Origin of the sequence: Caballeronia sp. dw_19 (assembly GCF_018449515.1) — a bacterium.
Taxonomy (GTDB): domain Bacteria; phylum Pseudomonadota; class Gammaproteobacteria; order Burkholderiales; family Burkholderiaceae; genus Caballeronia.
This window is the reverse complement of the sequence record NZ_JAAVUQ010000029.1, coordinates 55,322-100,262: the sequence shown is the minus strand read 5'-3', so window position 1 is coordinate 100,262 and position 44,941 is coordinate 55,322. Positions and strand designations below refer to the sequence as shown.

The following is a 44,941-nucleotide window of genomic DNA, read 5'->3' as shown; positions in this document are numbered from 1 at the left end:
CAGTGGCTAATAGTGATAAAGAGAAAATCCGACTCTCGCAGACCGCTAACGCTGAAAGCACCACCCCGGCATAGACCCCAACCACTAACCCACGACTACCTGCGCTACGATAACCCGTTGAACCTGCAAGCAAAACCACCCTCCATGAATCCTCGATCGCTGGATGTAAAACGCTTACTGCTGGCTGCGTCGTTGGCATGGTTAGGATCGCAGTCGGCATTCGCCATAGACACCATCGAAACCGCGCAGCCGTCCACCCTTGTCAGCGACATCCACACCTTCGTGGTAGCGAAAGACGGCTCCTTGACCGAAGACGACGAAACCACTTTGCGCGCAAACACGCCAGCGGGTATCGGCGACATCGCACAACGCTACATCTGGTTCGACAAATCTACGTCAACCATCGACATAAGCGATGCCTACTCGCTCGGCCCCGACGGCATCAAACACATCGTCGCGCCCGACCAGATCCGCGAGATCCAGGAGCCGCGTTCGGCGGGCGCTCCCACGTTCGAGGACGCTCGCCTGAAAGCGGTGGTCTTTCCAGGGGTGAGCGCGGGATCGATCGTGCATCTGCGGTTTCATAAGACCCAGTCGAAGCCGGTCATCGCCGGGCAGTTCGATTATTTCGTCGAACCGGAGCGTGGCCCGGTGGAAAACCAGCGCCTGATCTTCGACCTGCCCGCCGACAAACCTCTTTATGCCGATGCCCGCGGTTACATAGCCCTGCCGCCCGTAACCCAGGGCGGCCGCACGCGTTACGAATTCGACTACAGCCGGGCTCATTACGATCGGGTGGAAGCGGGCTCGGTCGGTTATGCGCAGTACGGCGACCGGCTGATGGTGTCGACGTTTCCCGACTACCGGAGCTTTGCCGCGAGCTATCGGGACGCCGCCGTCGATCCGAGCGTGGACGATCCGGCCGTGCGTGCCCTCGCACAATCGCTCACGCGCGACGAAACCGATCCACGCACCAAAGCGGCCACGCTTTACGACTGGGTACGCCACAACATCCGCTACGTGTCGCTGTTCCTGGGGCAGAGTCCCGCCATCCCCCACCGGGCTGCCAATATCCTCGCCAACCGCTATGGCGACTGCAAGGACTATGTGGCGCTCTACGGCGCGTTGCTGGCTGCAGTGGGTATCGAGAACGAGCCGGCCTTGATCAGCCTCGGCTCGGTCTATACGCTGCCGTCCGTCCCGGGCTATGGCGGCAGCGCGATCAATCACGTCATTACGTGGCTGCCGGGGCTGGGACTGTATGCCGACTCGACGGCCTTGAGTATCGAATTCGGCGCTCTGCCGCTCGCGGACATGGACCGTCCAACGCTGCTGGTCGGCGACGGCACGCTGTCACGAACGCCCGCTACCGAGCCGCTGTCCCGCACGGCACGCTTGCAGATCGAGGTAACGCCCGACGGCTCGGCCGCGTTCGCCGATCAGGTGGAAGACGCCGGATGGAGCACCGGGCCGCAGCGGGCGAACTTGGCGCACGCGACCGCCGAGCGCCGCAAGCAGATCGCAGATGCCCGCCTTCGGGCGACAGGCCTTCGCGGTGTCGCGACGCTGAGCGCCAGCGACCTGGACGCAAGCAACGGCCCGCTGACCACCACCATCAACGGAACGCTCGACAATGTCGTCTGGCCCACCGGCACGACTGCCCTGCCCGCGCTGACGAGCCTGTCCGGCGGAATCGCCACGCAGGTTGAGAACCTGCTCGCCGAGCGCGTGCGAACCCAGCCATTCATGTGTACCGGAGGCGCGTTCGATGAAATCGCGCAAGTCACCTTGCCGAAGACGGTTCGAGTCACCGATGTGCCAACCGACGCGAATTTCACGAACGCGTTTTTCGATTATTCATCGCGTTATGTCTTCGATCCCGCGACGAACCTGTTTCAGGCAGAGCGTCATCTGAAAGCGAACTTCGGCAAGCAGGTTTGCACGCCCGCAGATTTCGCCGCCATGCAACCGGTGTTGAAGCGAATCGAACGGGACACGGATGCCCAGATCATCGTCAAGGCGATGGAGCCGTGATGGAGCGCGTTCAAATCGACGCGTAAGCTTTTGTAATGACGGCATGCGTGGCTGTAACCGGAATGTCGGGCGAGGCCGTTATGCTGCGAAACCCGCATTGATGGAGCGACCCGATGCGCACGGCCAGGCCATGATGACCCAAGAATCCGACGACACCCCCAAGCATTCGCCCGCGCCGATTGATCGTTTGAGCGCGATCATGTCGCGAGATCCATCGGTTCACCGCACGCTCGCCGATGCATGCCGCCACGCCGGCGATGAACTCGGCGCGCTGGCCCATCTGATCGCAGCGCATACCCTCGACGCGTACGCGAGCGGCTCGCCGGACGCCCGCACGAACGGCCTGTGCGACGTCGCCACGGGCTATTTCATGAAAGGTGATCACGCTATCGCCGCGCACTGGTACCAGCTCGTGCTGACGCTCGATCCGAACGTCGCCGTTGCGTGCCAGAACCTTGCCGCTATCTACGCGAGTGAGGGAAACACGGCGCTTGCCGACGTTTATCGCGAGCGCGCTTATGGAATCCAGCGGGTTTTTATCGAAGAGACGCCGGGCTGGACTCGTTCCGTCCTGATCCTGTGCGCGGGTAAAAGGACAGGTAATGTGCCGTTCGACGCGTTGTTGCCGGGCACCAGGAACCGTCGTATCAAGTACGCAATCGACTACGCCGCCGATGACGAAGACGCTCAACTCCCCGCCTTCGATCTCGTGTTCAACGCAATCGGCGATCCGGATATTGCCGCGCCGCTTGAAGGGAGGCTCGCGCGTTTCGAGGCGCAGTGTTCGCGCCCATTGCTCAATCCGAACTCGGCAATCACTCCGACCTCGCGGCATAGGCTGGCCGCGCTGCTTGATGGCCTTGATGACGTACAGACCGCGCCGTGCTTGCGATACGAAGTAGAGAGCGAAGCACGGGACCTTGGAGCACTCACTTCGCTACTCGCCGATCATGCCGTCACATTTCCACTACTAGCCCGCCCCGTTGCCGCTCACGGTGGTGACGGCCTGGTTCTGTGCGACACAATCGAAACGCTTGAAAGCCGGTTATCGACGCAAGAAGGCGCCCAGTACCTGACGGCGTTTCGCGATTGCCAGTCGGTCGATGGCTTCTACCGCAAGTACCGCGTGATCTACGTCGACCGCCAGCCACTTCCCTATCATCTCGTGATCTCGCCGCACTGGATCGCGCATTATTTTTCCGCCGAAATGGAGAGCCACGCGTGGAAGCTCGACGAGGAACTGCTCTTCCTGCAAAACCCGCGCGCGGCACTCGGCGAGCGCGCAATGGACGCCATTGCGGCTATCGGCCAGCGGCTCGATCTGGACTACGGCGGTATCGATTTCACGCTTCTGCCTGACGGCCAGGTCTTCGTGTTCGAAGCCAACGCGACCATGCTCGCGCACTACGAGCGCGATAGCGGCGTGCTCGCTCACAAGAACCAACATGTGCAACATATCGTCGATGCGTTCGAGCAGATGCTGGCGCACCGGACGGCGGGCTGAATGAACAAGACCATGAACTTCTCCGGCGGACCGGGTGCGTTACCTGCGTCGGTGCTGCGCGAAACGAGCGTTGCCATCGACGGGTTGCCCGAGACGGGTCTGTCGGTGCTGGGAATGAGCCATCGATCCGACTGGTTCCGCGCAGTCCTCGATGAAGCCGAGCGCAACCTGCGCGTTCTGCTCAACATTCCCGGCAACTACCACGTGCTGTTCATGCAGGGCGGCAGCAGCCTGCAGTTCTCCATGCTGCCGATGAACTTCCTGCGCCGTAGCGGCAAGCATGCCGAGTACATTGTGTCGGGTTACTGGAGCGCCAAGGCGCCGGTCGAAGCGCTGCATGAAGGAGATACCCGTGTGGTGTGGGACGGCGGCGCGGAGGGGTATCGCCGCTTGCCTGCGCCGGATGAACTACAGCTTGCACCGGACGCGGCCTACCTGCATTACGTGTCCAACGAAACGGTCGAGGGGCTGGAATTTACGGACATTCCAGGCCTGCGTGAGGTGCCGCTGGTCTGCGACATGTCCTCCAATCTGCTGGCGGCGCCGCTCGATATCGACCGTTACGCGATGATCTATGCGCATGCGCAGAAGAACCTCGGGCCGGCCGGTGTCACCCTGGTGATCCTGCGCGATGAATTCGCTCAACGGGCGACCCATGCGTTGCCGACCTTGCTTGATTATCGGACGCATATTCAAGCGCGTTCGCTGTACAACACGCCGCCTGTGTTTGCCATCTATGTATTGATGCTGGTGACACGCTGGCTGCGCGATGAAATAGGCGGTGTGGAAAACATGGCGGCGATCAACCGCGCCAAATCGGAGCGGCTGTATCGTGCGCTCGATGCCGAGCCGGATTTCTATCGCGTGCATGGCGAGCGCGCTTGCCGGTCGACCATGAACGTCGCCTTCCGTCTTCCGGATGCAGCCACGGAAGCTCAGTTTCTCGATGACGCCCGCCGCGAAGGCTTGCATGGCCTGGAAGGACATCGATCGATCGGCGGCCTGCGGGCTTCGCTATATAACGCGGTGACGCCCGAAGCGGTGGCGGTGTTGTCGGAGTGGCTGGGCGAGTTTCGTCGGCTGCGGGGTTAGGCGGCACGGGTTCAATTGACCGGGGTTGTCTCGGTCGTCCACGCTCGTCATGCGGCGCCGAACAGCCAGTCGCGAAAGACCGCGAGTTCCCGGTCGTCCGATGCATCCCGCAAAGCTTCGACTTCGGCAATCAGCACGGTGGCTTTTCTGACCAGCACCGAATGTTCAGCGGACGGAATCAACTGAGCGGACGGGATCAAGATACCGGAAGGCGCACGATAGCGAGGGTACCGCCCTCGTCATCGCTTGCGGAAATGAGTTCAAGCGAAGCGGTTTTACCGTACAGCGCAGCAAGCCGATCACGAACCTGCTGGATGCCGAAACGGCTGCCAGCAGGCGGTAAAACACCAAGGCCTTCACCACCCCGACCGTCGATACCCGCCCCCGTATCGCGGACGCTAAGCACGAGCGTGCTGCCTTCGCGCTGCGCACTCACCCTGATCCAGCCGCCTGCAACCTTGGGTTCAAGTCCATGCTTGATGGCATTTTCGACCAAAGGTTGCAGCAGTAGCGGCGGCACCGACAACCTTGCGAGGTCATCGGGTAAATCGAGCCGCGTGCTCAGGCGGTTTCCCATGCGGGTCTGCATCAGCTCGAGATAATCGCCAATACGCGCAAACTCCGCGGACAACGAATGTGATCCCAATCCCGAGCGGGAGGCGTCAAGCGTCGCGCGCAGAAACGCAATCAGCCGGTCGAGCATGGCCTGGGCGCGCGGCGGGTCTTGCGCGATCAGCACGCGCAGGTTGGCCAGCGTATTGAACAGCATGTGCGGTTCGAGTTGCGACTCCAGCAGCTTGAGCTGGTTTTCGGCGGCACTTCGCAGCGCGGTCTCGGTACGTGTTTCCATCTCGGCCATCCGGCCTCGGGCATAAAAGAAATACGTGATGCCCAGCGACAACACAAACACACCGGTCATGCTCAGCAGCATCGCCCGCGGATTGTTCGTGATCGTGGCCGGCGCGTGCTGCACGCCGGTCAGCCAATCACCGAGCATGTGCGCGACGACGTAGCCCACTACACCCGACACAACGACCCATGGAGCCATCAATTCCCAGCCGGGCCAGTTGCGCCGGGCCCCTTGGTTATCGGGGGAGCGCTTGCGAATCAGGGAGGCGAGGCCATAGCGGCCCGCCTCGATCAAGCTCTGGATAAACAGCGTGCTGCAAAGCGAATAGATCAGGTTGCTGGCGAACGAATCGCGATACATCGCGTAGAAAAATACGGTGCTCGCCGCCGACACCAGGATAAATATCCGCAGTTCGCGCAATAGCTGTTTCAGGATGTGACGAGCGTGGCGCATGCGGTGGGCGTTGATGATGTGCGGTTATTCAGACGCGGCTGGAGCCCACTGGTTGTTCGGCAGCCCGTGTATGCGCATGCAGCTCGGCAGTCTTGTTGTCATCGCCGTGTGGCGCCCAGTTGAAAGGCTTGAACAAGTATCCGACGATCGCGGATACATTGCGCGCGCGGCCCAGATCACGCAGCGGATCGACCCATTGCGCGGATTCTACGCGGTGCGGGTTGTGGCGGGTGATCGGATGCGCCAGCCTATGGCGGCCAAGCAGATCGTCGTGATCCCAGCGCGGCATGGTCGCCGATTGGACAGTCATGCAAAGAAGCTGGCGCAAGGCATACAGTGCGCTTAGCCGCTTGGTAAGCCGCTTACCAAGCCGCCCAACAGGCCGACAAACCAGCCGCTCAATACACCATGCCGGACGGCTGCGCCTGCCGGCTGGCGCGCCACATTGCGAAACCGCGCGCGAGGAAGATGCCGCTGAACGCACCATACGCAAAGCTCACCGAACCCGCGAACAGCCCGTCGACACTTAGATCGGGATGAATCGCCAGCGCGACGTTAGCGCCGAACCGGATGATGAACAGGCCGAGCATCAGCGTCAGCGGGACCCAGCTTCCAGGCACGAGCAGACGCTGCTCGGCAGCAAGCCAGCGAGCCTTGCTGCCTATACCGGCAGCGTGGGACATTGCAAACGCCGCGAGCATCGCCGCCGCCCACGCGGCCAGCGCGACGGGCTGCGCGGCGAAGACGGACACGACGCCGTAAAGAGAAAGCGCAGTCATCGCGACGGGAATCGCCGTGGCGGCGCGCAGCGTCCTCTGTTGCGGCTGCATTTGCGAGACGCCGAGGGAAATCAAGGCCGCAAGCAGCCACCAGACCCAGTGCGGTGTGTGCTGAAGAATGCTGATGAGCATGATGATCGTCCTTATCCGTAGAGGAGATTTCGATGATGCTCATGGTCGGCGCTCACCTCGCGCGTCGCCATCGGTTTGCGACGGGATGACATCTTGCGTCGCGAAACGCTTGGAGCGCGTCGCGAGTGGTATGTGTGCAGATCGCACGAATCGCCAATTGGCGGCAGGACAAAGGCCTGCAAATGACAACGGCCGACCGGGCATAAGCCAGGCGGGCCGTCTTTTTGAACCGTCCTTAAACCGATGAAACACGGCCAAGGCTGATCCGGCAAACCCGGGCTTTCCGTCAAGGCCAAACATCCTGCGAATTGATTTGCATCTTGGTCAAATACTGTATAAATTAACAGTACTGTATTTTTATACAGGATCAGTTATGGACCAGCTCATCCGCATCTTGAACGACGGTGACCGCGAAACGCTTGCATGGTTGCGCAAGCATGTCGGAGACGTGCGCGTGGCTGCTGCTGCGCGACATCTGGGAGGCAATGGCAAACCGTACGTGTCCGCGGTGTGCCGCTATCTCAGCGTACGTCCACCAACGCCTCATCAGCATAGCCGGCCTGTTGAAGACTGCACTATTGGCGACAACTATCTTGCCCAGATCCGCCAGTTGTTGACACAGCGAAACCAAGCGTTGGCGAAGCATCAAGTTTGATGCTGCGAGTTGCCGCGAGTCCTCAGGAAAATAACAGCATGATTAACGACTCAGCCCTTGATAGGGATGTCCAGGACACCAATCCTGTCGCCCTCGAACGCGCACTGCGTAGCGCGTCGCTCGACCTCCAGCAGGTCATTGCCACAATCGCAGGTCGTCACCTCGACAGTGGCCGTCGCCGTTATTCAAGTGGCGCGCGAGTGCCGACCTGGCGCACGCTGCTGACAATCGACGAACAGGTCTTTGAGAATCGGGGCTTCACGGCGAAGCACAACGAGACAATACGCTCGACGTTTGTCCGGTTTGGCGACAGTCGTTTGTCCGGGATGGATCTCGACGAACCCGTCGACTGGCGACGTGACGACGACAACTTGCCAGCCGTGTACCTGCTCGTGCGCGAACTGGTACAGGCCGACGCTGCCGATGTGGCCACTCAGGATTAGTGTGCCGGCAGCGCATTCGAATCTGGCCGTCTGAATCGTCCATTGACGTGGAGCGCTAAGCCTCATCGTCCGCCATTCGGGAGTCTGACCCATTGCCAAGGCGCGGCTAGCGGCGCAACGCTGTGCCCGCTATAAACGATCCAGTCACCGCTCGATAATGACGGAAAGTGGCCGGACAGCGACCGATTACAGTCCGGCCGACCGCGGCTCAAACCTCGGTCTGTTCTGCCATTTCGAGCGCATCGTCGAATTCAGTGCCGAGGTATCGCTCTGTACTTGCCAATTTCGTATGACCGAATAACAGCGGTACCGCCCGCAGGTTTTTTGTCCGGCGGTAGATCAGAGAAAGGCTCAAAAAAGCCCTCGCATGGAGGGCTTTCTTTGCCTACGGCGTCAAAAGTTTATTGCAGCGCGTCTTAACGCGTGTCCAAACTTTATTGCCGTTTCCAAAGTTTAGTGTCGCGAAACAAACCTCAAGCGCCGAAATTCTTCGACGCAAAGTCCCAGTTCGCAATGTTCCAGTACGCTTCAATGAACTTCGGGCGCGCATTGCGATAGTCGATGTAATACGCGTGTTCCCACACGTCGATGGTCAGCAACGCCTTCGCGTCGGTGGTCAGCGGCGTAGCGGCATTGCTTGTTGACACGATATCAAGCGAACCGTCCGTCTTCTTCACGAGCCACGTCCAGCCCGAACCGAACGTGCCGGTTGCGACCTTCGCGAACTCTTCCTTGAACTTGTCGAACGAGCCGTACTTGGCGTTGATTGCGTCGGCGAGTGCGCCGGCCGGAGCGCCGCCACCCTTGGGCGACAGGCTGTTCCAGAAGAACGTGTGGTTCCAGACCTGGGCTGCGTTGTTGAACACGCCGCCCGATGCCTTCTTGACGATTTCTTCAAGCGAGAGGTTTTCGAATTCGGTACCCGGAATCAGCTTGTTCAGGTTCGTCACATAGGTTTGGTGATGCTTGCCATAGTGATACTCAAGCGTTTCTTCCGACATGTTCGGGACGAGTGCGTTCTTGTCGAACGGCAACGGCGGGAGGGTATGTTCCATGGTGCGAGCTTCCTTCTATGATGATTATGGGGGACGTGAGGAGTGAAGCAATGGAGCACTCGATTGTAGGCGAGTTGGGATAACCCCGCAAATTGCGGGTTTTTATGAGCAGTATCGATTACGAAGCTTTAACAGCGGCGTAAAAAATGCTCGAACGTTCCTTCTAAGCCGTCAAAAATACGGGCTTTCAAGTGCCCGTGCGGGTCTTGTAAAAACGCATGTGCGCACCGTATCAAAGCAGCATCCGATACACACCGCCGCCGGCGTCAGAATTCATCGGAGAGCCGGGGCTGGATATCGGCCAGCACGATATCCGCCGATCCTTCCGCCAGATGCACGGTCAACGGCCGTTTCGGCTTCAACGCGTTCGGCGCGCGCACGGCGCGTCCGGATTGCGTATCGATCAAAGCCGCATAGCCGCGCTCAAGCGTGCGTTGCGGGCTCAACACCTGCAACCTCGCCGATAACTCCGACACCCGAGCCTCTGCCCGTTCATGCCGGCGCCCTTGCGAAACACTCAGGCGTTGTGCGAGACGCATCAGATGTTCCCGCTCGGCGGCGAGATCAGGACGCCAGCGTTGCCAGCGCATCTGCACGAGCGCAAAACGGGCGCGGGCATCGCGAACCGGACGCGCGCCGGCCGATGCCAGCCGCACCGCGAGTTGCCGCAAGTGTGTGCGCTGACGTTCCAGCCGCTCGGCTGGACTGACCAGCCGGCGCGCCAGCCAGTCGAGTTGCTGCGCGCGCCGTTCCATCATCCGGCCGAAACCGCGCGCCAGCGCCGCATGCCGGTGATCGAGATCGCGCAGCAACAATACGCGCTGCGGACTGACGAGCTCGGCCGCTGCCGTGGGCGTAGGCGCGCGGACATCGGCGGCGAAATCGGCGATGGTGAAATCCGTCTCGTGGCCTACGCCGCTGACAACCGGCATCGCACTTTCGGCTATCGCGCGGGCGAGCACTTCCTCGTTGAACGCCCACAGATCTTCAATCGAACCGCCCCCGCGACATACGATCAACACATCGACCTCGCGACGTGCGCTGGCCTCATCGACCATCGCGGCGAGCTTCGCGGCCACGCCCGCGCCCTGCACCGGCGCCGGATACACGATCACCGGCACGTGCGGCGCGCGCCGCGAGAGCGTGGTGAGCACGTCGCGCAACGCCGCCGCCTGCAGCGACGTCACAATACCGATCGCGCGCGGATGCTGCGGCAGCGCACGCTTGCGCTCAGCCGCGAACAACCCCTCGGCTTCCAATTTCGCCTTCAGCTTCAAAAAGGCTTCATACAACCGCCCTTGGCCCGTGCGGCGCACCGCTTCCACGCCGAGTTGCAACTCGCCGCGCGGTTCATACATGGTGACGAGCCCGCGAACCTCGATCCGGTCGCCTTCGCGCGGCGTGAATTCGGCGTATTGCGCGCGGCCGCGGAACATCACGCAGCGCATCTGCGCCTGCGCGTCCTTGATCGAAAAGTACCAGTGACCGCTCGCCGCTTTCGTAAAATTCGACACTTCACCCGATACCCAGACCAGCGGGAACGAACGTTCGAGCATCGACCCGATTGCCCGGTTCAGCGCTGAAACGGGGATAACGGCATCGGCACTGCCGGATGAAGCGAAAGGATCAGAGCTCATCGAAGAAAAGGGTGGTCGGTTAAGGTTGAAAGCAAGGTTGAAAACAAGGCTGAAAATACGCTCGCCTGAAGGCGGACAAAGGGCCATTCCGGTAAGGCTGAACGGCCTATGAACAAGGCATGGACCATAGACCAATCAGCGTCCGTAGTGTAGCAAGTGTCCACAATGCACCAGTTTCCGAAAGCTAACAGGAACGCTTATGAAACAATGATGAACGCACTTTAAGTCATTGTTTTAACAATGTTTTCTATCTCCAAAACATGACAAAGCCGATGCAGGTCTTTCCTGGTGCCGATTTCAGGCCATCGGAGCCCAAGTTGTTCACAGAGTTATCCACAGGCGAATTGTGAAGAGTTCGTGGGCAAAATGACGCATGAAATCTACCTCGTTTTCAAGCTACGCCCGAGGATGTTTCCACGCAGCGCGGCGAGGCCTGGTTTTGCCCTTCGACTGGCGCCCCCGGCGATGCCGCGCTAGAGTGCCGGGTTCAAGGGCCGGCGCGACAATTGCCCTGCGTCGTCCAGCGACCGCTTACCATCTGCTTACCATCTGCCCAAATTCGTCTAATTCGTCTAATACGCTCATTCTGGAGATCCGCCCCGATGCAAAGGTGCCGGCCGTTATCACGAACATTGCCCTTCCCCTCGCCGTTACACCGTCCGCCGTTGCTGTCGTTCCAGGCGTGTGCATCGTTCGCTCGTGGAACGCCTGAATCCAGGGCGCGCCATGTCTGACTTCAAGCCGCCGATCGAAAACTTCTTCGCCCGCGAGTGGCGCAAGCGCGGCTGGGTCGCGTGGTCGCTGACGCCGTTCGCGTGCGTGTTCGGCCTGATCGCGGCCAGTCGCCGCGCCTTCTTCGTGCTCGGCTGGATCAAGCAAGTGGACGTGGGCGTGCCGGTTGTCGTGGTCGGCAACGTGACCGTGGGCGGCACCGGCAAGACGCCGACGGTCATCGCGATCGTCGAAGCATTGCGTGCCGCCGGCTTTCATCCGGGCGTCGTCTCGCGCGGTTACGGCGCGAAAATCCACGAAGCCACGCGGGTGACGCCCGACAGCCAACCCTCCGACGTCGGCGATGAACCCCTCCTGATCGCCCGCCGCACGCACGCGCCGGTGATGGTGTCGCCAGATCGCGTCGCGGCGGCACAGGCGTTGCTGAAGGCGAATCCATCGGTGGATGTGATCGTCAGCGATGACGGCCTGCAACATTACCGCCTCGCGCGGACGTTCGAACTCGTGGTCTTCGACGACCGTCTGGGCGGCAACGGTTTCCTGCTGCCGGCGGGGCCGCTGCGTGAATCGATGTCGCGGCACCGCGACGCCACGCTCATCAATCGCCCGTACGACCGCACGTTGCCGCCGTGGCCGAACACGTTTTCGCTGGACCTGGCCACGGGCGACGCCTGGCGCCTCGACGACCCCGCCGTGCGCCGTCCGCTCAGCGCGTTCAAGGGCGAACGGATCGCGGCGGCGGCGGGCATCGGCTCACCGGAACGCTTCTTTGCGTCGCTGCGCGCGGCCGGACTCGCGCCGGCCACGCGCGCGTTCCCGGACCACTACGATTATCGCGACAATCCGTTCGCCGGCATCGACGCCGATTCGATCCTGATCACCGAGAAGGATGCAGTAAAATTCGGGGCCTGGCGTGACGCGCGCATCTGGGTCGTTCCAGTGGAAGCCGTGCTCAGCCCCCGCCTCATCGCATTAGTTGTGGAGAAACTCCGTGGACGCACGACTGCTTGAAATCCTTGTCTGCCCTATTTGCAAGACCCAGCTCACGTATGACCGCGCGGCGCAGGAACTCATCTGCAACGTCGATAAACTCGCCTACCCCATCCGCGACGGCATCCCCATCATGCTGCCCGACGAAGCCCGCCAGACCGTGGAAGGCACGCCCGTCGAGCCGTTGAACCCTGCCGGCGGCAATTGAGGGTTTTATGAACGCACACGTTCCGGTCGCGCCGCCCTTCATCGCAGTCGTGCCCGCGCGGCTCGCGTCCACGCGGCTGCCGGACAAGCCGCTGGCGGATATCGGCGGCAAGCCGATGGTCGTGCGCGTCGCCGAGCGCGCGCGTTTATCGGGCGCGCTGCAAGTGCTGATCGCCACCGATTCCCCGCGCGTGGTCGACGTCGCGAAGGAACATGGTTTCGAAGCGCTGCTCACTCGCGCCGATCATCCGAATGGTACGGACCGGCTCGCCGAAGTCGCGACGCATTTCGGCTGGAGCGACGACACCATCGTGGTCAATGTGCAAGGCGACGAGCCCTTGATCGACCCGGCGCTCGTGCGCAACGTGGCGGCGCATCTTGCGGCGCACCCGTCATGCGCCATCGCGACCGCTGCGCATCCCATCCACGATCCGGCCGATGTCTTCAATCCGAACGTGGTGAAAGTCGTGCTGGATTCGAAGAGCGTCGCGCTGTATTTTTCGCGCGCGCCGATTCCGTGGTCGCGTGACGCGTGGCAGAAGGACTGGCCGAATGTCGCCGCGCTCGGCACGCGTCCGTCCGTTCCCGCCAATGTGTTGCGCCATATCGGCTTGTATGCGTATCGCGTGAAGTTCTTGCGGGTTTATCCCACGCTATCCGTGGCGCCGATCGAAGAAGCGGAGGCGCTCGAGCAACTGCGCGCGCTCTGGCACGGCGAGCGCATCGCAGTGCTGACGACGAACGACGCGCCGCCGCCGGGTGTCGATACCCCCGCTGATCTGGCCCGCGTCCGCGCGCTGTTTGGCGCGTCGGCATAACGGGGCGGGAATCGAGACGGGCTGCGAGACAGGAAGCGGCCGTTGACCGCGTTCCGGCCGCAGTCCACTTCCGGCGGGGCCTGCGGCGGATCGCTGCGCATAAGGCCACCAAGCCACACATAAGCCTCGCATAAGCCATGTTTATGCTGCAGCAACCCTTCCGGCAGTTCTACTGTCATTGCGCCGGACGTCTGCTGATCACGGGCATTTTCACCGCGCCCCGAAGCGCCAGCGTCCCGCGAAATCAGCTCGTTTGCACCTCGTCCTAGCGCTGTGCGTCCCTGTCGATCAACTCGCGTTAACCCCCGCTGCGCGCGACTTTCCGGGCTTTCCGGCCTCGGATTCGGGCCGCCATTGTGACGATGCATGGCATAATCGGCCGGTAGCGCGAGCCTTCCGGTCAGCGCCAACGCTCCTGAGCGCCCGTGTCGACTGGTGCCGCGCCGTCTCCCGAATTCGGCTCGTCGCGCCTCGTTTGCGGCTTCAACCGGGCGATGTGCCACAGCGACCGGATGCAAGAATAAGCCTCGCAGCGCAGCGGTTTCTATTCGATTCGGAGATATCACCATGCGTTTGATCCTGTTGGGCGCCCCCGGCGCCGGCAAGGGCACCCAGGCCACCTTCATCAAGGAAAAGTTCGGCATCCCGCAGATCTCGACGGGCGACATGCTGCGCGCCGCCGTGAAAGCGGGTTCACCGCTCGGCGTGGAAGCCAAACGCTTCATGGACGCCGGCGAACTCGTGTCGGACGAACTCATCATCAACCTCGTGAAAGAACGCCTGCAGGAACCAGACTGCGCGAACGGTTATCTCTTCGACGGTTTCCCGCGCACGCTTCCCCAAGCCGACGCCATGAAACAAGCCGGTGTTGCTATCGACTACGTGCTTGAGATCGACGTGCCGTTCGAGGACATCATCGAGCGCATGAGCGGGCGTCGCGTGCATGCGGCGTCGGGCCGTACTTATCACATCAAGTTCAATCCGCCCAAGCAGGAAGGAAAGGACGACGTCACCGGCGAGCCGCTGATCCAGCGCGATGACGACAAGGAAGAGACCGTGAAGAAGCGGCTCGACGTGTATGTCGCGCAGACCAAGCCGTTGATCGAGTACTACAACACGTGGTCCAAACATGGCGACAACAATGGCCTGAAGGCGCCGGAGTATCGGCGGATCTCGGGTCTTGGCGCCGTCGATGAAATCCGCACGCGCGTGTTCGATGCATTGACCTGATCGCCACTGAGCGCTCATACCCGGGCGCTCGGGGCACGCCTTCCGAAACCCGCTCGCGCTCCATCGGCCGAGCGGGTTTTTCGTTCTGAGCGATCCTCGGGACGAACGCGGAATCACGTTTTACGTATAACCCTCATCAAGGAGCACACAGCATGGACATCCAGGACAACGTTTTTCTCGTCACCGGCGGCGCATCGGGCCTCGGCGCGGCGACAGCCCAGCTTATCCGCGACCACGGCGGCAAGGTCGTGCTCGCCGACATGAACGAAGCCGCCGGCGAGAAACTGGCGAAGGAACTTGGCGGTGTGTTCGTGAAATGCGACGTGAGCCGCGAGGAAGACGGTCTTCGCGCCGTGGAAGCCGCGACGCAACTCGGCAGTTTGCGCGGACTGGTCAATTGCGCGGGAATCGCGCCGGCCGCGAAGACCGTGGGCAAGGATGGCCCGCATGCGCTCGACCTGTTCGCCAAGACTATCGGCGTGAATCTGATCGGCACGTTCAACATGATCCGGCTGGCAGCGGCTGCCATGTCGAAGAACGAACCGAATGCAGCGGGCGAACGGGGCGTGATCGTGAGCACGGCATCGGTGGCGGCTTACGATGGCCAGATCGGCCAGGCGGCTTATGCGGCATCGAAAGGCGGCGTGGTGGGTATGACGCTGCCGATCGCGCGTGATTTGTCGCGCAACGGCATTCGCGTGATGACGATTGCGCCGGGCATCTTCGAAACGCCGATGCTGCTCGGCATGCCGCAGGAAGTGCAGGATGCGCTCGGCGCGATGGTGCCGTTCCCCTCGCGTCTCGGCAAACCGAACGAGTACGCCATGCTGGTCAAGCAGATCTTCGACAACCCCATGCTCAACGGCGAAGTGATTCGCCTGGATGGCGCGATCCGGATGCAGCCGAAGTAAGTTTTGCGGCTCGGCGAGACGCGACGGGTAGCGGCTAACTCACGGGCTCATGCGCCAAGAAAAAACGGCGGCCATCGAAATGATGTGCCGCCGTTTTTTTTAATGGGGTTTTAGCAATACGGAAACAACTTACTCGCCGTCGTGCTGCGTACGCTGACGCAGCTCGTGCAACTCCGTCTCCACGACGGTCGCGTCTTCGGCCTCGGGCCGATCGTCGAGGTATCGACGCAGGTCTTCCATCGCCGGGCGCAAGTAATCCAGGCGCGCGTAAGCGAAGCCCCGATCGCGCACTTCTTCAATACTTCCCGGCATCAGGATCACCAGCCGTTGCTGCACGGCGAGCAGCCGTTGCCAGCGCTCTGTCTGAAGATAGATGCTCTTCAGGTTACGCAGCATTCGTCCGATGATTTCCCGGCGCGTGGCCGGCTGCAACAAGACCCGTAGCGCGCTGCCGATGGACTCGCCCACTCGCTGCACATAGGGCTCGAGCATCTCGACCATCGCCGATTCGGACAGTGAATGGCCGGTGGTCGGATCGAGCATCACGTCGCCGTCGGGCGTGGTCACGCGCAGCAGGAAGTGCGCCGGAAACGACACGCCACGCACCGGAATACCGAGCTGCTCGCTCATCTCCAGATACACGACGGCCAGCGAAATCGGAATTCCGCGACGCCGCTTCAGCACCATGTTCAGGTGGCTGTTATCGGGGTCGTAGTAATCGTTGAGATTGCTGGTGAAACCCAGCTCGCGGAAGAAGAAACGATTCAGCACGCCGACTTTTTGCTTGATGTCGGCGTCATCGGGCATACGGCGGCGCACGCGCAAAACCAGCTCGTCGATCTCGGCCAGCACGCCCTGCAAATCGAGATCCGGATACGCATCCTGGGCGAGCGCCAACGCCGCCTCGGTGAGCGGCAGACTGTCGTCCTCCGCCACTAGCGAGGTGAAATAGTCGAGGATGCGCGTCGTCGTCATTGCAGCGTTCGCCTTCTGAAATACGCGTATTTAAAACCCATCGCGGAGAGCATACCGAAATATAGCGCACCGAATACGACCAGGCTTGCACCGAGCAGCATGATTCGCTCCAGAGGCGCGGCGCGCATGCCGATCCAGTCGAAATTGCCCGCCACCCAATGCATGACGCCCGCGAGCACGAGGCAGGCGCCGACAAGTTGCGCGAAAAAGCGCGTCCATCCCGGCGAGGGTTGGTAAATTCCGCGTTTCCTCAAGCCGATGAACAATAAGGTTGCATTCACGCAGGCGCCCAGCCCGATCGAAAGCGTCAAGCCAGCGTGCGCGAAAATTGGCACGAAAATCAGGTTGCTGAGCTGAATGGCAATCAACACGATGATGCCGATGATCACCGGCGTCTTGATGTCCTGTTTCGCGTAAAAACCGGGCGTGAGGATCTTGATCAGGATCAGTCCGACCAGCCCGACTCCATACGCCGACAACGCCCGGCCGACCATGACGACGGAATGCGCATCGAATTTGCCGTAGTGGAACAGAGTGGCTGTCAGCGGAACAGCAAAGAAAAACAGCGCGACTCCACTGGGCGCCGCCATCAGGAACGTGATGCGCAGCCCCCAGTCGAGGAGCGCCGAATATTCGACCGGATCGGCGTCCACGTGCGCCTTCGAGAGGCTTGGCAGCAGGATGGTGCCCAACGCCGCGCCGAGCAGCGCGGTGGGGAATTCCATCAGGCGATCGGAGTAATTGATCCACGACACAGCGCCCGGGCCGAGCCGCGACGCAATGTTCGTATTGATGATCAGGCTCAGTTGGGCAACCGACACGCCGAACGTCATGGGGACCATCTTGATCAGCACGCGCTTGACGCCCGGATGCCGCAACGCACGGAAGAAATTCAGGCCGATGCGCGGGATCATGTCGATCTTCTTGAGTCCGGGAAGTTGCACGAGAAACTGCAAAATCCCGCCAACGATCACCGCATAGGCGAGCGCGTAAACCGGCACTTTCAGATGCGGCGCGAGGAAGATGGCGGCCGCGATGAACGACACGTTGAGCAGCACGGGCGCGAATGCGGGCAGGGAGAACTGCCGGTAGGTGTTGAGTACCCCGGACGCCAGCGATGTCAGCGAGATGAAGATGATGTACGGGAACATGATCTGGGTCATGGTCACCGCAAGGCCGAACGCGCGGCCGTCGTGCTCCAGCCCGGACGCCACGGCGAACACGACCCAGGATGCGCCCGCCACGCCTGCCAGCGATACAACTGCCAGCGCCCAGGCGAGCACGGTCGACATGGCGTCGACGAGGGCCTTGGTGGCGTCGTGGCCTTCCGTGTTCTTGAACTCGGCGAGGATAGGCACGAACGCCTGCGAGAACGCTCCTTCAGCGGACAGGCGCCGCAACAGGTTCGGTATGCGGAACGCGACGTAGAACGCGTCGGTGAATTGACTGGCGCCGAAGGCTCGCGCGATCAGCGTTTCGCGGACCAGGCCGGTCACGCGGGAAAGCAGCGTGAAGCCGCTGACCGTCAGTAGGGCTCGGAATAGATTCATGGGGGGCTTATTATACGGGCCGCATTATGAACGCGACGCGTTGCAGCATTTGCGGAATCGTTAGAATTTGCAACTTGGGCCGCGCGCAGGTAGTTCGTGTGCTGCTCGCGTGTACCCCCGTGTACTCGCTACGCTGCGTCCGGGTTCGCTGCGGTTGCTTCCCTGCGACACCGGGCAAAAACCAGCTGCGCTTGCCAGCCCCATGATTTCGTTGCTATAATCGCCGGTTTCGAAGCTCCTGAATCTGCCTTCGGCACTTTTAGGTACGTTGCTGACGAAGTACAAAGCACGGCGGCTTCGCGTCTTCTTTCGACGTTTTTGCGCTTTCGGGCAATCGATCCCGAGGGTTTGATCATAAACAGCGCATCGGATTGACCTCGTTTTATCTTGTGTGGAGTCGGGCCAGCATTGAGTTGGATCCGATCCAGAAGCAAAACGGGAAGCGCTGAAACACATAGCTGGAACAGGATAAGGAACCGTCATGGCAAATACAGCACAAGCCCGCAAGCGCGCCCGTCAAGGCGCCAAGGCAAACTCGCACAACTCGGCGCTGCGGTCGAAATTCCGCACCGCCATCAAGGCCGTTCGCAAGGCAATCGACGCCGGCGACCAAGCCAAGGCTGCGGAAATCTACAAGACGTCGGTCAAGACCATCGACATCATTGCGGACAAGCGCATCGTTCACAAGAACAAGGCCGCTCGCCATAAGAGCCGTCTGTCGGCTGCTATCAAGGGCCTGCAAGCAGCTGCTGCTTAAGGATTCTGGTAGTCCCCCATTGTGTGCCTCAGTTTGACGGGCGCATGACAGGCTGCTGCTTTTGCTCCGAGTTGTCCTGACGCCTCGGAAACAGAACGCAGCAATAAAAAAACCCGCTAATAGCGGGTTTTTTGTCGTGTGCATCGAAAAGGGGCCTTCTCTTCTCAAAGGCCCCTTCCGCTTAGTTGGGCGCGCGGTCAGCCATGTTGTTGCTGCGTGGCATGATGCGGCGGCAACTCGCACGCCTCCGTCACCAGCAGATCGTTGTCTTTGGCGAAGTTCATCACGAAATCGAAAGCCATAGGCTCGATATCACGCAATCGGGAATCGAGAATCACCGTCTTCACGTTACCGAGCAGGGTCGGGCGCACATAGACGGAATACTGCAACCGGGCATTGGGACCGCGCTTGCCCGGGCCGAACCCTGACATCACGCCGCAAAGCCGTTCCGACCAGTCACTCGGCCGAAAAGTCTTGCCGTTCGACGTAATGCCCTGGATGAAGTATTCGGTTGGAATTGTTTCGGCCATGTAGGAATACCTGTTTGACGATCGGCGGAGAACGCCGGCGAACGCGCATGCATGGTTGGCAAGGTGAACCGGAAAGTCATCGGCTGCAACCCCCGGCGCTGAACTCCGCCTCGTCCGGCAGCGTCGCGGCCGGTAAGACCCAGCCTCTTTCTTCGACCTGCATCTACCCGCTCATTGACCACTCATCGGCAAGATCACGGCGTCGCCCGAGTCGCTTTGAGCGCGCTGTCAACTCGCGCAGTCAACTCATCATGCGCCGTTCACGGCGGTCCGCCAGACGGACTGCCGGGCGCGTAGGCAGGTGCCGGCGAAGCGAACTCGCGTGACCGCGAACTGCTCTGACTCCCGCTCAATGCAACGTTGAAAAGCAACGTTAAATCTGCGTGTTTAGCCCCGCGGGTTGGCTCTGCTTAAGCCCGCGAATGGATCTGCTTCGTAAGCAGTCGAAAGGTATCAGGACTGCCGGAGAAACCTGGCGGATTATACAGCAGAGGCCCTTTTTCCGCACTGCACACAAAGCCTCTAAACCGCGCCAGACGGTGTATGGCGGCGCGCATCGGCTAATTGGCGACCTCGTCAAACGCCGGAAATTCCTTTATGCTGAAATTCGATACCACCACGACGGCGGCGCCGTCCGGCGTAATTGCCGGCTGAAGCCGCCGTACGCATTTTTCATGACCGAAAAAAAAATTCGCCATTATCTGCAGTTCAAGGACTTCTCTCTCGACGACTATGACTACGTGCTCGAACGCGCGCGTATTCTCAAGCGCAAGTTCAAGAGCTACGAGACCTACCATCCGCTGCACGACCGCACGCTGGCGATGATCTTCGAGAAGAATTCAACGCGTACGCGGCTCTCGTTCGAAGCGGGTATCTTCCAGCTTGGCGGCCATGCCGTGTTCCTCAGCACACGCGACACGCAGCTGGGCCGCGGTGAACCGATCGAGGACGCAGCGCAAGTGGTGTCGCGCATGGTAGACATCATTATGATCCGCACGTTCGGCCAGCACATCATCCAGCGCTTCGCCGAAAATTCGCGCGTGCCGGTGATCAACGGTCTGACGAACGAATATCACCCGTGTCAGGTCCTGGCCGACGTCTTCACCTACTACGAACTGCGCGGCCCCATCGCGGGGAAAACCGTGGCCTGGGTCGGCGACGCGAACAACATGCTGTACACGTGGATCGAAGCCGCGCAGATTCTCGGCTTCAAATTGCGCCTGTCCACGCCGCCGGGTTATGCGCTCGACCATTCGCTGGTTTCGCCCGACAGCGCGCCGTTCTATCAAGAATTCGCCGATCCAAACGACGCCTGCACCGGCGCCGACCTGGTTACCACCGACGTCTGGACCAGCATGGGTTTCGAAGCCGAGAACGAAGTGCGCAAGAAAGCGTTCGCCGACTGGTGTGTCGACTCGGACATGATGGCGCGCGCGAATCCGGACGCCCTCTTCATGCACTGCCTGCCGGCGCATCGCGGCGAGGAAGTGAGCGCAGAGGTGATCGACGGCCCGCAGAGCGTCGTGTGGGACGAAGCCGAAAACAGGCTGCACGTCCAGAAGGCGCTGATGGAATATCTGCTGCTCGGCAAACTCAATCATTGAGCGGCTTGAATGCGCTGCCTGATTGCACCGATTGCAGCGTTTAGCTAACCGCGCGGCATTTCCATCGAAACGCCGTGTCGCCCCGAAAATGCGGAACGGCCGCCATTTGATGTCAAAATAGCGGTTTTCCGCGCGCTGAAAGCCCGGCGCACACCGTTTTCCAGCCATACGAGTTCACCATGAGCGATATCAAAAAAGTCGTGCTCGCCTACTCAGGCGGCCTCGATACCTCCGTCATCCTGAAGTGGTTGCAGGACAACTACGACGCCGAAGTCGTGACGTTCACCGCTGACATCGGTCAGGGCGAAGAACTCGAACCGGCGCGCAAGAAAGCGCTGCAGCTCGGCATCAAGCAGGACAACATTTTTATCGAAGATCTGCGTGAGGAGTTTGTCCGCGACTTCGTGTTCCCGATGTTCCGCGCCAATACCGTTTATGAAGGCGAGTACTTGCTCGGCACGTCGATCGCGCGTCCGCTGATCGCGAAACGCCAGATCGAGATCGCCCGGGCGGTCGGTGCGCAATCCGTGTCGCACGGCGCGACCGGCAAGGGCAACGACCAGGTGCGTTTCGAGTTGGGTTATTACTCGCTCGAACCGGGTATCAAGGTAATCGCGCCGTGGCGTGAATGGGATCTGCTGTCACGTGAAAAGCTGCTGGCTTACGCGGAAAAGGCGGGCATTCCGATCGAAATGAAGCACAAGCAAGGCGGCGCGCCCTACTCCATGGACGCGAACCTGCTGCATATTTCGTTCGAAGGCCGTCATCTGGAAGATCCGAAGGCCGAAGCCGAACCCGATATGTGGCGCTGGACGGTCGCGCCCGAAGACGCGCCGGATCAGCCGGAATATCTGGATATCGAATACGAGAAGGGCGATCCGGTTGCGCTGAACGGCAAGCGTTTGTCGCCGGCGGATATGCTGACGGAATTGAATGCAATTGGTGGCAAGCATGGCATCGGCCGGCTGGATCTGGTCGAGAACCGCTATGTCGGCATGAAGTCGCGCGGTTGTTATGAAACGCCGGGCGGCACGATCATGCTCAAGGCGCATCGTGGGATTGAGTCGATCACGCTGGATCGCGAAGTGGCGCACTTGAAGGACGATCTGATGCCACGTTACGCCGCGCTGATTTACAACGGCTACTGGTGGAGCCCGGAGCGCCGCGCGCTGCAAGTGCTGATCGACCATACGCAGGACAAGGTCAACGGCTGGACGCGCGTGAAGCTGTACAAGGGCAGCGTGACGGTGGTTGCGCGCGATTCGAAGGAAACGCTGTTCGACAAGAATATCGCAACGTTCGATGACGACGGCGGCGCGTACGATCAGGCCGACGCCGGCGGTTTTATCAAGTTGAACGCGTTGCGGATGCGGATTGCGGAGAACGCACGTCGCAAGCGTGGTGGTTGAGTTAGTCTGGATTTGTTGGTGCTGCAATGAAAAACCCGCCTGCCTGGCGGGTTTTTTGTTGTTGGGCCTTGATGTCTCACTCGACGACCACAATAGATCTTTCGCAGCAGCTTTTTAAATCAAAGACACACCGGCTCCGCTTCAAGCTCGACCGCGAAACGCGCGTGTACGTCGCGTTTAATGGCTGCGGCGAGTTCCAGGATTTGTGCGCCCGACGCGCCGCCACGGTTCACCAGAACCAGCGCCTGCCGGTCATGCACAGCGGCCGCACCGATCGCGCGGCCTTTCCAGCCGCATTGGTCGATCAGCCAGCCTGCGGCCAGTTTGAACTGACCATCCTGCTGCTTGTAAGACACGAGATCGGGTTCAAGCGCCTTCAGTGCGTCGAAAGCTGTAGCGCTTATCACCGGGTTCTTGAAAAAGCTCCCCGCGTTTCCAAGCACCCGCCAGTCGGGCAACTTTGCCTGACGCACGGCGACGACCGTATCGAAGATAGCCTGGGGATCGTTCGCGCCACTTTTCTCAAGCGCACGCGCGATATCCGCGTAATCCGCGCGTGGCGCCCACGCTTTCGGCAGACGAAAGGTCACCGATACAATCACAAAACGCCCGCGCCCTTCCTGCTTGAAAAAACTGTCGCGGTAACCGAACGCGCACGCATCACGATCAAATTCCCGCGTTTCTCCCGTCGACAATTCAATCGCCCGCAAACGCTCGAAGCGCTCGCCCATTTCGAGCCCGTAGGCGCCTATGTTTTGAATCGGCGCCGCGCCCACCGTGCCGGGAATCAGCGCGAGATTTTCGAGCCCGGGCAAGCCTTGCGACAACGTCCACGCGACGAATTCGTGCCAGTTTTCCCCCGCGCCGGCTTCTACAAAAACGGCTTCGCTATCTTCATTGATCACGCGGCGGCCGCGCAGTTCGACGAGCAACGCGACGCCGTCGAAATTGCGCGTCAGCACGACGTTGCTGCCGCCGCCGAGCACTAGCTGCGGCAGGCCGTTCAGTCGAGCGTCGCGAGCCAGCGCAGGGATCTGCGCTTCTTCCGTCAGCCGAACGGCATGCTTGGCGCGGACGTCGAAACCGAACGTGTTATGCGCGAGCAGCGGGTAATCGGAGAGAAGTTGGAACTCGGACATTGAGGAAGCGCTTGGGTCAGATCAGGGGCGGCCTTGGGCAAACCGGGACGGCATCGGTAGAATGACGGTGGTCCGTGATTATAGCGAGTGCGTACGAGCCTTACGTCACGCCTCGCCTCAACGAAGGGGAATGCAGATGCCATCGTTTGACGTCGTCAGCGAAGCAAACATGATCGAGGTGAAAAACGCCATCGAACAATCGAACAAGGAAATTGCCACGCGTTTCGACTTCAAGGGTTCGGACGCGCGCGTCGAGCAAAAGGATCGTGATCTGACGCTTTTTGCCGACGACGATTTCAAGCTGGGCCAGGTCAAGGACGTGGTGTTGTCGAAACTTGCAAAACGCAATGTGGACGTGCGTTTTCTCGATTACGGCAAGATCGAGAAGATTGGCGGCGACAAGCTCAAGCAGGTCGTCGAGATCAAGAAAGGTGTGACCGGCGATCTGGCGAAGAAAATCGTCAAGATGATCAAGGACAGCAAGATCAAGGTCCAGGCGAGCATTCAGGGTGACGCAGTGCGCATCAACGGTACGAAGCGCGACGACCTGCAAAGCGCTATTGCCTTGCTGAAGAAGGACGTGACGGATACGCCGCTGGACTTCAATAATTTCCGCGATTGAGTCGTGGTGTTCGCACGTGCCTGAGTTTGGCCAATCGGCACTCGGGCGTTGAATTGTTGCTATCCCGCAGTAGGTTCCGTTTTGGAACACACCGATGACGACGACAGAAAGATCCACTCCGTCTGCCAGTCGGATCACTGCAAGACTCTGAGTGAAAAAGCCGCCTTCGGGGCGGCTTTTTCACTTTCGCGGCGCAGTTCTACAGCGTCTTATTCAACCGCTTCTTCCGCCCGCTTTTTCTCCCCGATCCGGCTCTCCTTCCCATCCAGCAGCTTCTTGATATTGCCGCGATGCCGCCAGATCAGCAGCGCGCTCATCGCGGCAACGGCCAGCGAGATACGGCTGGGGCCGAAGAGAAAGACGTCGAAGAACGGCGCGAATACCGCCGACACCAACGCCGCCAGCGATGAATACCGGAAGAAGACCGCGATGATCACCCACGTCAGCAGGGTGGCCAGCCCCAGCACCGGGTTGATGGCGAGCAGCACGCCCGCCGCGGTCGCAACGCCTTTGCCGCCCTGAAACTTGAAGAATATCGGGAACACATGCCCGAGAAACACGGCGATGGCCGCCAGCGCGATAGCCGTGGAATCCAGCCCGAACCGGGCGCCGAAATGCACGACGAACCATACGGGCAGCCAGCCTTTGAACGCATCGCCGAGGAGCGTCAGGACGGCTGCCAGCTTGTTGCCCGTGCGCAGTACGTTCGTCGCGCCCGGGTTGCCGGAACCGTACGAACGAGGGTCGGCAAGACCCATGGCTGAACTGACAACCACAGCAAACGAGATCGAGCCGATCAGGTAAGCCACCACAGCGACAATCACATTGTTCATTGATTTCTTCTTATCTTCGGGAACGCCAAGCTTAGACGGGATATGAGCGCGAGGCGTGAGCAAAACTTCAGGACGCGCATTTTAATCGACGCTCGCGCAACTCACGGGCGTGGCCTTCAGCAAGTCGGTCAGGACCGGCGGCGCTATGCTCACCAGATACCCGCGCCGTCCGCCGTTCAGATAGATGGTGTCCAGGTCCAGGATGGTCGATTCCACGTACACCGGCATCGCCTTCCTTGTGCCAAATGGGGACGTGCCGCCGATCAAGAACCCTGAATGCCGATTGGCCACTTCCGGCTTGCACGGCTCGACGCGCTTCGCGCCAATCTGCCGGGCAAGATTCTTGGTCGACACCGTTTTATCGCCGTGCATGAGCACGATCAGCGGCTTCGCATGTTCATCCTCCATCACGAGCGTCTTGACCACGCAATGTTCATCCACACCAAGCTGGCGCGCCGATTCTTCCGTGCCACCATGCTCGACATACTCATAAGGATGCTCGCCGAACGCGACCTTGTGCCGACGCAAAAACTGCGTCGCCGGGGTCTCGGAAATGTGTTTTACCTTGGACATGACGGCATTGTAGCGGCGCGAAAGCATGGCCACCATCGGCCGAACGGCCGATTGTGCAAGCTGATTTCATGTGGCACGATCGTTCGGAATTGCTCATCCGGCGTTATACGATCCAGCCACCATATTGCATGGGACCAGAGTAACGCATGGGGCTGGAGCTGGAGTAAGCGCTAAAGCGCTAACTCCAGCCGACCGCGGACAAACTGCATGGGACCGGAGTAAGGCGCTAAAGCGCCAACTCCGGTCGACCGCGGACAAACTGCATGGGACCGGAGTAAGGCGCTAAAGCGCCAACTCCGGTCGACCGCGGACAAACTGCATGGGACTGGAGTAAGGCGCTAAAGCGCCAACTCCGGTCGACACAGGAGATTCAACGTGATTCGCGATTCAGAAACCCAGACGCTGCTTGAAGACGCCATCCGCCGTTTCGTCCGCGAAACGCTCATGCCGCGTGAAGCGGAAGTCGACGATACCGACCAGATTCCCGCCGACGTGCTCGCCGCCATGCGCGAAATCGGCCTGTTCGGGCTGACCATTCCCGAGGCTTACGGCGGACTCGGCCTGACGATGGAAGAGGAAGTGCGCGTGGCGTTCGAACTCGGCCAGACATCGCCGGCATTCAGGTCCGTGATCGGTACGAACAACGGCATTGGCTCCATCGGCATCCTGCTCGATGGCAGCGAGGAGCAGAAGCAACACTATCTGCCGAAGCTCGCCGCGGGCGATCTGATCGGCTCGTTCTGCCTGACCGAGCCGGACGCGGGTTCGGACGCTGCGTCGCTGAAAGCCACGGCGCGCAGGGACGGCGACCACTACGTGCTGAACGGCACGAAGCGCTTCATCACGAACGCGCCGGAAGCCGGCATCTTTACCGTGATGGCGCGCACGAGCGACGCCAAAGGCGCGAGCGGCATTTCCGCGTTTATTGTCGAGCGGGAATCGCCAGGGTTGTCGCTCGGCAAACCCGACAGGAAAATGGGCCAGCGCGGCGCGCACACGTGCGACGTCATATTCGAGAATTGCCGCATTCCGGCCGCGCAACTCATCGGCGGCGTGGAGGGCGTGGGTTTCAAGACGGCCATGAAAGTGCTCGATAAAGGCCGTTTGCACATTGCGGCCATCGCTATTGGAGCGGCCAAACGGATGCTGCGCGACGCCCTCGCCTACGCCATGGAACGCAAGCAATTCGGCCAGCCGATTGCCGAATTCCAACTGGTTCAGGCCATGCTCGCCGACAGCAAGACCGAGATCTACGCGGCCGAATGCATGGTGCTCGATGCCGCCCGCCGCCGCGACGAGGGCCGTGACGTGTCCATAGAAGCGTCGTGCGCCAAATATTTCGCCACCGAAATGTGCGGCCGCGTGGCCGATCGCGCAGTGCAGGTGCACGGTGGCGCGGGGTATATCTCGGAGTACGGCATCGAACGTTTTTATCGCGACGTGCGGCTCTTCAGGCTGTACGAAGGCACGTCGCAGATTCAACAAGTGATCATCGCGCGCGGACTCATGCGCGGCACGGAGATTTGAAATGGACGTTGATGTCCCCGCCTTGCTGGCCGCATTGCCCACGCGTATTTCCGATATTCCAGCGCGCCTCGCCGCCCGCGATTCGCAGCACGTTGTATTGATCGAAGACGAGCGGCGGTTGAACGCAGCGGAGCTCGTGCGAGCCGTCGACGACACCGCCCGCCAGCTCACGCAAGCCGGCGTGCAAGGCGGCGATCGCGTGATGATCGTGAGTGAGAATTGCGTGGCGCAAGTCGTGCTGATGTTCGCTGCGGCGAAACTCGACGCGTGGTGTTTGCTCACGAACGCCCGGCTGTCGGCAAGCGAAGTCGATGCAATCCGCGCTCACGCAAAGCCGCGAGTGATAGCGTTCACCGTCGATGCATCGAAGGATGCCGCGAATCATGCGGATCGGTTGAACGCTGCTGAAGCGGCAGCGGCACCGGCAACAAACATGGGCGCGTGGCGTTTTATCGTCGATGAAACCGTGTCGCGGGAGCCCGTCGAAACAGATCCGGCCCGTCAATGCGCCGCGCTGATCTACACCACGGGCACGACGGGCGCGCCGAAGGGCGTGATGCTGTCGCATCGCAATGTGTTGTTTATCGCGGCCATGTCCAGCACCTTACGGCGCGTGACGCCCGACGATGTGGTGTACGCCGTGTTGCCGATTACGCACATCTATGGGCTGGCGTCGGTCTGTCTCGGCAGCCTGTACGCGGGAGCCACGCTCAGGCTCGCGCCGCGCTTCGCGCCCGATGCCGTACGACGGGCGTTGGCCGAAGAGAACGTTTCGATCTTCCAGGGCGTGCCGGCCATGCACGCAAAGCTCGTCGAACAGGTGCAGACGAGCGGTACGCCGTGGCGCGCACCCGCGTTGCGTTTCGCGTATTCCGGCGGGTCTGCGCTCGATGCCGCGCTGAAGGCGCGCGTCGAAGGCTTGTACAAGGTGCCGCTGCACAACGGCTATGGCATGACGGAAAGCAGCCCGACCATATCGCAAACCATGCTCGACACGCCACGCGATGACTGCTCGGCAGGAGACCCCATACCCGGTATCGAACTGCGATTCGTCGCGCTGGATGGCGTGGATGTGGCGCCGGGTGAAGTCGGTGAACTATGGGTGCGCGGACCGAACGTGATGCTCGGCTATTACCGCAATGAAGCGCAAACGCGGGCGACGGTTACGGAAGATGGCTGGCTCCGAACCGGCGACCTCGCGCGTCAGGCCGAGGATGGCGCGCTGTATATCGTCGGGCGCAGCAAGGAGCTGATCATTCGTTCAGGCTTCAACGTGTATCCGGCTGAAGTCGAGAACGTGCTGAACTCACATCCCGATGTGCTGCAATCGGCGGTGATCGGGCGGGCGGTCGAGGGCAACGAGGAAGTGATTGCGTTCGTCGAACTGCTGCCGTCGGTGCATGCGCTACCCGACGATATCGTCCAGTGGTGTGCGGACCGTCTTGCGCCTTACAAGCGCCCCGCCGAGATTCGCGTGCTGGCCGCGCTGCCGGCGGCATCGACGGGGAAGGTGTTGAAACACAAGCTCAGGGACCAGCTTTAAGCTCGGAGCCGTTGGACCTGCTTGGACCCGCTCGGACCCTCAGCCACGCGGATGGTGGTCGTGATGCAGCGTCTTCAGCCGCTCACGCGCGACGTGGGTGTAGATCTGCGTGGTGGAGATATCGGTATGGCCGAGCAGCATTTGAACCACGCGCAAATCGGCGCCGTGATTCAGCAAGTGCGTGGCGAACGCATGCCGCAAGGTGTGCGGTGAGAGCGGCGCGCGCACGTCGGCGGTGAGCGCGTGGCGCTTGATGATGTTCCAGAATTGCTGGCGCGTCATGCCTTCGCCGCGCGTGGTGACGAACAGCGCATCGGCGGCGCGCGCGCCAAGCAACGCCGGCCGCGATTCGCGCAAATAACGCTCGATCCAGTCGTGCGCGACCGCCCCGAACGGGATAAGGCGCTCCTTCGACCCCTTGCCCATCACGCGCACCACGCCTTCGTTCAAACCCACCTCCACCGTTTTCAACGTCACGAGTTCGGTTACGCGCAGGCCGCTCGCGTACATCAGCTCAAGCATGGTCCGGTCGCGAAGCCCAAGCGCGGTTTCCACATCGGGCGCGTTCAGCAACGCCTCGACCTGGGCTTCGTTCAAGGTCTTGGGAAAGCGCGGGGCCTGTTTGGCCGAACGCAGCTTCAGGGTGGGATCGGCGGGCGCGCGATGCTCTCGCAATGCCCACGCGTAGTAGCGTCGAAAAACCGACAATCGGCGGTTGGCAGACGTTGCCTTGTCCGCGCGGCGGGCGGCGAGATAGCCGTTCATGTCGGCTTCGGTGGCTGTGTCCACAGTGCCGCCGCGCGTCTTCGATAACCACTCGGAGAACAAGCGCAAATCCCGCCGGTACGCTTCGAGCGAGTTCTTGGCGAGACCATGTTCGAGCCAGAGCGCGTCGCAAAAAAGATCGATCGATGCGCTGCTCGACGCGAGTTCCGGCGCGCGTTCTGCCTCGGTCACTTCCATTGGTTTTTCCTGTAAGCGTGAGGTCATGCTTGAGGTCATGCTTCCTGGCGCAGCGCCCATTCGACGTGTTCGCGCACCAACTCTGAATCATCCGTGGCGCGGGCGTTCAGTGCATTTCGTATTGCCGAGCGCTCATCGGCGCCCAATGCCGGCGAGCGTAACGCGTTGCCCATCGCTACCGCAATATTACGCAACCATCGCTCATGTCCGATGCGGCGAATCGCGCTGCCCTGCATGCGTTCATCGAAATCATGGGCGCTCCAGCCGAACAGCATCACGAGCGACGCGCGATCGAGCCCGTGACGTACATCGAAATCAGCGACCGGTGCGGCCTGCGCGAACTTGTTCCACGGACAGACGAGCTGGCAATCGTCGCAACCATAAACCCGATTGCCGATCAGCGGTCGCATCTCTTCGGGAATGCTGCCCTTCAACTCAATGGTCAGGTACGAAATGCAACGGCGCGCATCCACGCGATACGGCGCAACGATCGCGCCGGTCGGGCAGGCATCGATGCACCGTGTACAGCTTCCGCAGTGCGCGCCGTCGTGTTCGGGCGCTTGATCGGGGTTGGTCAAAGCGTCGGCGGGCAGCGGAATATCCACCAGAATCTCGCCGATAAAAAACAGCGACCCGGCATCACTTTCCAACAGCAGCGTATGTTTTCCGCGCCAGCCGTTACCCGCCTTTTGCGCCAGCTCGACCTCCAGAACGGGCGCGGAATCCGTAAATACGCGATACCCGTACGCGCCAATCTCGGCTTCTATGCGATCGGCCAACTGCTGCAAGCGGCTGCGCATGACCTTGTGATAATCGCGGCCACGAGCATAGACCGACACGACCGCAGCCGCAGGATCGTCTATTCGCGCCCATTCGGCCGCGCGCCAGTCGATTGCCTGACCGTCCGCTGTCGCAGTACTTTCGCGCGCCTTGCCGTCGAGCGTCGATGCAGGCAGGTAGGCCATTCGAACTGTAATAACACGTCGCGTGCCGGCCACAAGCTCGGCTGGCCTTGCGCGTTTCATCGCATGTTTGGCCATATAATCCATCTCGCCGTGATAGCCTGCTTCGAGCCATGAGGCCAGGCCTTCCTCGGCTTCCGTCAAGTCGGCGTCGCTGACGCCGACTGCACCGAACCCCAGCTCGCGCCCCCACGCCTTGATGCGTAGCGCGAGTTCCGCCAGCGCGGCTTCGTCGTCAAGTCTGAAGTGGCGCGTGTCCGCGACGGCGTCGTCTGACGCGCTCTCGCGTTCCACAGGGTGTTCCGGCAAACGGTTCATCACGACATTTTACGAGAATGCCCGACAGCCTCACTCGATCGTTTGCAAACCCTCCCGCCGCGCTGCTCGAACGCCGCTTCGACCTGCCCGACGAAGACGCGACACTCGCCTTCGGTGGCCGCTTCGCGAAAGCGATTCTCGCCGCTCGTCTGGCGCGTTCGAACACTTCGAACACTTCGAACGAACGTTTTCCGGGTTTGCAGGTCCAGTTGATCGGTGACCTGGGCGCGGGCAAGACCACGCTGGTGCGCGCGACGCTGCGCGCCCTCGGTCACGCGGGCCGCGTGCGCAGTCCCACTTACACGCTCGTCGAACCCTACTCGCTTGCTACGGAAACGGGTCCGCTCGAGCTCTATCACTTCGATCTTTATCGTTTTGCCGATCCAGCCGAATGGGCCGACGCCGGCTTTCGCGAATACTTCGATGCAGGCGCGATCTGCCTGGTCGAATGGCCGCAGCGCGCGGGCGGTTTGCTGGGTGTGCCGGACCTCGAATTCACGCTGGAACAGGAAGGCGAAGGCCGCGTGCTGATAGCGCGCGCGTTTAGCGAAACAGGAAAGTCATGTCTCGAAAGCTGTTGATCAAGCCGTTTCATTCGATCGAATCGACCGCCACGGCCTCGCACAACTGGCGGCGGCGCCAGGTGCTGCGCGCGGGCGCTTCGACTATCGCGCTCGCGCTGCTCGGACCGAAGCTCGCGTACGCGAGCTCGGTGCTCGGCGTGCGCGTGTGGCCGGCCCGCGATTACACCCGGGTCACGATCGAGTCCGATCAGCCGCTGCAAAACACCCAGCAACTGCTGCAGGGTCCGGACCGGCTCGTGGTCGACCTGAATGGGCTCGACCTCGATCAGGAACTGAAGGATCTCGTCTCGAAGATCACGCCGAACGACCCGCAGATCCAGTCGGTGCGTATCGGGCAATATCAACCTCATGTGGTACGGATGGTGTTCGACCTGAAGGGGTCAGTGAAACCGCAGGTGTTCACGCTGACGCCGATCGGCAGCTACAAGTATCGGCTGGTCTTCGATTTGTATCCGGCCGTTGCCCCCGATCCGTTGATGGATTTGCTCGCCCAGTCCGAGCACAAGCAACAAACCTTCGATCAGACCAACCCTAATCCGGCGCCGCCGCCGGCCACGCTGAGCGGCCCCGCCACGCCGCCGAAAGCGAACGCGCCGGACAACACGGACGAGTTTTTTCAGAAGTACGCGCAGTCCGATCTGCCGCGCGCACCTGTGTCGTCTTCTCCATCAATACCGATTCCGCCTATTGCAGCGATTCCGAAGCCCCGGCCCACGGTCAAGTCCGCGCCGCCTACAGCTTTGGCGAACCAGGACGACTCGTCCGACAGCGATACCAGCGACGATTACGGCTTCGCCAACCCGAAGAGCAACAAGTCCGGGACAACGCGCCTGCTCACGGTTGCGATCGACCCGGGCCATGGCGGCGAAGATCCGGGGGCGATCGGCAGCGGCGGAACGTACGAGAAGCACATTGCCCTCGATGTCGCGAAAAAGCTGCGCGCCAAGATCGATGCGCAGCCGAACATGCGAGCCATGATGACGCGCGACGCCGACTTCTTCGTGCCGCTCAACGTGCGTGTGCAGAAGGCGCGTCGAGTGGGCGCGGACCTGTTCGTTTCCATTCACGCCGATGCGTTCACCACGCCCTCGGCGCGCGGTTCGTCGGTATTCGCACTCTCCGATCATGGCGCTTCGAGCGCGGCTGCCCGCTGGATGGCGAACAAGGAAAACTCGTCGGACTCCATTGGCGGCATCAATGTGACGACGCAGGACGCGAGCGTCAACCGGGCGTTATTCGACATGTCGACGACCGCGCAGATTCGCGACTCAATGCGCTATGGCAATTTCGTGCTGAACGAGATTGGCGATATCAACAAGCTGCACAAGGGATCGGTGGAACAAGCCGGTTTTGCGGTGTTAAAAGCACCGGATATCCCGTCGATCCTGGTGGAAACCGCGTTTATCAGTAACCCCGAAGAGGAGCAGCGTCTGAACGACGACGCTTATCGCGACAAGATGGCTAACGCGATCATGAAGGGCATCAAGCGGTATTTTGCGGCCAACCCACCACTCGCAAAGAGCCGGATGACGTAAAGGGCCGGATTGAGCGCGGTTGAGCCCGATTCGCTCGCGCTCGGCCACAGGCGGATCAAGCCCGGCGCGAGCGAACCGCGCCGGCCTTCTAACGCGCCGCCGATAAAAACCGCTCTCTCAACCATCCGCCGAACACGTTCACCATCAATCCGGCCATCACCAGCACGGCTCCCGCGAATTGCATCGGGCTTAGCCCTTCATCCAGCAGCAATGCCGCCGAAGCCAGCCCGACAATGGGCACGAGCAACGAAAACGGCGCGACCTGACTTGCCGGATAACGCGCCAGCAGCTTTCCCCACAACGTATAACCGAGCATCGTCGCAATAAACGCGAGATAAACGATCGCCAGGACCGACGTGAGGGATATGCCCGACAGACTGGCCGAAATGCGAGCCGGCCCCTCCACCATCAGCGAGAGCGCGAGAAACGGCAGCGGCGGCACCAGGCTCGCCCAAACCACGAGCGACAACAGGTCGACCTTGCCCATGCGCTTCGTGATGACATTGCCCATGCCCCACATGGACGCTGCTGCGAGCGTGAGCATGAAACCGGCAACGGTCATGGCATGCCCGGCCTGAACGCCGATCACAGCCAGCCCGCATGCCGCGATCAGCAAACCTGCGACGTTCGGCCCACGAAAGCCTTCGCCCAGAATCATGGCCGCGAAGATCAGCGTGAAAAACGCTTGCGCCTGCAACACCAGCGACGCAAGGCCGGCGGGCATGCCAACGGACATTGCGTAGAAAAGCAGTACGAATTGCCCAAACGAGATGGTCGCGCCATAAGCGAACAACCAGCGAAACGGAATGGCCGGGCGCTTGACGAAAAACACGGCCGGGAACGCGACCAGCGTGAAGCGCAACGCGCCAAGCAGCATCGGCGGAACACCGTGCAAGCCCACCTTGATCACGACGAAGTTCACGCCCCAGGCGAGAATGACAATCAGCGCGGACAACAAATCCTTGGGCGACATCGCCGTCTCCGTGAGTTTTATTCGAAGCTGCTCTCAGGATCAGACCGGAGCCCGGAAGCCCCGAATTCAGATCGAACGCAATTCGACACTGTAGCGGACGATTTTGCAAATACGTTGTACAAACTCACGCCATAGCCCATTCGGACAAGGCAATCCCGCATCACACGTCTCAAAGAAAAAGCGCTTGCGCCGGTTAGGGCGCAAGCGCTTTTTCTTTTAAACGTTACCTCCTGAAACGCCCGCGGCGCCCCAACCTACTTGCCTTGACCATTCTCCGTCGCGGCACTGGCGCCCGTCTCGACGGCAGGCGTCCTGCTCGGGTTAGCCGACTGGCCGGTCGACGACTGCTTGTTCGCGGGCTTGCGCATCTTGTGCTGCTTTTTCATCGGCGCCGATGCACCGTCGGACATGTCGGCGCCTTGCATCGGCGATGCGGTGGGCATGGACGCCGCGTTCGACGAATTGCCGTTCGACGTCTGGGCGTAGGCGCCTGCAGTGGCGAATAGTCCGGCAGCAACGGTGATCAAAAGCGTGTTCTTGGTCATTGTTAAACTCCTGTCTAGGCCAGGCGGAAAGGTCCATCGAAACGGACTATCAAAAGGGCTATCAAAACGGTCCATCGGAAGTTGCACAGTTCGCTGGTTCTCACGGTCACCAAGCTCGTCAGCGACCCGCTGCTCCGGTTTGAACGATCGGCCGAATGGCTTATCGCCCGGATACCGCTTGCGTGCTCCCACACGACGCCCAGTAGAATTGCATTTCCGAGTACGCAATCCGGACGTCCTTATGTCTTCCACAATCCAAGCGTTTCTCACGCCGCATCAGCACGACGTCGGTGGTCTCATGGTGCGTCGGGTACTGCCTGCACTGGCTGCCCGCACCATCGGACCGTTCATTTTCTTCGACCATATCGGCCCTGCAACGCTCGTGCCTGGGGTAGGGCTGGACGTGCGCCCCCATCCGCACATAGGCCTCGCGACGGTCACGTATCTCTTCGAGGGAGCGATCATGCATCGCGACAGCGTCGGCTCAGTCCAGAAGATCTCGCCCGGTGACGTGAACTGGATGACGGCCGGCGGCGGCATCGTGCATTCGGAACGCACGCCGGACGAGGAACGCGCCGCCGGTCAGGACATGCACGGCATCCAGACATGGGTCGCGTTGCCCGTGGCGGACGAGGAGTGCGCGCCGTCGTTCGAGCATCATCCGGCCGCGACGCTGCCACAAGTCGAACGCAACGGCGTGAAGTTGCGGGTGATTGCAGGCAGCGCCTTTGGTGAAACAGCGCCGACCACCACGTTCTCGCCCACCCTGTATGTCGCGGCGCAATTTTCGGCGAACAGCGCCGTGACGCTCGATACTGAACATGACGAACGCGGTGTCTATCTGGTGGAAGGCGATCTTTCCATTGATGGAGACGTGCTGCCCGCTGGCCAGATGGCGGTCCTGAAGACGGGGTATTCTGCCGATCTGCGCAGCACGAACGGCGCGATCGCCATGCTGCTCGGCGGCGCGCCGCTGGACGGCCCGCGCTTCATCGAATGGAATTTCGTCTCGAGTTCGAGGGAAAAAATCGAGGCCGCAAAACTCGCGTGGAGCGAACAGCGGATGGGACAGGTCCCCGGCGAAACGGAGTTTATCCCGTTGCCGCCGCCGCGCCAGCGCGCCAATCCGCCTGAGGCTTGAGGTCCGGGCCGCCGCTGAATCAGGCATGCACCCGGTTGAACTCGGCCGGCTTGCCCCAAGATAACTGTTCATCGCTCACGCGTTTCTGGAGGAACACAATGGATACAACACTCGCCACGTTCGAACAGGACGTAATCGCCGCGTCCACGCTTGCGCCGGTGCTCGTCGATTTCTGGGCGCCGTGGTGCGGTCCATGCAAGACGCTCGGCCCGATGCTCGAGCGGCTGGAAGCGGAAGGCGCGGGCAAGTGGAAGCTGGTAAAGGTGAACGTCGATGAAAATCCGGAGCTGGCGCAGCACTTCCAGGTGCGCAGCATTCCGCACGTGGTCGCGTTCGCGGACGGCCATGCCGTCGACCAGTTCATCGGCGTGTTGCCGGAAGGCCAGTTGCGCGAATTCATCGACAAACTGGTTCCGGACGGTGCTGAAGCCGAGCGGCGTGCCGCGCATGCGGCCTACGAGGCCGGTGACACCGACCTCGCCATTGACCATATCAAGGCGACGCTGGCACTTGATCCCGGTTACGACGACGCGCGGCTGGACCTGATCGAGTGGCTGCTAGCCGCCGGCCGCACCGACGAAGCACGCGATGAAGAAAAGCTGTTGTCGCCGAAAACGACGCAGGGAATCGACGCCCGCTACAACGCGCTAAAGACCGAACTGGACGCCGCCGATGCCGCCGAGAGCCTTCCGCCCGCCGACGCGCTGATCGACGCCGTGAACGCCAATCCAGACGATCTGGAAGCCCGTTTCGCATTGGCCAACCGGCTGATTGCAGGCCGCGACTACAACGGTGCGCTGGAGCATTTGTTCGCGATCGTGACGCGCGACCGCAAGTTCATGGACGACGTGGGCCGCAAAACCATGCTGTCGGTGTTCGGCCTGGCGGCACATCAGCCGGAGGTGGTTTCGCAATGGCGCCGCAAATTGAGCGCGGCAATTAACTGACGCAAACTGACGCATTAAATGCCCGGAGGCAAAACCTTTCAAATCGTTTAAATCGATATTTGCAAGAAGGGCATTTTCTGACTCACGCGGCGTTTAAGCTCGCTTCGCGATTTCCCGCAAGACATAGGCGGCGGCGGCAAATCCAAAACTGGCTGTCACGCAGACACTCGATCCAAACCCCGCGCAATTCAGTCCGACGGGTCCCGCCGCAGCGGCTGCCGTTTCTTCTGATCCGGCCGCGTCGCTGGCGTCGCGAGCAGGTGCTTCCGGATAGATCAGCGGCTCGTCGGAATAGACTGCGCTCACCTTGAACTTCGCTTTTGGTCCACGCGGAAAGCCGTGCAATTTGCGCAGTTGCCCGCGCACTTTCGAGAGCAGCGGGTCCTGGATCGTGAGCGCCAGATCGTCGATACGAATCCGCGTCGGATCGAGCTGACCACCCGCCCCGCCGACGGTGATCAACGGCTGTCCATGCTCGACGCACCACGCAATTAGCGCCGTTTTCGTACGCACGCTGTCAATGGCATCGACCACGAAATCGAAACCGCCGCCCAGCACCGAATCGAAGTTGGCAGGCTCGATGAAATCTTCGACCTGCTCCACGCGGCACGACGGATCGATCAGGTGAATGCGCTCGGCCATCGCGCTGACCTTGGCCTTGCCGTAGTTGCCATCCAGCGCGTGGACCTGGCGGTTCGTATTGCTTTCGGCCACGTTGTCGAGATCGATCAGCGTCAGGCGCCCGATCGCATTGCGCGCCAGCGCTTCGACCGTCCACGAGCCCACGCCGCCAATCCCGATCACCGCCACATGCGCGCGTTCGAACGCCGCGAGCCCGGCCGGACCGTACAAACGCGCCACGCCACCGAAGCGCCGGGCACGGTCCGCCGCTTCAAACTCCGGCGCGGCGGAGGTAAAATTTAAAGCATCGGCAGAGGCAGCAAAAGCGGTCATGGTGAGGTCGGCGGCAGGTAAGCAGAACAAGCAAAAACAAGGCAAGGAGGCGTCAAGGCAGCGCCTGGCAGCACCGGTTCGCGGTGACGCGCTATCGCAACGATAGAACCAGAGATCAGCAAGAATTCGCTGAATTGCGTATTCTGCCTTATCGAAGATTGGCCGTAAGAAATCACCGGTCAGTTTTTGAAAGCAAAATGAAAATAATTGCCGAATTGAGTCAAATTTTGTCGCCCGGGATCATGATCTAAATCACGGAAGATCAAAGGGACATTGGCGGTAAAGCGCAGAATTTGAATACCTTGGCTATACTAATGCGATTGAAGCGTTTGCATAAAAAATGACGACCCTCGCTGATCTTAGAAAGAATTATTCCATCGGATCGCTGGAAACATCCGACGTGGATCCCAACCCGATTCGACAATTCGAAACGTGGTTTGCGCAGGCGCTCGACGCACAATTACCCGAACCCAATACCATGACGCTCGCGACTGTCGACGAGCGCGGCCGCCCTTCGGCACGCATCGTGCTGATCAAGGGCGTCGATGACCGCGGCTTCGTGTTCTTCACGAACTACCTCAGCCGCAAGGGTCATGAACTCGCGAGCAATCCCGCCGCGAGCCTGCTGTTTTACTGGATCGAACTCGAGCGCCAGGTGCGTATCGAGGGCTCCGTCGTCAAGACAAGTCCGGAAGATAGCGATGCGTATTTCGCATCGCGCCCGCTTGGATCGCGAATAGGCGCGTGGGCGTCGGAGCAGAGTGAAGTGATCGAAAGCCGCGCGGTGCTTGAAGCCCGCGAGCGCGAATTGATTGCGAAATACGGTGACAACCCGCCGCGTCCGCCACATTGGGGCGGCTACCGGCTCGTTCCCGACACCATCGAATTCTGGCAGGGCCGTCCGTCACGGTTGCATGACCGTGTCGTCTATAAACGTGCTGCACACACGCCTGGTGGTAACGGCCAGCAATGGCAAATCGTCCGCCTGTCGCCTTAGCCTTAGCAAGACTTCGACCTTCGCCGGGTTCCTCGTGGACCCGCATTGACTGGACCCACGTTAAAACGCGTCTCGTTGCGGCGTGTCCGGGCGGTGAAGGGCAAGGGAGAAAAGCAAGCGATAAGGCATCGCGAACAATGTGGAAAACGTGCAGTGCAATCGACCCGGTTTGGCTTCATTTTCATCTGAGCGCGGAGAACGAGCATGTTTTGGGAGAAAAAGCTGACGCAGTGGGTGCAGGACATTCGGGACCGGGCGAACCTGCCCGCCCGGCTGGTACTGTGGGATGGACAGCAACATGACTTCGGAAGTTTCGCGGCGCCGCAAGTCACGCTGCATGTGAAGAGCGCGACCGCCCTTCCGTATCTGCTCGAACCGAGTCTGGACAACCTCGGTGAAGCCTATGTGAAGGGCAAGATCGACATTGAAGGCAAGCTATCGGACATCATCAATATTGGCTACGGGCTGGCCAAGAACACGGTCACGAGCGCGAGCAAGCTGGCGCGCGTGCGGCGCTACTTCAATCATACGAAGGCGTCGGACAAGAAAGCCATTCAGTACCACTACGATGTGTCGAACGAGTTCTACGCGCTGTGGCTCGACAAGAACATGGTCTACTCGTGCGCGTATTTCGAGAACGGCGATGAAGACCTCGCGACCGCGCAGATCAAGAAGATCGACCACATTCTCACGAAGATCCAGTTGCAACCGGGCCAGCGTCTGCTCGACATCGGCTGCGGCTGGGGTGCGCTCGTCTTGCGCGCCGCCCAGAAATTCGGGGCGAAATGCGTGGGCGTCACGCTCTCGCAGAACCAGTTCGATCTCGCCACGAAGCGCGTGAAAGACGCCGGGCTGGAAGGCCAGATCGAAATCCGCCTGCAGGATTATCGCGACGTGCAAGGCCAGTTCGACCGGATCACGAGCGTCGGGATGTTCGAGCACGTCGGCCGCAAGAACCTGCCCGCTTACTTCGCCAAGGTGCGCGAACTGCTGGTGGACGACGGCATTGCCATGAACCACGGCATTACGTCGACCGACTTCGACAGCGGCGAGACGGCGCTTGGCGGCGGCGAGTTCATCGACCGGTATGTGTTCCCGGACGGCGAGTTGCCGCACATCGGCTTTGCGCTCGAAGCGCTGCAGGAAGGCGGTCTGGAAGCGGTCGACGTGGAAAGCCTGCGCCGCCACTACGCGCGCACGCTCGACATCTGGGCGGAAAATTTCGAGGCGAACGCGGAGAAGGCAAAGACGCTTGTCGACGATGAAAAATTCCGCATCTGGCGCGTGTATCTTGCAGGCTGTGCGTACGCGTTTGAAAACGACGATGTTTCGATTTATCAGATCGTGTGCCGCAAGGCCGGGCGCAGCGCGAAAACGCTGCCGTGGTCGCGCCGGTATATCTACGACAAACCGCTCTGAGTTCCACGCCTGATCCTGGCGCTTCCCACGAACCCGCATCCGGTGATGAACCGGATGCGGGTTCAGAGTCGCACGCGAAATCCACGCCCCAAGTCGATCTGTTCGGGGCGCTGGAACAACCGCAAACGGCGGATGGCAAACCTGCTCCGGCAACTCCGTCGGACACAAAAACAAAAACAAAATCACGCGGCGGCGTCTTGCCCGTGCTCGCCGCGCACGAGCATCACGCGCTCGCCCAACGCCTTCCCGGCACCGTTCATATCGGCACCTCGACGTGGTCGTTTCCCGGCTGGCGTGACATTGTCTATGGCGACGAATATTCGTCCGCGAAGCTTTCCCGCGATGGCCTTAACGCGCTCGGCGCGCATCCGTTGCTGCGCTGCGTATCGATAGACCGTTCGTTCTACGGTCCGTTATCGGTGGCGGACTATGCGCGCTACGCGAACCAGGTGCCGGCCCATTTCCGCTTCATTGTGAAAGCGCCGGCTTCCGTCACCGATGCCACGGTCCGCGGCGACAAAGGCGCCCCCGCCGGCGATAACCCCGCCTTCCTGAACGCGCGCATCGCCATCGATGAATTCGTGCAGCCGTGTATCGCCGGCCTGGGTGAAAAAGCCGGCGCGCTCGTGTTCCAGATTCCGCCGTTGCCGGATGCGCTGATCGTCGATCCAACCGCGTTCCTTGAGCGCTTGTCGGCGTTTCTCAACGCGTTGCCGCCATTGCCCGGCGAAAGTTGCTACGCGGTGGAATTGCGTGACGCCATCATGCTGACGCCGCGGTTTATCCGTGTGCTGCGTGACGCGAAGGTGCGTTATTGCGTCGGCATTCATGCGCGCATGCCCGATCCCCGGCGCCAGGCGAAGGCGCTCGCGCTATTGGACGAAGGCGGACTTGGGCCGTTGATCGTGCGCTGGAGTCTGCACGGCGGCTTTAAGTACGAGCAGGCGAAAGCGAAGTACGAACCGTTCGATAAACTCGTCGATGAAGATCCGGACACGCACGAAGCGCTCGCCGAACTCGCGCTGCGCTACGCGCTCGCAGGGCAGCCGGTGGTGATCGCGGTGAACAACAAGGCGGAGGGTTCGGCGCCGCTGACGTGTTTCAAGATCGCGCTGAACATGGCGGCAGCCTTGCCGCCGAAATAAGCCGCCGGCATAAAAAACGGGCTTCGATTTCGCGAAGCCCGTCCCGATCAATTACCCTTCAAACACTCAGCGTTTCAGCCGATGCGCGAACTTCTGCCTGAACTTCGCCACCTTCGGCGCGACCACGAACGCGCAATATCCTTGATTCGGATGCTGCTCGAAGTAGTTCTGGTGATAGTCCTCGGCCGGAAAATAATTGCCGTTCAGCGGCGTGACTTCAGTGACGATCTTGCCGTCGAAGATTCCTTCTTTCTGCAATTCGTCGATCACTTCCAGCGCGATCTTCCGTTGTTCGTCGGAGTGCGTGAAGATGGACGACCGGTACTGCGTGCCAACGTCATTGCCTTGCCGGTTAAGCTGCGTCGGATCGTGAGTCGCAAAGAAAATCTCCAGCACGTTGCGATACCCAATCACCGCCGGATCGAATTCCACCTTGATGACTTCGGCGTGACCGGTCGTGCCGTCGCAGACCTGCTCGTACGTTGGGTCCTTCACCTTGCCACCGGCATAACCCGATTCCACCGACAGCACGCCTTCAACGCCTAGAAAAACCGCTTCGGTACACCAAAAGCACCCGCCGCCAATGGTGGCGATTTCGCGCTTTGCCTGCTCGTCATGTTGCGTCATGCTGGCTCCTGGTTCGTGTTCCGCGAGCACTACCCAATGCGTGCGGAAGCTTGTGAATCAACCCTGCCAGCTTACTGGTTTTCGGGTGTCCGCGTTGCCTGTACGGCCTTTAGCATCGTGGCGAACAGGCTGATTCCGATAGAATCGTAACAATCGCCAATCCTCCGATGACTTCGAAAACTTCATCCGGCTTATTGTTTAGGTATTGTTCGCCGCCTGGATTTCGCCGATACCGTCGAACCTGAACCCATCCCGATGAAACGCGCCAATCCACCGAATTTCGACGCTACCGCTTTCCGCGATGCGCTCAGCCAGTTTGCGACCGGCGTCACCGTCATCACCACGCGCGCCGCGTCCGGCCAGTTGATCGGCATTACCGCCAGTTCGTTCAACTCTGTTTCACTCGATCCGCCGCTTGTGTTGTGGAGCCTCGCGACCAAATCTGCATCGATGCCCGTATTTCAGGCCAATAGTCACTACGTAGTCAACGTGCTCGCCGCGACGCAAGTCGATCTTTGCAAACGCTTTGCGACGGTCAAGGGCGACCGTTTTGCCGGCGTGTCACACGCCGCCGGCGACACCGGCATGCCGGTCCTCGACGGTGCGCTTGCGTGGTTCGAATGCCACAACCGCAGCCGTTATCAGGAAGGCGATCACGTGATCTTCGTGGGTCAGGTGGAGCGATGCGGCGTACACGAGAATGCAGCGGAGATAGCCCCGCTGGTATTTCAGGCGGGGCAGTTTCATACGCTTGGAGGGCTGTGACCGGGCTTGTCCACCTTGTCACGAGCTTGGGTTAAGTCACGGTGCCGGTTCTGTCGATCAAGGCGACCGGCACGCCCGCTTCGTCCTTCATGGTCTGAAGCACGATGTTCGAGCGGATATCGATCACTCCCGGCGCCTTGTAAAGCTTGCTCAGGATGAAGTCCGAGTAGTGCTTGAGATTGTGTGCAAGCACGCGCAGCACGTAATGGGTGTCGCCGGTCACGACAAACGCGCCCACCACTTCCGGCCATTCCCGCACGGCGGCCGCGAATTTCTCGTGCCAGTTTTCCTGGTCGTTGCGCATGGAAACATGGACGAACGCCTCCAGCTCCACGCCGAGCCGTTCCCGGTCCAGACACGCGCGATAGCTCGCTATTACCCCTTCTTCCTCAAGCAGCCGCATACGGCGCAGACACGCTGACGGCGAAAGCGAAATCCGCTCAGCCAGATCAAGGTTGCTGATGCGACCATCTTCTTGCAGCACCGACAAAATACGGCAATCCGTTGCGTCCAGTGAGAACCCGGTCATTTTTTAGTCTCCCTGCGGCTGTTTCATCGAATTATGTTCTAAGAGCCGTATTTTTGGGATGTTATTTCTAAATCACGTTTTGACCTATTTCGACCTTATTTGGCTATCGACGGGCGCCATTCGGGCTTGATCAGCATGACTTCACGCCAGTCGCGCGGCCAGCGTCCGTAGCTTGGGCGCAACAACAGTGCGGAAATACGCCTCGTCCATCGACGATGCCGGCCCGCTGCTGCTCAGCACCAGCCATCGCCCGTTGCGGATATCGCGTAAAGGTGCGGCGATCGCGTTGACGTCGGCGTGCCAGTCGCGAAACGAATAACAACAGCCATCGCGCGCGTAATCGTCGATAGCCTCCCGCGCCGCCTTCACCAGCCGCTCGCCGTCTTCGCCATTGTTCACCGCCGCCGCGCCGAGTTCTTCGAGCAAAGTCTCCCGCTGATCCGGCTCCTGCACCGCCAGATAGGCACGACCCATCGAGCTGGTCAGCATGGACAGCCGTGAGCCGGGGGCCAGGCCAAGCGTCAGCGCGGTCTCGCTGCGAATGGTTTCCAGATAGATCATGTCGAGCCCGTCACGGCATCCCAACGACACCGCCGCGCCAATTTCCCGCGCGAGCACCCGCATGTGCGGGCGCGCGAGTTCGAGCGCGTCGGCCCCTGCCAGCAACGCAAACCCCAGCGACAGCACGCCCGTGTCGAGCGCATATTTGCCGGCAGGTTCGTCAAAACGCAGGTAACCGAGCGTGGTCAGCGTATATGCAAGGCGGTTGACGGTGGCTTTGGGCAGGCCGGTTCTATCGACGAAATCACGATTGCCCAGCAAGGTCTCGCCTGGACGAAACGCCCGCAGCATGTCCAGGCCGCGGGCAAGCGCGACGACAAACTTGCGTTCATCGATTCCTTCTGACGAATCAGAGGACTCAGACGGCTTCGACGACACGGAATTCCGGATGGAAGTTATTGGCATCGGATGCTAGACTCGTGCGTTGATTTGCAAAACATTGTTCCGCTTAGCGGAACATCAGTCAAGTCCGAAAATCAGGAATAGAGGAAACAGGAGAAACGACATGGCCGATGACGCCCGTTTTAGTTGGGAAGATCCGTTGCTGCTCGATCAGCAACTCAGCGACGAAGAACGCATGATCCGCGACGCTGCGTACGCTTACGCGCAGGACAAGCTGCAACCGCGTGTGCTCGACGCGTTCCGTAACGAACACACGGACGTGGCGATCTTCCGTGAGATGGGCGAACTCGGCCTGCTCGGCCCGACCATTCCGGAGCAGTACGGCGGTCCCGGTCTCAACTACGTCAGCTATGGCCTGATCGCTCGCGAAGTGGAACGCGTGGATTCGGGTTATCGGTCGATGATGTCGGTGCAATCGTCGCTCGTCATGGTGCCGATCAACGCATTCGGCACGGAAGCGCAGAAGCAAAAGTATCTGCCGAAGCTGGCGACCGGCGAGTGGATCGGCTGTTTCGGGCTCACCGAGCCAAACGCCGGCTCCGATCCCGCCAGCATGACGACGCGCGCCAAAAAGGTGGACGGCGGCTTTTCGATCTCCGGCCAGAAGATGTGGATTTCGAATTCGCCTATCGCCGACGTATTCGTTGTCTGGGCGAAGCTGGAAGAAGATGGCCGCGATCTGATTCGCGGTTTCATCCTGGAAAAGGGCTGGAAAGGGCTGACTGCGCCTGCCATTCATGGCAAGGTCGGCTTGCGGGCATCGATTACCGGCGAGATCGTGATGGACGAAGTCTTCGTGCCGGAAGAAAACCTGATGCCGAACGTGAGCGGGCTCAAAGGCCCGTTCACCTGCTTGAATTCGGCGCGCTACGGGATCGCGTGGGGTGCGCTCGGCGCGGCCGAAGCGTGCTGGCACATGGCACGGCAATACACGCTGGATCGCAAGCAGTTCGGCCGTCCGCTTGCCGCTAACCAGTTGATTCAAAAGAA

Annotated in this window: 44 protein-coding genes and 1 pseudogene (1 of these 45 only partly in view); 25 read left to right on the top strand and 20 right to left on the bottom strand. The window is 60.7% G+C overall.

Going from position 1 to position 44,941, the window contains the following annotated elements; genetic code table 11:
• Positions 1-144: 144 nt before the first annotated feature.
• The 3 genes from HB376_RS29785 to serC all read left to right on the top strand — a co-directional run bounded on the left by HB376_RS29785 (position 145) and on the right by serC (position 4,630).
• Complete coding sequence (locus HB376_RS29785) at positions 145-2,034, top strand: DUF3857 and transglutaminase domain-containing protein (protein WP_213767269.1); 1,890 nt, start codon at positions 145-147, stop codon at positions 2,032-2,034.
• Positions 2,035-2,164: 130 nt separating this feature from the next.
• A complete protein-coding gene (locus HB376_RS29780) occupies positions 2,165-3,538 on the top strand; it encodes a hypothetical protein (RefSeq protein WP_213767268.1) in 1,374 nt (457 codons plus the stop codon).
• Complete coding sequence (gene serC / locus HB376_RS29775) at positions 3,539-4,630, top strand: 3-phosphoserine/phosphohydroxythreonine transaminase (protein ID WP_213767267.1); 1,092 nt, start codon at positions 3,539-3,541, stop codon at positions 4,628-4,630.
• A 196-nt stretch (positions 4,631-4,826) separates the two neighbouring features.
• Here serC and HB376_RS29770 read toward each other — a convergent pair whose 3' ends face one another.
• The 3 genes from HB376_RS29770 to HB376_RS29760 form a co-directional block, all read right to left on the bottom strand.
• Entirely contained in the window at positions 4,827-5,933 is a 1,107-nt protein-coding gene (locus HB376_RS29770) for a histidine kinase (protein ID WP_213767266.1), read from the bottom strand.
• Positions 5,934-5,961: 28 nt separating this feature from the next.
• Complete coding sequence (locus HB376_RS29765) at positions 5,962-6,243, bottom strand: hypothetical protein (RefSeq protein WP_213767265.1); 282 nt, start codon at positions 6,241-6,243, stop codon at positions 5,962-5,964.
• Between the two features lie 88 nt (positions 6,244-6,331).
• A complete protein-coding gene (locus HB376_RS29760) occupies positions 6,332-6,844 on the bottom strand; it encodes a DUF6622 family protein (RefSeq protein ID WP_213767264.1) in 513 nt (170 codons plus the stop codon).
• A gap of 373 nt (positions 6,845-7,217) precedes the next feature.
• On the opposite strand from HB376_RS29760, the gene HB376_RS29755 reads away from it, so the two are divergent.
• Positions 7,218-7,499: a hypothetical protein gene (locus HB376_RS29755; protein ID WP_213767263.1), complete on the top strand. Its 282-nt coding sequence runs from the start codon at positions 7,218-7,220 to the stop codon at positions 7,497-7,499.
• A 38-nt stretch (positions 7,500-7,537) separates the two neighbouring features.
• Positions 7,538-7,942 (top strand): DUF2471 domain-containing protein, encoded by a 405-nt coding sequence (locus HB376_RS29750; RefSeq protein ID WP_213767262.1) that lies wholly within the window; start codon positions 7,538-7,540, stop codon positions 7,940-7,942.
• A gap of 208 nt (positions 7,943-8,150) precedes the next feature.
• Here HB376_RS29750 and HB376_RS41290 read toward each other — a convergent pair.
• The 3 genes and pseudogenes from HB376_RS41290 to xseA form a co-directional block, all read right to left on the bottom strand.
• Positions 8,151-8,288, bottom strand: a pseudogene (locus tag HB376_RS41290) (integrase); the annotation flags it as partial.
• 127 nt (positions 8,289-8,415) lie between these two features.
• On the bottom strand, positions 8,416-8,997 hold the full coding sequence (locus HB376_RS29745) for a Fe-Mn family superoxide dismutase (RefSeq protein WP_213767261.1): 582 nt from the start codon (positions 8,995-8,997) through the stop codon (positions 8,416-8,418).
• A gap of 266 nt (positions 8,998-9,263) precedes the next feature.
• The gene (gene xseA / locus HB376_RS29740) at positions 9,264-10,634 is read right to left on the bottom strand and encodes an exodeoxyribonuclease VII large subunit (protein ID WP_213767260.1); all 1,371 of its coding nucleotides are present in this window, start codon (positions 10,632-10,634) and stop codon (positions 9,264-9,266) included.
• 726 nt (positions 10,635-11,360) lie between these two features.
• Here xseA and lpxK point away from each other — a divergent pair.
• The 5 genes from lpxK (at position 11,361) to HB376_RS29715 (ending at position 15,522) form a co-directional block, all read left to right on the top strand.
• Positions 11,361-12,377: a tetraacyldisaccharide 4'-kinase gene (gene lpxK, locus HB376_RS29735; RefSeq protein WP_213767259.1), complete on the top strand. Its 1,017-nt coding sequence runs from the start codon at positions 11,361-11,363 to the stop codon at positions 12,375-12,377.
• Complete coding sequence (locus HB376_RS29730; protein WP_089166407.1) at positions 12,358-12,564, top strand: Trm112 family protein; 207 nt, start codon at positions 12,358-12,360, stop codon at positions 12,562-12,564. The genes lpxK and HB376_RS29730 overlap by 20 nt, the downstream gene beginning before the upstream one ends.
• A 7-nt stretch (positions 12,565-12,571) precedes the next feature.
• Positions 12,572-13,381, top strand: a complete 810-nt coding sequence (gene kdsB, locus HB376_RS29725) for a 3-deoxy-manno-octulosonate cytidylyltransferase (protein WP_213767258.1) — start codon at positions 12,572-12,574, stop codon at positions 13,379-13,381.
• A gap of 567 nt (positions 13,382-13,948) precedes the next feature.
• Positions 13,949-14,611: an adenylate kinase gene (adk, locus tag HB376_RS29720; protein ID WP_213767257.1), complete on the top strand. Its 663-nt coding sequence runs from the start codon at positions 13,949-13,951 to the stop codon at positions 14,609-14,611.
• 152 nt (positions 14,612-14,763) lie between these two features.
• The gene (locus HB376_RS29715) at positions 14,764-15,522 is read left to right on the top strand and encodes a 3-hydroxyacyl-CoA dehydrogenase (protein ID WP_213767256.1); all 759 of its coding nucleotides are present in this window, start codon (positions 14,764-14,766) and stop codon (positions 15,520-15,522) included.
• Between the two features lie 129 nt (positions 15,523-15,651).
• Here HB376_RS29715 and HB376_RS29710 read toward each other — a convergent pair whose 3' ends face one another.
• Both HB376_RS29710 and murJ read right to left on the bottom strand, forming a co-directional pair.
• Positions 15,652-16,497: a SirB1 family protein gene (locus HB376_RS29710; RefSeq protein ID WP_213767255.1), complete on the bottom strand. Its 846-nt coding sequence runs from the start codon at positions 16,495-16,497 to the stop codon at positions 15,652-15,654.
• Complete coding sequence (gene murJ, locus HB376_RS29705; protein ID WP_213767254.1) at positions 16,494-18,047, bottom strand: murein biosynthesis integral membrane protein MurJ; 1,554 nt, start codon at positions 18,045-18,047, stop codon at positions 16,494-16,496. Before murJ ends, HB376_RS29710 begins: the two co-directional genes overlap by 4 nt.
• Before the next feature lie 481 nt (positions 18,048-18,528).
• Between murJ and rpsT the strand changes: the two genes are divergently transcribed.
• Positions 18,529-18,804: a 30S ribosomal protein S20 gene (rpsT, locus tag HB376_RS29700; RefSeq protein ID WP_213767253.1), complete on the top strand. Its 276-nt coding sequence runs from the start codon at positions 18,529-18,531 to the stop codon at positions 18,802-18,804.
• Between the two features lie 197 nt (positions 18,805-19,001).
• Here rpsT and HB376_RS29695 read toward each other — a convergent pair whose 3' ends face one another.
• The gene (locus HB376_RS29695) at positions 19,002-19,334 is read right to left on the bottom strand and encodes a DUF3579 domain-containing protein (protein WP_213767252.1); all 333 of its coding nucleotides are present in this window, start codon (positions 19,332-19,334) and stop codon (positions 19,002-19,004) included.
• Between the two features lie 674 nt (positions 19,335-20,008).
• Here HB376_RS29695 and argF point away from each other — a divergent pair.
• Both argF and HB376_RS29685 read left to right on the top strand, forming a co-directional pair.
• Positions 20,009-20,938: an ornithine carbamoyltransferase gene (argF, locus tag HB376_RS29690; protein ID WP_213767251.1), complete on the top strand. Its 930-nt coding sequence runs from the start codon at positions 20,009-20,011 to the stop codon at positions 20,936-20,938.
• Positions 20,939-21,117: 179 nt separating this feature from the next.
• The gene (locus HB376_RS29685; RefSeq protein ID WP_213767250.1) at positions 21,118-22,347 is read left to right on the top strand and encodes an argininosuccinate synthase; all 1,230 of its coding nucleotides are present in this window, start codon (positions 21,118-21,120) and stop codon (positions 22,345-22,347) included.
• Between the two features lie 119 nt (positions 22,348-22,466).
• On the opposite strand, the gene murB is transcribed toward HB376_RS29685, so the two are convergent.
• The gene (murB, locus tag HB376_RS29680) at positions 22,467-23,486 is read right to left on the bottom strand and encodes a UDP-N-acetylmuramate dehydrogenase (protein ID WP_213767249.1); all 1,020 of its coding nucleotides are present in this window, start codon (positions 23,484-23,486) and stop codon (positions 22,467-22,469) included.
• 136 nt (positions 23,487-23,622) lie between these two features.
• On the opposite strand from murB, the gene HB376_RS29675 reads away from it, so the two are divergent.
• Positions 23,623-24,108, top strand: coding sequence for a YajQ family cyclic di-GMP-binding protein (locus HB376_RS29675; RefSeq protein ID WP_213767248.1), 486 nt, complete (start codon positions 23,623-23,625; stop codon positions 24,106-24,108).
• 209 nt (positions 24,109-24,317) lie between these two features.
• Here the strand turns inward: HB376_RS29675 and plsY are convergent, their stop codons facing one another.
• A complete protein-coding gene (plsY, locus tag HB376_RS29670; RefSeq protein ID WP_213767247.1) occupies positions 24,318-24,941 on the bottom strand; it encodes a glycerol-3-phosphate 1-O-acyltransferase PlsY in 624 nt (207 codons plus the stop codon).
• Positions 24,942-25,022: 81 nt separating this feature from the next.
• Positions 25,023-25,514: an aminoacyl-tRNA deacylase gene (locus HB376_RS29665; protein ID WP_213767246.1), complete on the bottom strand. Its 492-nt coding sequence runs from the start codon at positions 25,512-25,514 to the stop codon at positions 25,023-25,025.
• A gap of 375 nt (positions 25,515-25,889) precedes the next feature.
• On the opposite strand from HB376_RS29665, the gene HB376_RS29660 reads away from it, so the two are divergent.
• Positions 25,890-27,041 carry an acyl-CoA dehydrogenase family protein gene (locus HB376_RS29660; protein WP_213767245.1) on the top strand — a complete coding sequence of 384 codons (1,152 nt, stop codon included), beginning with the start codon at positions 25,890-25,892 and terminating at the stop codon, positions 27,039-27,041.
• 1 nt (position 27,042) lies between these two features.
• Positions 27,043-28,584: an AMP-binding protein gene (locus tag HB376_RS29655; protein WP_213767244.1), complete on the top strand. Its 1,542-nt coding sequence runs from the start codon at positions 27,043-27,045 to the stop codon at positions 28,582-28,584.
• Positions 28,585-28,623: 39 nt separating this feature from the next.
• Here HB376_RS29655 and xerD read toward each other — a convergent pair whose 3' ends face one another.
• Both xerD and queG read right to left on the bottom strand, forming a co-directional pair.
• On the bottom strand, positions 28,624-29,547 hold the full coding sequence (xerD, locus tag HB376_RS29650; RefSeq protein WP_213767243.1) for a site-specific tyrosine recombinase XerD: 924 nt from the start codon (positions 29,545-29,547) through the stop codon (positions 28,624-28,626).
• A gap of 35 nt (positions 29,548-29,582) precedes the next feature.
• Positions 29,583-30,827: a tRNA epoxyqueuosine(34) reductase QueG gene (gene queG, locus HB376_RS29645; RefSeq protein ID WP_213767242.1), complete on the bottom strand. Its 1,245-nt coding sequence runs from the start codon at positions 30,825-30,827 to the stop codon at positions 29,583-29,585.
• 17 nt (positions 30,828-30,844) lie between these two features.
• Between queG and tsaE the strand changes: the two genes are divergently transcribed.
• Both tsaE and HB376_RS29635 read left to right on the top strand, forming a co-directional pair.
• Positions 30,845-31,408, top strand: a complete 564-nt coding sequence (tsaE, locus tag HB376_RS29640) for a tRNA (adenosine(37)-N6)-threonylcarbamoyltransferase complex ATPase subunit type 1 TsaE (protein WP_213767241.1) — start codon at positions 30,845-30,847, stop codon at positions 31,406-31,408.
• Positions 31,390-32,946: an N-acetylmuramoyl-L-alanine amidase gene (locus tag HB376_RS29635; protein WP_213767240.1), complete on the top strand. Its 1,557-nt coding sequence runs from the start codon at positions 31,390-31,392 to the stop codon at positions 32,944-32,946. Before tsaE ends, HB376_RS29635 begins: the two co-directional genes overlap by 19 nt.
• Positions 32,947-33,034: 88 nt before the next feature.
• On the opposite strand, the gene HB376_RS29630 is transcribed toward HB376_RS29635, so the two are convergent.
• The gene (locus HB376_RS29630) at positions 33,035-33,919 is read right to left on the bottom strand and encodes an EamA family transporter (protein ID WP_213767239.1); all 885 of its coding nucleotides are present in this window, start codon (positions 33,917-33,919) and stop codon (positions 33,035-33,037) included.
• Positions 33,920-34,173: 254 nt separating this feature from the next.
• Entirely contained in the window at positions 34,174-34,464 is a 291-nt protein-coding gene (locus HB376_RS29625; RefSeq protein WP_213767238.1) for a hypothetical protein, read from the bottom strand.
• Between the two features lie 241 nt (positions 34,465-34,705).
• On the opposite strand from HB376_RS29625, the gene HB376_RS29620 reads away from it, so the two are divergent.
• Both HB376_RS29620 and trxA read left to right on the top strand, forming a co-directional pair.
• Positions 34,706-35,605, top strand: a complete 900-nt coding sequence (locus tag HB376_RS29620; RefSeq protein WP_213767237.1) for a pirin family protein — start codon at positions 34,706-34,708, stop codon at positions 35,603-35,605.
• Positions 35,606-35,703: 98 nt separating this feature from the next.
• Positions 35,704-36,552: a thioredoxin gene (gene trxA / locus HB376_RS29615; RefSeq protein WP_213767236.1), complete on the top strand. Its 849-nt coding sequence runs from the start codon at positions 35,704-35,706 to the stop codon at positions 36,550-36,552.
• A 93-nt stretch (positions 36,553-36,645) separates the two neighbouring features.
• Here trxA and HB376_RS29610 read toward each other — a convergent pair whose 3' ends face one another.
• Positions 36,646-37,506, bottom strand: coding sequence for a tRNA threonylcarbamoyladenosine dehydratase (locus HB376_RS29610; protein WP_213767235.1), 861 nt, complete (start codon positions 37,504-37,506; stop codon positions 36,646-36,648).
• Between the two features lie 340 nt (positions 37,507-37,846).
• On the opposite strand from HB376_RS29610, the gene pdxH reads away from it, so the two are divergent.
• The 3 genes from pdxH (at position 37,847) to HB376_RS29595 (ending at position 41,067) form a co-directional block, all read left to right on the top strand.
• Complete coding sequence (pdxH, locus tag HB376_RS29605) at positions 37,847-38,503, top strand: pyridoxamine 5'-phosphate oxidase (RefSeq protein WP_213767234.1); 657 nt, start codon at positions 37,847-37,849, stop codon at positions 38,501-38,503.
• Positions 38,504-38,707: 204 nt separating this feature from the next.
• A complete protein-coding gene (locus tag HB376_RS29600) occupies positions 38,708-39,922 on the top strand; it encodes a cyclopropane-fatty-acyl-phospholipid synthase family protein (protein WP_213767233.1) in 1,215 nt (404 codons plus the stop codon).
• Positions 39,850-41,067 carry a DUF72 domain-containing protein gene (locus tag HB376_RS29595; protein ID WP_346730606.1) on the top strand — a complete coding sequence of 406 codons (1,218 nt, stop codon included), beginning with the start codon at positions 39,850-39,852 and terminating at the stop codon, positions 41,065-41,067. Before HB376_RS29600 ends, HB376_RS29595 begins: the two co-directional genes overlap by 73 nt.
• Positions 41,068-41,133: 66 nt before the next feature.
• On the opposite strand, the gene msrA is transcribed toward HB376_RS29595, so the two are convergent.
• Positions 41,134-41,694, bottom strand: a complete 561-nt coding sequence (msrA, locus tag HB376_RS29590) for a peptide-methionine (S)-S-oxide reductase MsrA (RefSeq protein ID WP_213767232.1) — start codon at positions 41,692-41,694, stop codon at positions 41,134-41,136.
• A 255-nt stretch (positions 41,695-41,949) separates the two neighbouring features.
• Here msrA and HB376_RS29585 point away from each other — a divergent pair, with 255 nt between their 5' ends.
• The gene (locus HB376_RS29585; protein WP_213767231.1) at positions 41,950-42,459 is read left to right on the top strand and encodes a flavin reductase family protein; all 510 of its coding nucleotides are present in this window, start codon (positions 41,950-41,952) and stop codon (positions 42,457-42,459) included.
• Between the two features lie 31 nt (positions 42,460-42,490).
• Here the strand turns inward: HB376_RS29585 and HB376_RS29580 are convergent, their stop codons facing one another.
• Both HB376_RS29580 and HB376_RS29575 read right to left on the bottom strand, forming a co-directional pair.
• Entirely contained in the window at positions 42,491-42,988 is a 498-nt protein-coding gene (locus HB376_RS29580) for an Lrp/AsnC family transcriptional regulator (RefSeq protein ID WP_213767230.1), read from the bottom strand.
• Positions 42,989-43,129: 141 nt separating this feature from the next.
• The gene (locus tag HB376_RS29575; RefSeq protein WP_213767229.1) at positions 43,130-43,954 is read right to left on the bottom strand and encodes an IclR family transcriptional regulator; all 825 of its coding nucleotides are present in this window, start codon (positions 43,952-43,954) and stop codon (positions 43,130-43,132) included.
• A 100-nt stretch (positions 43,955-44,054) separates the two neighbouring features.
• On the opposite strand from HB376_RS29575, the gene HB376_RS29570 reads away from it, so the two are divergent.
• Positions 44,055-44,941: the 5' portion of an acyl-CoA dehydrogenase gene (locus tag HB376_RS29570; protein WP_213767228.1), read on the top strand. It continues 304 nt past the right edge of the window; the window shows 887 of its 1,191 coding nt (coding positions 1-887); it begins with the start codon at positions 44,055-44,057; its stop codon lies beyond the right edge, outside the window.

Excerpts from the sequence above, each read along its gene's own strand:
- HB376_RS29755 (WP_213767263.1), top strand. The coding sequence starts at position 7,218 with ATGGACCAGCTCATCCGCATCTTGAACGACGGTGACCGCGAAACGCTT.
- HB376_RS29745 (WP_213767261.1), bottom strand. The coding sequence starts at position 8,997 with ATGGAACATACCCTCCCGCCGTTGCCGTTCGACAAGAACGCACTCGTC.
- trxA (WP_213767236.1), top strand. The coding sequence starts at position 35,704 with ATGGATACAACACTCGCCACGTTCGAACAGGACGTAATCGCCGCGTCC.
- HB376_RS29620 (WP_213767237.1), top strand. The coding sequence starts at position 34,706 with ATGTCTTCCACAATCCAAGCGTTTCTCACGCCGCATCAGCACGACGTC.
- HB376_RS29780 (WP_213767268.1), top strand. The coding sequence starts at position 2,165 with ATGATGACCCAAGAATCCGACGACACCCCCAAGCATTCGCCCGCGCCG.
- HB376_RS29760 (WP_213767264.1), bottom strand. The coding sequence starts at position 6,844 with ATGCTCATCAGCATTCTTCAGCACACACCGCACTGGGTCTGGTGGCTG.
- HB376_RS29625 (WP_213767238.1), bottom strand. The coding sequence starts at position 34,464 with ATGACCAAGAACACGCTTTTGATCACCGTTGCTGCCGGACTATTCGCC.
- HB376_RS29770 (WP_213767266.1), bottom strand. The coding sequence starts at position 5,933 with ATGCGCCACGCTCGTCACATCCTGAAACAGCTATTGCGCGAACTGCGG.
- HB376_RS29715 (WP_213767256.1), top strand. The coding sequence starts at position 14,764 with ATGGACATCCAGGACAACGTTTTTCTCGTCACCGGCGGCGCATCGGGC.
- HB376_RS29585 (WP_213767231.1), top strand. The coding sequence starts at position 41,950 with ATGAAACGCGCCAATCCACCGAATTTCGACGCTACCGCTTTCCGCGAT.
- HB376_RS29655 (WP_213767244.1), top strand. The coding sequence starts at position 27,043 with ATGGACGTTGATGTCCCCGCCTTGCTGGCCGCATTGCCCACGCGTATT.
- murB (WP_213767249.1), bottom strand. The coding sequence starts at position 23,486 with ATGTCCGAGTTCCAACTTCTCTCCGATTACCCGCTGCTCGCGCATAAC.
- serC (WP_213767267.1), top strand. The coding sequence starts at position 3,539 with ATGAACAAGACCATGAACTTCTCCGGCGGACCGGGTGCGTTACCTGCG.
- kdsB (WP_213767258.1), top strand. The coding sequence starts at position 12,572 with ATGAACGCACACGTTCCGGTCGCGCCGCCCTTCATCGCAGTCGTGCCC.
- HB376_RS29630 (WP_213767239.1), bottom strand. The coding sequence starts at position 33,919 with ATGTCGCCCAAGGATTTGTTGTCCGCGCTGATTGTCATTCTCGCCTGG.
- plsY (WP_213767247.1), bottom strand. The coding sequence starts at position 24,941 with ATGAACAATGTGATTGTCGCTGTGGTGGCTTACCTGATCGGCTCGATC.
- HB376_RS29635 (WP_213767240.1), top strand. The coding sequence starts at position 31,390 with ATGTCTCGAAAGCTGTTGATCAAGCCGTTTCATTCGATCGAATCGACC.
- adk (WP_213767257.1), top strand. The coding sequence starts at position 13,949 with ATGCGTTTGATCCTGTTGGGCGCCCCCGGCGCCGGCAAGGGCACCCAG.
- rpsT (WP_213767253.1), top strand. The coding sequence starts at position 18,529 with ATGGCAAATACAGCACAAGCCCGCAAGCGCGCCCGTCAAGGCGCCAAG.
- HB376_RS29580 (WP_213767230.1), bottom strand. The coding sequence starts at position 42,988 with ATGACCGGGTTCTCACTGGACGCAACGGATTGCCGTATTTTGTCGGTG.
- lpxK (WP_213767259.1), top strand. The coding sequence starts at position 11,361 with ATGTCTGACTTCAAGCCGCCGATCGAAAACTTCTTCGCCCGCGAGTGG.
- HB376_RS29710 (WP_213767255.1), bottom strand. The coding sequence starts at position 16,497 with ATGACGACGACGCGCATCCTCGACTATTTCACCTCGCTAGTGGCGGAG.
- HB376_RS29610 (WP_213767235.1), bottom strand. The coding sequence starts at position 37,506 with ATGACCGCTTTTGCTGCCTCTGCCGATGCTTTAAATTTTACCTCCGCC.
- HB376_RS29695 (WP_213767252.1), bottom strand. The coding sequence starts at position 19,334 with ATGGCCGAAACAATTCCAACCGAATACTTCATCCAGGGCATTACGTCG.
- xerD (WP_213767243.1), bottom strand. The coding sequence starts at position 29,547 with ATGGAAGTGACCGAGGCAGAACGCGCGCCGGAACTCGCGTCGAGCAGC.
- HB376_RS29675 (WP_213767248.1), top strand. The coding sequence starts at position 23,623 with ATGCCATCGTTTGACGTCGTCAGCGAAGCAAACATGATCGAGGTGAAA.
- queG (WP_213767242.1), bottom strand. The coding sequence starts at position 30,827 with ATGAACCGTTTGCCGGAACACCCTGTGGAACGCGAGAGCGCGTCAGAC.
- HB376_RS29685 (WP_213767250.1), top strand. The coding sequence starts at position 21,118 with ATGAGCGATATCAAAAAAGTCGTGCTCGCCTACTCAGGCGGCCTCGAT.
- HB376_RS29575 (WP_213767229.1), bottom strand. The coding sequence starts at position 43,954 with ATGCCAATAACTTCCATCCGGAATTCCGTGTCGTCGAAGCCGTCTGAG.
- pdxH (WP_213767234.1), top strand. The coding sequence starts at position 37,847 with ATGACGACCCTCGCTGATCTTAGAAAGAATTATTCCATCGGATCGCTG.
- xseA (WP_213767260.1), bottom strand. The coding sequence starts at position 10,634 with ATGAGCTCTGATCCTTTCGCTTCATCCGGCAGTGCCGATGCCGTTATC.
- argF (WP_213767251.1), top strand. The coding sequence starts at position 20,009 with ATGACCGAAAAAAAAATTCGCCATTATCTGCAGTTCAAGGACTTCTCT.
- HB376_RS29785 (WP_213767269.1), top strand. The coding sequence starts at position 145 with ATGAATCCTCGATCGCTGGATGTAAAACGCTTACTGCTGGCTGCGTCG.
- HB376_RS29600 (WP_213767233.1), top strand. The coding sequence starts at position 38,708 with ATGTTTTGGGAGAAAAAGCTGACGCAGTGGGTGCAGGACATTCGGGAC.
- HB376_RS29665 (WP_213767246.1), bottom strand. The coding sequence starts at position 25,514 with ATGTCCAAGGTAAAACACATTTCCGAGACCCCGGCGACGCAGTTTTTG.
- murJ (WP_213767254.1), bottom strand. The coding sequence starts at position 18,047 with ATGAATCTATTCCGAGCCCTACTGACGGTCAGCGGCTTCACGCTGCTT.
- tsaE (WP_213767241.1), top strand. The coding sequence starts at position 30,845 with ATGCCCGACAGCCTCACTCGATCGTTTGCAAACCCTCCCGCCGCGCTG.
- msrA (WP_213767232.1), bottom strand. The coding sequence starts at position 41,694 with ATGACGCAACATGACGAGCAGGCAAAGCGCGAAATCGCCACCATTGGC.
- HB376_RS29765 (WP_213767265.1), bottom strand. The coding sequence starts at position 6,243 with ATGACTGTCCAATCGGCGACCATGCCGCGCTGGGATCACGACGATCTG.
- HB376_RS29750 (WP_213767262.1), top strand. The coding sequence starts at position 7,538 with ATGATTAACGACTCAGCCCTTGATAGGGATGTCCAGGACACCAATCCT.